The 57,671-nt window shown below is 39.4% G+C and carries 47 protein-coding genes and 1 pseudogene (2 of these 48 cut by a window edge); 7 read left to right on the forward strand and 41 right to left on the reverse strand.

The features are described from left to right. The 3 genes from PaeCFBP13512_RS16775 to PaeCFBP13512_RS16785 all read right to left on the reverse strand — a co-directional run. On the reverse strand, positions 1-540 hold the 5' portion of the coding sequence (locus PaeCFBP13512_RS16775) for a ketose-bisphosphate aldolase (RefSeq protein WP_137224741.1). The gene continues 339 nt to the left of window position 1, outside the view; only the first 540 of its 879 coding nucleotides appear in the window; its start codon is at positions 538-540; its stop codon lies beyond the left edge, outside the window. Between the two features lie 18 nt (positions 541-558). Then, complete coding sequence (locus PaeCFBP13512_RS16780) at positions 559-2,424, reverse strand: BglG family transcription antiterminator (protein WP_161594294.1); 1,866 nt, start codon at positions 2,422-2,424, stop codon at positions 559-561. Positions 2,425-2,699: 275 nt separating this feature from the next. Continuing rightward, positions 2,700-3,233, reverse strand: coding sequence for a VOC family protein (locus PaeCFBP13512_RS16785; RefSeq protein WP_342671987.1), 534 nt, complete (start codon positions 3,231-3,233; stop codon positions 2,700-2,702). Positions 3,234-3,319: 86 nt separating this feature from the next. Here PaeCFBP13512_RS16785 and PaeCFBP13512_RS16790 point away from each other — a divergent pair, with 86 nt between their 5' ends. After that, complete coding sequence (locus PaeCFBP13512_RS16790) at positions 3,320-3,757, forward strand: Lrp/AsnC family transcriptional regulator (RefSeq protein ID WP_137224745.1); 438 nt, start codon at positions 3,320-3,322, stop codon at positions 3,755-3,757. 144 nt (positions 3,758-3,901) lie between these two features. Here the strand turns inward: PaeCFBP13512_RS16790 and PaeCFBP13512_RS16795 are convergent, their stop codons facing one another. From PaeCFBP13512_RS16795 to PaeCFBP13512_RS16845, 11 genes and pseudogenes are all read right to left on the reverse strand, one after another. Further along, a complete protein-coding gene (locus PaeCFBP13512_RS16795) occupies positions 3,902-4,273 on the reverse strand; it encodes a DMT family transporter (protein ID WP_137224747.1) in 372 nt (123 codons plus the stop codon). Then, positions 4,273-4,824, reverse strand: coding sequence for a TetR/AcrR family transcriptional regulator (locus PaeCFBP13512_RS16800; RefSeq protein ID WP_069326440.1), 552 nt, complete (start codon positions 4,822-4,824; stop codon positions 4,273-4,275). Before PaeCFBP13512_RS16800 ends, PaeCFBP13512_RS16795 begins: the two co-directional genes overlap by 1 nt. Positions 4,825-4,971: 147 nt before the next feature. Continuing rightward, positions 4,972-5,479: pseudogene (locus tag PaeCFBP13512_RS16805) on the reverse strand (SRPBCC domain-containing protein). A gap of 213 nt (positions 5,480-5,692) precedes the next feature. Further along, positions 5,693-9,508 carry a glycosyl hydrolase 53 family protein gene (locus PaeCFBP13512_RS16810; RefSeq protein WP_137224830.1) on the reverse strand — a complete coding sequence of 1,272 codons (3,816 nt, stop codon included), beginning with the start codon at positions 9,506-9,508 and terminating at the stop codon, positions 5,693-5,695. A 335-nt stretch (positions 9,509-9,843) separates the two neighbouring features. Continuing rightward, a complete protein-coding gene (locus PaeCFBP13512_RS16815; protein ID WP_069326437.1) occupies positions 9,844-11,373 on the reverse strand; it encodes a malate:quinone oxidoreductase in 1,530 nt (509 codons plus the stop codon). A 364-nt stretch (positions 11,374-11,737) separates the two neighbouring features. After that, positions 11,738-12,733, reverse strand: a complete 996-nt coding sequence (locus PaeCFBP13512_RS16820; RefSeq protein ID WP_137224748.1) for a glycoside hydrolase family 43 protein — start codon at positions 12,731-12,733, stop codon at positions 11,738-11,740. 227 nt (positions 12,734-12,960) lie between these two features. Beyond that, positions 12,961-14,382, reverse strand: a complete 1,422-nt coding sequence (gene araA / locus PaeCFBP13512_RS16825) for an L-arabinose isomerase (RefSeq protein WP_137224750.1) — start codon at positions 14,380-14,382, stop codon at positions 12,961-12,963. Positions 14,383-14,472: 90 nt separating this feature from the next. Next, positions 14,473-15,168 carry an L-ribulose-5-phosphate 4-epimerase gene (locus PaeCFBP13512_RS16830; RefSeq protein ID WP_069326434.1) on the reverse strand — a complete coding sequence of 232 codons (696 nt, stop codon included), beginning with the start codon at positions 15,166-15,168 and terminating at the stop codon, positions 14,473-14,475. A 2-nt stretch (positions 15,169-15,170) separates the two neighbouring features. Next, the gene (locus tag PaeCFBP13512_RS16835) at positions 15,171-16,787 is read right to left on the reverse strand and encodes a xylulokinase (RefSeq protein WP_371748127.1); all 1,617 of its coding nucleotides are present in this window, start codon (positions 16,785-16,787) and stop codon (positions 15,171-15,173) included. A 505-nt stretch (positions 16,788-17,292) separates the two neighbouring features. Further along, the gene (locus tag PaeCFBP13512_RS16840) at positions 17,293-18,525 is read right to left on the reverse strand and encodes a Fic family protein (RefSeq protein WP_137224755.1); all 1,233 of its coding nucleotides are present in this window, start codon (positions 18,523-18,525) and stop codon (positions 17,293-17,295) included. 128 nt (positions 18,526-18,653) lie between these two features. Continuing rightward, complete coding sequence (locus PaeCFBP13512_RS16845; RefSeq protein ID WP_137224758.1) at positions 18,654-20,222, reverse strand: SAM-dependent methyltransferase; 1,569 nt, start codon at positions 20,220-20,222, stop codon at positions 18,654-18,656. 343 nt (positions 20,223-20,565) lie between these two features. Here PaeCFBP13512_RS16845 and PaeCFBP13512_RS16850 point away from each other — a divergent pair, with 343 nt between their 5' ends. From PaeCFBP13512_RS16850 to PaeCFBP13512_RS16865, 4 genes are read left to right on the forward strand one after another with little or no spacing between them, the layout of a single operon-like run. Beyond that, complete coding sequence (locus tag PaeCFBP13512_RS16850; RefSeq protein WP_069326431.1) at positions 20,566-21,642, forward strand: iron-siderophore ABC transporter substrate-binding protein; 1,077 nt, start codon at positions 20,566-20,568, stop codon at positions 21,640-21,642. Continuing rightward, a complete protein-coding gene (locus tag PaeCFBP13512_RS16855) occupies positions 21,635-22,675 on the forward strand; it encodes a FecCD family ABC transporter permease (protein WP_083243353.1) in 1,041 nt (346 codons plus the stop codon). Before PaeCFBP13512_RS16850 ends, PaeCFBP13512_RS16855 begins: the two co-directional genes overlap by 8 nt. Continuing rightward, on the forward strand, positions 22,672-23,703 hold the full coding sequence (locus PaeCFBP13512_RS16860) for a FecCD family ABC transporter permease (protein ID WP_137224760.1): 1,032 nt from the start codon (positions 22,672-22,674) through the stop codon (positions 23,701-23,703). The genes PaeCFBP13512_RS16855 and PaeCFBP13512_RS16860 overlap by 4 nt, the downstream gene beginning before the upstream one ends. Then, on the forward strand, positions 23,703-24,515 hold the full coding sequence (locus PaeCFBP13512_RS16865; RefSeq protein WP_137224762.1) for an ABC transporter ATP-binding protein: 813 nt from the start codon (positions 23,703-23,705) through the stop codon (positions 24,513-24,515). Before PaeCFBP13512_RS16860 ends, PaeCFBP13512_RS16865 begins: the two co-directional genes overlap by 1 nt. Positions 24,516-24,660: 145 nt before the next feature. On the opposite strand, the gene PaeCFBP13512_RS16870 is transcribed toward PaeCFBP13512_RS16865, so the two are convergent. The 3 genes from PaeCFBP13512_RS16870 to PaeCFBP13512_RS16880 form a co-directional block, all read right to left on the reverse strand. Further along, positions 24,661-25,500, reverse strand: coding sequence for a hypothetical protein (locus PaeCFBP13512_RS16870; protein WP_137224764.1), 840 nt, complete (start codon positions 25,498-25,500; stop codon positions 24,661-24,663). Between the two features lie 110 nt (positions 25,501-25,610). Continuing rightward, positions 25,611-26,762, reverse strand: coding sequence for a PQQ-dependent sugar dehydrogenase (locus tag PaeCFBP13512_RS16875; protein ID WP_137224766.1), 1,152 nt, complete (start codon positions 26,760-26,762; stop codon positions 25,611-25,613). Between the two features lie 270 nt (positions 26,763-27,032). Then, a complete protein-coding gene (locus tag PaeCFBP13512_RS16880; protein ID WP_137224768.1) occupies positions 27,033-28,145 on the reverse strand; it encodes an NADH-dependent flavin oxidoreductase in 1,113 nt (370 codons plus the stop codon). A 175-nt stretch (positions 28,146-28,320) separates the two neighbouring features. Here PaeCFBP13512_RS16880 and PaeCFBP13512_RS16885 point away from each other — a divergent pair, with 175 nt between their 5' ends. Continuing rightward, positions 28,321-28,743, forward strand: a complete 423-nt coding sequence (locus tag PaeCFBP13512_RS16885) for a MerR family transcriptional regulator (RefSeq protein WP_137224770.1) — start codon at positions 28,321-28,323, stop codon at positions 28,741-28,743. A 34-nt stretch (positions 28,744-28,777) separates the two neighbouring features. Here PaeCFBP13512_RS16885 and PaeCFBP13512_RS16890 read toward each other — a convergent pair whose 3' ends face one another. From PaeCFBP13512_RS16890 to PaeCFBP13512_RS16925, 8 genes are all read right to left on the reverse strand, one after another. Beyond that, on the reverse strand, positions 28,778-29,251 hold the full coding sequence (locus PaeCFBP13512_RS16890; RefSeq protein ID WP_137224772.1) for a DinB family protein: 474 nt from the start codon (positions 29,249-29,251) through the stop codon (positions 28,778-28,780). A 234-nt stretch (positions 29,252-29,485) separates the two neighbouring features. After that, positions 29,486-31,225 (reverse strand): ABC-F family ATP-binding cassette domain-containing protein, encoded by a 1,740-nt coding sequence (locus PaeCFBP13512_RS16895; RefSeq protein ID WP_137224774.1) that lies wholly within the window; start codon positions 31,223-31,225, stop codon positions 29,486-29,488. A 1,215-nt stretch (positions 31,226-32,440) separates the two neighbouring features. Continuing rightward, positions 32,441-33,424, reverse strand: a complete 984-nt coding sequence (locus PaeCFBP13512_RS16900; RefSeq protein WP_137224776.1) for a hypothetical protein — start codon at positions 33,422-33,424, stop codon at positions 32,441-32,443. 370 nt (positions 33,425-33,794) lie between these two features. Next, positions 33,795-34,985, reverse strand: coding sequence for a DUF6575 domain-containing protein (locus PaeCFBP13512_RS16905; RefSeq protein ID WP_137224778.1), 1,191 nt, complete (start codon positions 34,983-34,985; stop codon positions 33,795-33,797). Between the two features lie 15 nt (positions 34,986-35,000). Next, entirely contained in the window at positions 35,001-35,387 is a 387-nt protein-coding gene (locus PaeCFBP13512_RS16910; RefSeq protein ID WP_137224780.1) for a hypothetical protein, read from the reverse strand. A gap of 189 nt (positions 35,388-35,576) precedes the next feature. Further along, positions 35,577-36,812, reverse strand: a complete 1,236-nt coding sequence (locus PaeCFBP13512_RS16915) for a Shedu anti-phage system protein SduA domain-containing protein (RefSeq protein ID WP_137224782.1) — start codon at positions 36,810-36,812, stop codon at positions 35,577-35,579. A gap of 328 nt (positions 36,813-37,140) precedes the next feature. Beyond that, complete coding sequence (locus PaeCFBP13512_RS16920; protein ID WP_137224784.1) at positions 37,141-37,860, reverse strand: SDR family NAD(P)-dependent oxidoreductase; 720 nt, start codon at positions 37,858-37,860, stop codon at positions 37,141-37,143. Positions 37,861-37,917: 57 nt separating this feature from the next. After that, positions 37,918-38,196, reverse strand: a complete 279-nt coding sequence (locus PaeCFBP13512_RS16925; RefSeq protein WP_137224786.1) for a hypothetical protein — start codon at positions 38,194-38,196, stop codon at positions 37,918-37,920. A 229-nt stretch (positions 38,197-38,425) separates the two neighbouring features. On the opposite strand from PaeCFBP13512_RS16925, the gene PaeCFBP13512_RS16930 reads away from it, so the two are divergent. Next, the gene (locus tag PaeCFBP13512_RS16930; protein WP_137224788.1) at positions 38,426-39,400 is read left to right on the forward strand and encodes a YndJ family transporter; all 975 of its coding nucleotides are present in this window, start codon (positions 38,426-38,428) and stop codon (positions 39,398-39,400) included. A 129-nt stretch (positions 39,401-39,529) separates the two neighbouring features. On the opposite strand, the gene PaeCFBP13512_RS16935 is transcribed toward PaeCFBP13512_RS16930, so the two are convergent. The 16 genes from PaeCFBP13512_RS16935 to PaeCFBP13512_RS17010 form a co-directional block, all read right to left on the reverse strand. Continuing rightward, positions 39,530-40,180 carry a DUF2306 domain-containing protein gene (locus PaeCFBP13512_RS16935; RefSeq protein ID WP_137224790.1) on the reverse strand — a complete coding sequence of 217 codons (651 nt, stop codon included), beginning with the start codon at positions 40,178-40,180 and terminating at the stop codon, positions 39,530-39,532. Between the two features lie 372 nt (positions 40,181-40,552). After that, complete coding sequence (gene rlmH / locus PaeCFBP13512_RS16940) at positions 40,553-41,032, reverse strand: 23S rRNA (pseudouridine(1915)-N(3))-methyltransferase RlmH (protein WP_137224792.1); 480 nt, start codon at positions 41,030-41,032, stop codon at positions 40,553-40,555. Positions 41,033-41,319: 287 nt separating this feature from the next. Further along, on the reverse strand, positions 41,320-43,278 hold the full coding sequence (locus PaeCFBP13512_RS16945) for an acyltransferase family protein (protein ID WP_137224794.1): 1,959 nt from the start codon (positions 43,276-43,278) through the stop codon (positions 41,320-41,322). Between the two features lie 400 nt (positions 43,279-43,678). Continuing rightward, entirely contained in the window at positions 43,679-43,846 is a 168-nt protein-coding gene (locus PaeCFBP13512_RS16950; protein ID WP_069326412.1) for a CxxH/CxxC protein, read from the reverse strand. Positions 43,847-43,896: 50 nt separating this feature from the next. Then, positions 43,897-45,150, reverse strand: coding sequence for a S1C family serine protease (locus PaeCFBP13512_RS16955; protein ID WP_069326411.1), 1,254 nt, complete (start codon positions 45,148-45,150; stop codon positions 43,897-43,899). Positions 45,151-45,237: 87 nt separating this feature from the next. Continuing rightward, positions 45,238-46,044, reverse strand: a complete 807-nt coding sequence (locus tag PaeCFBP13512_RS16960; RefSeq protein ID WP_069326410.1) for an MBL fold metallo-hydrolase — start codon at positions 46,042-46,044, stop codon at positions 45,238-45,240. A gap of 9 nt (positions 46,045-46,053) precedes the next feature. Continuing rightward, on the reverse strand, positions 46,054-46,800 hold the full coding sequence (yycI, locus tag PaeCFBP13512_RS16965) for a two-component system regulatory protein YycI (RefSeq protein ID WP_069326409.1): 747 nt from the start codon (positions 46,798-46,800) through the stop codon (positions 46,054-46,056). Positions 46,801-46,821: 21 nt separating this feature from the next. Beyond that, positions 46,822-48,153 carry a YycH family regulatory protein gene (locus tag PaeCFBP13512_RS16970; protein WP_137224796.1) on the reverse strand — a complete coding sequence of 444 codons (1,332 nt, stop codon included), beginning with the start codon at positions 48,151-48,153 and terminating at the stop codon, positions 46,822-46,824. Beyond that, positions 48,150-50,000, reverse strand: a complete 1,851-nt coding sequence (gene walK / locus PaeCFBP13512_RS16975) for a cell wall metabolism sensor histidine kinase WalK (RefSeq protein WP_137224798.1) — start codon at positions 49,998-50,000, stop codon at positions 48,150-48,152. Before walK ends, PaeCFBP13512_RS16970 begins: the two co-directional genes overlap by 4 nt. A 1-nt stretch (position 50,001) precedes the next feature. After that, the gene (gene yycF, locus PaeCFBP13512_RS16980) at positions 50,002-50,730 is read right to left on the reverse strand and encodes a response regulator YycF (RefSeq protein WP_137224800.1); all 729 of its coding nucleotides are present in this window, start codon (positions 50,728-50,730) and stop codon (positions 50,002-50,004) included. 160 nt (positions 50,731-50,890) lie between these two features. Continuing rightward, positions 50,891-52,444, reverse strand: coding sequence for a peptidoglycan DD-metalloendopeptidase family protein (locus PaeCFBP13512_RS16985; RefSeq protein WP_137224802.1), 1,554 nt, complete (start codon positions 52,442-52,444; stop codon positions 50,891-50,893). Positions 52,445-52,754: 310 nt separating this feature from the next. Beyond that, positions 52,755-54,041, reverse strand: a complete 1,287-nt coding sequence (locus tag PaeCFBP13512_RS16990; RefSeq protein ID WP_069326405.1) for an adenylosuccinate synthase — start codon at positions 54,039-54,041, stop codon at positions 52,755-52,757. A 316-nt stretch (positions 54,042-54,357) separates the two neighbouring features. Next, positions 54,358-54,747, reverse strand: coding sequence for a GNAT family N-acetyltransferase (locus tag PaeCFBP13512_RS16995; protein ID WP_137224804.1), 390 nt, complete (start codon positions 54,745-54,747; stop codon positions 54,358-54,360). 108 nt (positions 54,748-54,855) lie between these two features. Further along, positions 54,856-56,217 carry a replicative DNA helicase gene (gene dnaB, locus PaeCFBP13512_RS17000; protein WP_069326401.1) on the reverse strand — a complete coding sequence of 454 codons (1,362 nt, stop codon included), beginning with the start codon at positions 56,215-56,217 and terminating at the stop codon, positions 54,856-54,858. A gap of 2 nt (positions 56,218-56,219) precedes the next feature. Then, positions 56,220-56,663 carry a 50S ribosomal protein L9 gene (gene rplI, locus PaeCFBP13512_RS17005; RefSeq protein ID WP_069326400.1) on the reverse strand — a complete coding sequence of 148 codons (444 nt, stop codon included), beginning with the start codon at positions 56,661-56,663 and terminating at the stop codon, positions 56,220-56,222. Beyond that, positions 56,660-57,671: the 3' portion of a DHH family phosphoesterase gene (locus PaeCFBP13512_RS17010; protein WP_137224806.1), read on the reverse strand. It continues 983 nt past the right edge of the window; the window shows 1,012 of its 1,995 coding nt (coding positions 984-1,995); its start codon lies beyond the right edge, outside the window; its stop codon occupies positions 56,660-56,662. The genes rplI and PaeCFBP13512_RS17010 overlap by 4 nt, the downstream gene beginning before the upstream one ends.

Raw genomic sequence — 57,671 nt, forward strand, 5'->3', positions numbered from 1 at the left:
GATACCGTGTGAAGTCCCTACCGCCACAGCCAGTGTATCAATACCTGTCTGTTCTACAAAAATCGCCGCTTCATCAGGGTTGGTATACAGAATTTCATCTGCTCCACCTTCAGAGCTACCTTCATTACTACCGATCGTACCCAGCTCACCTTCAACCGATACATCCACCAGATGTGCTAATTCTACAGCTTCTCGTGTAGCCGCAATATTTTCTTCAAAGGGTAAATGCGAAGCGTCCATCATCACTGATGTATAGCCGTTGCGAATCGAGCGTGTAATATCTTTGATACTTGCTCCATGATCCAGATGAATCACAAACGGTACTTTCGATTTGGATGCCGCTTCACGTACATAAGCGACAAAACTATCGGTCACCAGATCAATTTCGTTCGGGTGAATCTGCATAATAGCAGGTGAATTTTGTGCTTCTGCGGCATTGATGACCACTTTGACGAACTCACTATTCGCTACATTAAAAGAACCGACTGCAAATTTATTCTCATACGCCACTTTAAGTAAATCTTTCATATTGATTAACATTTGAATGCCTCCTAAGGGTTATTTGGAAGACCAGACTTCCAAAAATTCATCGTAATTAGTGATTTTGAGTAGCTTTTCGGTCATATTGGTCTGCTTGAACACATCGTAAATTTCTTCAAAAAATTTGGTGTTGTTCACCTTTTGATTTTTGGGTGGGATAAAGAGAAAGATGATCTGCGCCATCTGATCACCCCACAGTATTTTTTGCTTATTGATAGCGACCAGTACACGTAATTTTTTGTTATCTCCACAATCAAATGGATGGGGCATCGCGACTAGATTTCCTATATTGGTACTCGACATTTTTTCCCGTTCCAGAATACTGGTATACAGATGTTGAATATCTCCTAGTTCTGTAAGGGTTTTCAATAAATCAGCAGGTTGATCCTCATCTAAGAAAAAGAGATCGTTTGGTGATAAATAATACTTCAATAATCCACGATTTAACTGGATCGAAATATTTTTCATATCTTCACTGGTAATCATTTCACTCACGACAATTATATTTTGAGCCTGTAATTGATGTTGTTCGGCGATCTCGCTTGTCGTAATAATCGTCTCGATTCCTTCAGGCAGAAGATGAATTTCATGATTAGCGAGCAGACTGTCGATTTTGATATTCGGAAAATACAGATTGATTTTGCGTTCTAATAGCTTGCCCACTAACGGGTTTTTGCCATAAATAATCGCTATACGTTTGCGGGTTTCTTGAGAGTTCTCGATAATACCCATCACATGAAGCGTTAAATAACCGATTTCATTTTCCGGGATTTTGATATTTAAGCAAAATTGCAATTCTTTCGCTAACACAACCGCAATATTATAAGCGTTGGTGTATTCTGATTTTATTTGAGTAATAAAAGGATTTTCGACAGGAAAGTAATATTTTAACGGATATAAGGACTTGGTAATATGAGCAAGTAGTCGATCGAACAGTTCTTCATTTTTGTAACTGACAAATCCATATTGCTCTCCAACGTTCTGGATTACGGCTTTGATTTTGGCTTCGATCTCATTGGATTGCTCATGTTCGATGCCTTCATTTTTTTTCGGTAAAATCTGTAGTGCAATCAGCAGATAACCTAGATACTGATACTCGTATTCATCAAATGGAGTCTTTAACTCCATGGTCAAACGGTTCAAAATAGAACGGGCGATACGTAATTCTTCAAAGCTTGTATGATCAAGACGCATATCTTGTGCTGCGATAGGCTGTCCGAGTTCAACCCGCTTGAGGCTGATCAGTACATTGACACAGATCGAAAATAATTCCTGTGAACTCAGTAGCAAATGATATCGTGCGACTTCTTCCTCGATACATGTGTAGATAAAGGTAATCGCTGATTCGTTAAACCAATCGCCAAAATAATACTGTAGCGCTTCATCCAACGACATGCGTTTGAGACAATCCGCAGTCACCAGCTTTTTGAGCAAAATCCGCTTTTCGACTTCGCTTCCTTTAAGCCGAATGCCTTGAAAAATAATCGCTTCGATCTCAATATTCTGCTTTTCTGCTTGAATGGTCTGCAACAATTTCTGTACATCTTTGCGAATCGTTTGTGTAGAAAAATAAAGATTTTTGGCTAAATCTTCATAAGTGATAAAGTCTGTCTGTGACAGTAACGCTTTAATAATATGGAAAGCTCGCTCTTCATAATCATCTTCATTCTGATGGAGATTCGACAAGTCTCCGACAAGCTTGTATCCTTTGCGAGTGTTACCTGTGATAATCGCTTTATCTAAATAATTCTCGTTGATTTCTTTGATGTCATTGCGTATCGTTCTCGTCGTTACATCAAATAGATTAGCTAATTCGCTCCCACTCACAAAGTCATGCTCCGATTGTTTTAAATGCTCCAATAGCTTAATGTAACGTTTCCGCATTTGATTTCCTCCTCGCATTTATACTAATGCAAGCGCTTTATTTACACCAAGCCTATAGTGTTTCCTAATAGTTAGGAAGTGATTTGTTGTTTGTTCTATGATACCCACCTTTTAAATATCTAAGAGACTTCACTATTTAAGAATCTTTTGCGAAAAAAGGAATAGCAAAAAAGCCTTGAAGAATTATGAAAAGATTTCATAACTCATCAAGACTTGGGTTCGTGATTTTAGACGAAAAAGACTACATCCTATGATGATAAGGTTCTATTCAATCTTTAAGGTGTACGATGAACATCAAAGCTAACTTCTTGTAAAAATTCTATCACTTCTCCATTGGGGCTCTGAATCACAGCATTATGCACCCATAGTTGCGGATCACCTAGTGACAGATGTGCAGGTTGGATATAAGGAATAGCTCCATACGCTAAAGACTGTTGATATATCTTTTCTACATCGTCTACATAAAAGGCAAAATGCAATAGCGCTCCATAACGAACATCATCGCGCGAATGAGCACGTTTTCCTTGAGCAGCAATAACCGCTCCTGCATCAAACAATTCAATACATGTACGCTGATCTGGTGAAATAAGCATACAAGCGTGTTCAATGTTGAACTCAGGCAAACTCCATTGATGCCCTATTCGAAATCCAAGTACTTCCTGATAAAAAATAAGCGTTTTCTCGTAATCTTCTGCTTGAATAGCTACATGGGCTAACCCGTTTATCCCGATGTTAATCTCCCCTTCGTGATATGATCTATTTATTATAAAAGAATGCAAACGAGCGATATATGAACAAAAAAAGCACATTAGCCCGTAATACTAACAAAAAGAAGTTAATTTCTGCTATTTACCTTTTATTCAAAAAAAGCAAAGCGATAAGGAGAAATCATACAGTGTCCTATTCGATAGATGAGATAGATCGCCAATTAATGAGAAAGCTTCAACAGCATGCCCGAATAACGATTGTGCAACTGAGCAAAGAACTCCATATGTCTGCGCCATCTATCAGAGAACGAATTCTACGATTAGAAGAACAAGGAATTATTACAGGATACCATGCGGCTTTTGACGATAAACAATTAAATCTTCATTTAACAACGTTTATGATGATCAAAACAGAGCGCTGTCAAGAAGTTGTAGCATTTTGTGAACAAGCTTTAGAAGTGACTGACCTTCATCGAATCAGTGGAGAATATAATTATTTGTTAAGAATCCAGACAACTTCTATGGAAGAATTGGTTCATTTTCAGGAAAATATTGGACGTTTAGGTGTTTCCAAATCGCATGTAAGTATCAAAAATATATTTGAACATCGATATCCTAAGTTCTGATATTCCGCTTTATTCTTTATGTACGAAATAAGATCAGCTTTTATTTAGAAATAAACTATTATCTATACTAATAGCCAAAAAGCCACCCTTGAACAAAGGCTGGCTTGAAATGATTGGTATCAAAGATATTTTGTTGATGTCACTTTACTTCTGAGCGATCGAACTTGTTGTTTCTGTCGATTCTTTTGCTTCACCATGTCCTGCACCGAATAAATTCAATACCACGACTCCAACAACGATAAGCCCTATACCTACCATACTTCCTGTATTGATCTTTTCTTTCCAGATGAGTACAGAGATCAATGCTGTCGCTACAGCTCCTACACCTGACCAGATCGCATACGTCATATTAAGTGGTAACGTTTTGAGCGTTAACGAAACAAAGTAAAATGAGATCACAAAAGCAACAATGGTCAGCAATGTCGGATATAACTTGGTAAATCCTTCAGAAGCTTTGAGCATCGACGTTCCAATCAATTCGCCTATGATTGAAATTGCCAAAAAGAGATATGCCATTATGATTGCTCCTTTATATAATTTCTAAGTTCTTCCATAATCTGCTGTTGTAACTTATCATCAGGTGGCGCCAGACCAAACATACCTGCGAACCATAATCCATCCACTACTAATCGCGCCATCGTAGCACGTACTGGATCAAGTTCATCATGTTCGAGTTTATGCTGAATATCTTGATAATCTTCTTGCAATAATTTAAGCATTTTGGGATGAGTAAAGTGTGCTACCGATAGTGCGGTATATAGACCATCTACATCCTGCTCTTCTGAAAATGAAGTCTCTACATAAGCACGTGTCCATTTCCCTTTAGAATCGGAATCTTGCTCAGCTCGTTGATATAATTCTCCGGTAAAATGATTGGACATCCGTTCGACCATGCCTAGAATCAATTCCTCTTTGTTCGGAAAATGATATAGTAGTCCGCCTTTGCTGATGCCTGCTTGTTTGGCTACTGCTTCTAACGTTAATTTGTCTACGCCTTCTTCACGTACCACATGAGCAGCCGCTTTGAGAATCGTTTCTTTTTTTAATTCTTTTTTAGTTGTTGTCATCATTGATCACCCATTTTACTATACCGTCTGGACGGTTTTATTTCAAGTGAAATTTTAAAATAAAATCACTCAAAATAACAAAATCCCTGAACGAATGTTGAATATACTTCATCATCCATCAGGGCTTTTATCATCGATTCTATTTAATTAAAGAGATTGCAGATAGGCTTCAAGTCGATCCCATGTTTCGCGAATACCTTGCTCTACTCCCATCTCGATCACCTGTTGCAAAGCTTCCACAGATTCAAAGCGAGAATGACTGATTAATTGAGTCTGCCCGTCCTGATCTGCAAATAACATCGTAATATGACTAGGTGGCATTCCTTCAACCTCATTGCTATCGGCATCGGAGAAATAATCGGTATAGACTATTTTTTGATTAGGTTCAATCTCATGATAGACGGCTTTACCCCATGATTCATATCCATAAAAATCACCTTGCGTGGGATCGATACACTTCATACAATAATGCCAGATCCCCCTCTGGACGAAAATCGATATTGCAGACCGTTAGCGTCCATCCATTGGGGCCCCACCACTCTGTCAAATGTTCTGCTGTTGAGAATGCTTGAAATACCTGTTCACGTGTAGCATCGAAAACCCGTTCTAGCACTAACGTCTGACCTTCTACTTTGGAGATCATTTTAGATGACATGATTCATCCTCCTGTAATGTAGTTTGGGTAATGGCTATAGATGCTCATTCTCTAGGTTGCTACGTTAAATATACTATCAAAACATGCCTTTATTAAAGTTATATTTATACCAATAATCAACATTTCTAGGTTTAGGTATAATTCATACGATTATTCTATAAAAAAAGAACGCTCCAGCGTATAGCCAGAACGTTCTTTTTGAAATTTCCACTTTTACTGATTGATTCTTGTTGCTGTTACAATATCTCCAAATGCCCAATGAGATGCTGGAACATCTGACCACTGAGATGTAGTTGTCTCTACGCTTGGTGTTAGATTCAGTACTCGATTGAATAAGGTAACCGCTTGTGCACGGCTTAATGTCTGGTTCGGCTTGAATGTACCATCTGGCATCCCTTGCATATAGCCTGCTTGCTGAACTTGAGCAATAGATACGTCTGCCCAGTGTCCTTTCGTATCCGGGAAAATAGGACCTTCTCCACTAAGCTTCATCCAGCGAGCAAGGATCGTCGCCATTTCAGCTCTAGTGATTGGACGTTCCGGTGCGAATGTGTTCGGACTATCCCCTTGCATCCAACCTGCGGCAGTAATCGCTTGAATCGCTTCTGTACTCCATTTGCCAGCGATCACATCACTATACTTCGATGTCTGATCTGCTGTTGTGGAAGATGTAGATAAGCCATCTCCTCCCAGACGGACAAGAATAGATGCTAACTCGGCGCGTGTCACAGTACGATTAGGTTTAAAAGTCTGATTAGGATAACCTTGCATATAAGGTTCGTTCGTTGGCTTGCTTTCGCTTGTCTTGTCACGATCTAGCGATTTCTCCAGATGAACAATTGTAAATGTACTGAATTTGTTAACGCTAAATTGTAATGCAGAAGATCCATTGTCTTCAGAGATTACTGTAGGTTGTAGTAACTCTTTGGTTCCATCACTGTGTTCAACATAGATCATTAGATTGTTCACAAATGTCTGACGTTCTGTTGTGGATGCTGGTAAAGCTTGCTCTGGTAAAGGAAGAACTAGATTCACAGGCTGTCCTTGTAGATTCGTATCGATCTCTACAGGTGTACCGATCACTTGTACGGTTCCATTGCCTATAGCAGATTGTATGAGACGATCTTGTTGCACACGTTCGTTCACCGCTTGTTGATCGGTTGCTTTTTGCAAAGGACGAATCGTAAATTGACGATCTGCTCCTAATGCAGACAATGTAGCTACAGGTAGAATTAGTTGTGCATGATTAGTATACACTTCTAGATTCATTTGATTATTTACCAATATGCTCGCTGTTTGTTGAGGTAAACCCAATTGCAATTCACTAACTTCATTGTTGGGGTCTGGCATCATAAGACGTACGGTTGATTTACCTTCTGCTTTTACTTTTTGCACCGTTTCTTGTGCTTGGGACGCTTCGTAATTAACAGTGTCTTTTTTGGTTCCATCTGCTAATGTTGTACGTTTAATTATAAGGTTAGAAGAAGTAATGTTCTCAGTCGCTACTGCTGAACCACCGCCATCTTTACTGGAAGAATTACCCGTAGTAGGAGTCGGTGTTGGTTCTGGATTAGGAACAGGATTAGGCGTTGTGCCTCCATCCGGTTCAGTCGCTTCTAGATCACGTGCAAATGTTAGATAGAAATCATCTAATGATCCCCATGCTCCACCACCCGCTTGAATTGTAGCACCTACGGTTAACATTCCATCAGTTACTTTGATGTCTTTCAGTTCAGGCTGATTCCATTGCACCCAGCCTTTAACTCCTGTCTCTGCTTGTACTTCTTGTCCACCCGTAGAAGCAAATAAAGCCATCTGGGATGGATTTGCTTCGCCACCTTGAATCGACATGGAGAGATCATAATAACCGGGCTTCAGTCCTTGTACGATCTGCTTCACTTTAAAATTCACACCATCCGCTGAAAAGAAATGGAGCGAGTATTGTCCGGATTTGGCATCTGAAGCTTTGTTTTGGAAATCAGTATGCGGTGTACTTCCATCGCCATACGTCACTTCCCACATACTACGATCATTTTGTTCGAATCCACCATTGAGCAGTAGATTGGGACGGCGAATATCCAGTTTTGCTTGTGCCGCGTATCCACCGGTAGCTGTTCCTTTGATCGTATACTGACCTGCACCTTGACGTAGTGCATCTTCTAACTCTTGCTGATCCCAGACTACAGCTAGTGTGCCTGTAGTACCGTCATTATAAGTTGCTGTCACTACACTAGGTAATGTGATAGGATCACCTGCATTAGCTGTAATATTCACAGTTTGCACTTCATCGACTTTGAGCGTTGCTACTGCACCCGTGTTTACGTATTTGAATACATTGAGCGAAGGTAATGGATGACCTGCAAAATCAAACAATGCCTGATTATCGACAGCACTACCGCCATACCATTTACCCGCATCATCGGGATCATATTCTGCCGCATAACTAGATGCCCAACCTGATCCATATTGTTCCCATAGTTTTTTATTTTGTTCGATATTTTCTTTCGGCCCTACAGGTAACCATGCAGGTTCCCAATAAAATACACCTATGCCGGCATCTCCAACTTGCGATACCGCTTGGATCACATTACGCACAGATGTCGCTTGTCCTTGAGCGCTGATCGGATAATCAAGCGTCTGTCCTGAACTGCGAGGCGCTGTATTTTCATGACCGTCTCCATCTTCGGCTGTGTAGGCATAAGACGTTTCAGCGACCATCACTTTTTTGCCATACGTATCGGCTACTTGCTTCAATACAGCAGTCAAATTGCTCAGTGTACCGTGCCAGAATGGATAATACGAACTGGCAAATACATCATAATCGACTCCTTGTTCCGCAAGCGCTTTGGCATAAGAAAGATAACGACCCGGTGTCTCTGGATTCGTAAAATGTAGCGCAATCAGAATCTTAGGATCTACTGCTCGTATCGCCTGACTGCCTTTATTGAACAATCTGCTGATATTCACCCAGTTATTTTCCCCGATAAATGATTGATTCGTTTCATTACCTACTTGTACCATACCTACATCTATCCCTGCATCTACAATCTGTTGTAGGCTTATCTTGGTATAATCATAGACCGCTTGTTCTTTGTCCGCCAGATTAAGGTTTGCCCATGCTTTCGGAGTATGTTGCTTACCCGGATCTGCCCAGAAATCAGAATAATGGAAATCGACTAACAATTTCATACCATTTGCCGTCGCTCGTTTTCCCATTTCGATCGCTTTGGCAAGATCATTATCTCCGCCACCGTATCCTTTACCATCTGCTGTATACGGATCATTCCAGATACGCACACGAATATAATTGACACCGGATTGTTTTAACGTTGTAAATATATCTTGCTCTATCCCTTGCTCATTATAGAAAAGCACGCCACTTTGCTCCAGTGAGAGAATACTGGATACATCGACCCCTTTAATAAAGTCGGATTTCAAGCCCGGTACTTTTTGGACAAAAATATCGGCTTGTACAGGTGTGGTTGTATCGGTGCTTGTCTGCTTCAACTTCACTGCATCAAGATATCCCCATGCGCCTGCTCCACCTGTGATTCTAGCTCCAATCTTAAGGTTAGTCGTCGGCTCGGTCAGAACAAATTTCAATATGACCGTTCCCCACTGATTGTATCCTGTTGTTGCCACGTCATTACTTTGTTCATTGCCTGCGAACAATTGAACATGACTTGCTTCTGCTCCTGTACCGCCCATTGACTGGACAGACAATTCGTAGCTTCCAGCAGAAAGTGTAGGCACATTCTGACTTACGGTGACTTGCTGGCTAGTCGTAGATTGATCGCTTATCCAATATTTGAATGCATACGTATCTTCTGAGGGTGTAATAAAAGAATCATTCACATACGCATATTGCTGAATATCAATTAATTTCCAATCTGAAGAATCCACTTGCCATGATGAATCATTCCAAAAATCACTTTCAAATCCTCCATTTTGAATCCATTCGTTGTCACTGGTTGCTTCTGCTAATGCAGGTGTCAGATGAGCCGGTAATAGACCGATGATCATCACCATTACTAACAACAACGAAGCTATCTTTTTCTTTCTTTTCAATGATGTATCCCCTTTCGCTCTATCTATGTGTATATCTTCACATAAGCACTGTTCTTTTATGTAAAGCGCTTACATATAGCTGTGATCACTATAGCATCCTCTTTTGCACAGCAACATGGGACGATTGCAACATTTTGTGTTTTTAGGCAAGCATTTTGGTGAGAACTGTTATTCCGACTGTTTAGATTGGCGATATATGGAATTTTGGTCAAAAAAAGAACCTTCCATCTGCAAAACAGATCAAAGGTTCTACTATTTACATTACCGTATGTTATCTTATCTTGCTCCATATCAAGCTATACCTTTTTAAAGACTTTGGTATCCATATCTAGCTCAGTCGCTGGATAATCGCTTAGACCTAACGTGTCAGAAGTGGAGGCATGAATACTTTGGAAAAGATCTGGATGTTCCGCCAGCTTTTTACCATACGAAGGAATCATGTCTCTAAGCTTAGGTTCCCATTCTGGCATCCGTTGCGGGAAACATTTTTGGAAAAGATCGAGCATAACATGTACAGCTGTCGAAGCACCGGGTGAAGCACCTAGCAACGCAGCAATCGATCCGTCAGCAGCACTGACGACTTCTGTCCCGAATTGAAGTGTACCTTTGCCATCTTCTGTGTCTTTAATAACCTGCACACGCTGACCAGCAACGACGATTTCCCAATCTTCGCTTTTGGCATTAGGAACGAATTCACGTACTTCTTCCATCCGTTTATCGTTTGACAGCATCACTTGTTGAATCAGATATTTGGTTAGCGCCATCTCTTTTGCTCCTGCGGCTAACATCGTGAACAAGTTGTTCGGTTTGACCGAATTGATCAGATCCATATTTGAACCCGTTTTCAAAAATTTCGGTGAAAAGCCTGCAAATGGGCCGAAGAGTAGTGCTTTTTTATTACCAATATAACGTGTATCCAAATGCGGTACAGACATCGGCGGAGCACCTAATTTTGCTTTACCATAGACTTTGGCATGATGTTGCTCAATCACTGCTTGATTGGTACATGACATAAAGACGCCACTAACCGGAAATCCACCGATATGCTTGGATTCAGGAATACCTGTTTTTTGAAGCAACGGTAGACTACCGCCACCTCCGCCAATAAAGACAAATTTAGCAATATGAAGTTCTGTTTTGCCTGTGCTGATATTATGGACTTTGACTTCCCATCCACCTTCGGCAGCACGCTTGATATCTTTAATCATATGTTTATAGTGTATTTCTACATTTTTAGTTTTGAGATCGTCGAATAAAATACGAGTTAACGCACCAAAATTCACATCGGTTCCATAATCGATTTTGGTAGCGGCAATCGGTTCATTCGATGTACGACCTTCCATCATTAATGGAATCCATTGTTTTAATTTAACCGGGTCTTCTGAATATTGCATGCCTTGAAATAACGGATTTTCCGAAAGCGCTTTAAATCTTTTATTCAGAAAAGTCACATTACTTTGTCCTAACACAAAACTCATATGTGGAATCGGCTTAATAAAGTCTTGTGGTCGACGAATAATATTGCGCTTTACGAGATGAGACCAGAACTGCTTGGATAGTTGAAATTGCTCGTTAATATTAACGGCTTTGCTAATATCGACCGATCCATCGGGCTTCTCTGACGTATAGTTCAGTTCACACAGCGCAGCATGACCTGTTCCTGCATTATTCCATTCGTTAGAGCTTTCTTCTCCTGCATTGGCTAGCTTCTCAAATACTTTGATTTCCCATTCGGGTGCTAACTCTTTAAGCAATGACCCCAAAGTCGCACTCATGACTCCGGCACCAATTAAGATAATGTCTGTTTTTTTCGGTATGCTGTTCATAAAAACCTTCCTTTATCTCTTTATATTTGCAAAAAAGAGCAGGCGCTTCTATCCAGGTCATTCCAGAAGCAAAGCTCCACTCAGGAATATACGTTATCTGTATTCATTATAACCAAATTATCTTCTATTTAAAATATTATCGGCATGTGTCTCTTCATTATAAACTATTTTGATCTGGTAAAAAATGAGAAGATTGACTGAAATAGTCGAACATCTTAAAGTCTATCGGGTTACTGTGCTTTTGTCTAGCAATCTACAGCTTTTATTATGTTATATTATACATAATATGTAGGTCAAAAGGATACGTTAGCTTTGGATAGGAACTACGTATCCTTTAGGTACAGCGATCATTATATAGTTGGCATTACAACGTTGCTATCGAATGTTTCAGTCTAAATCGATCTCCAGTATCTTCAATCTCATATAGATAACAACGTGAAGCAGGCATATCAAAAGGACGATGCAAAATCAACATCCATTGCTGATCAAAAGTCTGGAAAAGCATCCCGTGACCGCTATCTTCTTTCACTAATGGCTCCAATTGTTCCCACGGACCTGCAAGTGTACCACTGATTGAGCGAGCAATCGTCTGCACATAGCTATCTCCTTCATAGCTTGACCATAACATCATCAGCTTACCGCCAGATGTACGATAAAGCTGACAACCATCGGTGACATAGACAGATATCTCTTGATCCTCTGGCGCATGCTGTTGCTGGGATAACCACGGTGCCGAAGAAGCTTGTAATAACGTCATCGGTTCTCCGATAGCAGTTGATAAGTCAGCATCAAGACGCACCGCTTCGATCGTACCGTCAATCGTCTGAATCCATTCATGACAATAGACCATCCATGGCTCATCTTGTTCATCCATATACAGCGTGCCATCTAATGTCATCTGAGTTGAAGATACCACAGGAGCTTCCGGGTTGATCATTTCAAAAGGGCCTGCTGGTGAATCGCTCACAGCAATCACAGTACCTCTCCAATGCTTCTCATACCCTTGAACAGGCTCACCATCTAGCTTCCGCTCTTGATTATGAAGTGTCACAAATAAATAGTACCGACCTTTATAAGCGTGTACTTCAGGAGCCCAAGCCCCATGTTGAGGATGTGCCCAACTATTTTCAGGTACGGTAAAGACAAGATAAGGACCTTTCCAAGACTCCAAGTCCTGACTGGTATACGTTAATACTCCATAAGATGCTACCCCGTGTAGTGAAGGTACTGCGCCGGTATATAAATAATATGTACCTGTCGATGAATCAGCTAACACAAATGGATCATGAGCAGGAATATCAGTTAGACGATGACCTTCTTGCGGTTGACTTACATCACAAGCACTATTATAAACAGTCATAGCAATCAGCTCCTTTGATTGAACACGCTTTCAAAAATAGATAAAGTATACCCTTTATAGATGTTGAAGTCTATTCAAATCAAGTATAGTCTGCAAGCAATCAGTATATCCATCATCCTATTCTCAATACTAACAACAAAACGCAAAAAGTCGGAGATGAACTCCGACTTTGCATGTGATCTTACTTTTTATAATTCATCCATAGATCAATCAGCTATTTACCATTTTTATTTAATAATAACGTAATCCAAGTTCACTAATTTCGCATAGGTTACGATTTGGTCTGTTGTAAGGTTCAACGATACAACTGTATGATGACCGCCACCATTTTCGATCCAAGCACGTACGCCGTCTTGGAAGTTAGGTTTTACTTGCCATAGTACACGCGCTACCGGTAAGTTCGGTGCAGGAACCGTAGGCTCGAATGCAGACACTTCGTTGATCAACAATTTGTAATGAGTACCAAAGTCAGCCATGGATACAACAACACCTTCGCCTGCTTTACCATCAAATACAAGACGAGCTGGATCTTCGCGATCGCCGATGCCTAGTGGAGATACAACTACTTTCGGTTTGCTACTCGCAAGAGTCGGATCAACTTCTAACATATGAGATTGCAAGATCGCTTCTTGACCTTCAGCCATTTCATACGTGTAATCTTCCATAAAGCCTGTATTTTCATTGTGGCTCATCACTTTCAGCAGGCGATCCAATGCTGCTGTTTTCCAATCCCCTTCACCTGCAAAACCATACCCTTGCGCCATCAAACGTTGAACCGCAAGACCTGGAAGTTGCTTCATGCCGTGCAAGTCTTCAAAGTTAGTCGTAAATGCTGTGTAACCACCATTATCCAAGAAACGCTTGATTGCGATCTCATAACTTACTTGTACACGTACACTTGCTTCCCAAGCTTCTTGACTGTACGTACCATATTCAAAGTCATACAATTCTTTATATTGAGCAAGCAATTCATCGATTTCTTGTTCAGTCACAGCATTAACGTATTCTACAAGATCGCCAATACCGTAATAATCGACTGTCCAGCCAAATTGAATTTGTGCTTCAACTTTGTCGCCTTCGGTTACACCCACATTACGCATATTGTCCCCAAAACGAGCGACTTTAATATTAAAGCTTTCGTTATAAGCAAACGCAACATCCATCCAGTCTGCGATCTGTTGTTGCACTTCTGGACGCTCCCAGTATCCAACCACGATTTTGTTTTGTTTCCCTAGACGAGCATTGATAAATCCATATTCACGATCACCGTGCGCCGCTTGGTTCAAGTTCATAAAGTCCATATCAATCGTAGACCATGGAATACTCTCATTGTATTGTGTTGCCAAATGAAGCAATGGTTTTTGTAGCAATTTCGTACCACGAATCCACATTTTTGCAGGAGAGAAAGTATGCATCCATGTGATTACACCAGCGACTTCATCACGGTAATTGACTTCTTTCATAATGCTGGTGATTTTGTCTGCGGTTACTGCCAAATCTTGCAATACCAATGGATACGGCAATACTCCGCTAGCGTTTAACGAGTCTGCGATTTTTTGTGCATTTGCTTTAACCTGTCCTAGTGCTTCTTCTCCGTACAAATGCTGTGAACCGACTACGAACCAAAATTGTTTAGTTGCTACTGACATATCATTTCATCCTCTTTTCGTTAATATGATTAAAGTTAATAGACCTCTAACTGATATTGTATTTTCTGTATTCCTAAAAATTGTAGTGGATTACTTTTGCCCGTAATACGCATCTTTACCATGTTTGCGCAGATAATGTTTATCCAGAATATTCTGTGGCAATTCTTTAGCAAAGTTGTTCAATTGACGTGCATATAGATTCATTTTGCAGACTTCTTCAAGCACAACACTATTCACTACAGCAGACTTCGCATCTTTCCCCCATGTAAATGGTGCATGACCGTGAAGCAATACAGCTGGAATCGCCATGACATCAAGTCCACGTTGTTCGAACGTCTCGATAATGACGTTACCTGTCTCCGCTTCATATCCACGATCAATCTCTGCTTGGTTCAAGAAGCGTGCACAAGGTACAGCGCCATAGAATGTATCTGCATGTGTCGTTCCCATTACAGGCACATCCAGACCCGCTTGCGCCCAAATTGTTGCCCATGTGGAATGGGTATGCACAATGCCGCCAATTTGCGGATAATGCTTGTACAGAACTGCATGAGTCGCTGTATCCGAAGAAGGTCTCATATCGCCTTCAACCACATTGCCATCCAGATCAACAACCACCATATCGCTAGGTTTCATCGTTTCATAATCGACACCGCTTGGCTTGATCACAAATAGATTACTTTCCCGATCGACAGCACTGGCATTTCCCCATGTAAATTTGACCAATCCATGCTTCGGTAATTCTAGATTTGCTTGATAGACTTCTTCTTTTAACTGCTCTAACATGCTTAGTTCCTCCCGTTCTCTAACAAATGATCTACAGCCGCTTGTTCGATAGCCAATCCTTGCTGATAACGCTCGATAAAGGCTTCGAACCCTTTCACATCGGTTGCATCTGGCTGTACTTGTTCACCGACAACATCATGGAATACTTTTTGTTCCAAGAAGATATCCAGACTTTCCTGCTCGTCTTTGTTGATCATATAAGAAGCTAATAGTGCCATTCCCCATGCTCCACCTTCACCAGCTGTCGCCATTACCGAAATCGGTACATTCATTGCTGCTGCAACGATTCGCTGTCCGACTACAGGTGTTTTGAATAGACCGCCATGAGCAAGAATACTATCTATCGCTACATTTTCATTTTTGGTCAAAATATCCATTCCGATCTTCAATGCACCAAATGCAGAGAATAGATGAGTACGCATAAAGTTCGCTAGATTGAAGCGACTTTCAGGTGAACGGACAAATAGCGGACGACCTTTTTCAATACCTGTAATATTTTCTCCAGAATAATAACCGTAACTAAGAAGTCCACCGCCATCTGGATCAGCTTCAAGCGCTTTGTTGAACATTACGCTGAATAGCTTGGCATTATCGGCTTCGTATCCCATCGCTTCGGAAAATTCACGGAACAATCCTAACCATGCATTGATATCACTGGAACAGTTGTTAGCATGCACCATTCCAACAGGGCTACCGTCTGGTGTCGTTACAATATCAATCTCTGGATGAACTTTAGACAATTCTTTTTCCAGTACGATCATGGCAAATACCGAAGTACCAACAGAAATATTACCAGTGCGCTTTCTTACACTATTGGTGGCCACCATTCCTGTACCTGCATCGCCTTCTGGCGGACAAAATGGAATACCAGCTTGCAACGTTTGGGTAGTATCGAGCAATTGAGCACCTGCTTCAGTCAATAGACCCGCTTGCTCTCCTGCACGATACACTTTCGGTAACAAATCTTCGATTTTCCATGCGTATCCTTTATCTGCAATCAATTCATTAAATTGAGCCAACATGGATGGATGGTAATTATGCGCAGACTCTTCAATCGGGAAAATACCGGACGCATCGCCGATTCCCACCGCTTGATTGCCTGTTAACAACCAGTGTATGTATCCTGCTAATGTCGTTAACGATGCAATCTGAGGCACATGACTTTCTTGATTCAGGATCGCTTGATACAGATGGGCGATACTCCAACGTTCCGGAATATTGAATTGGAACAGTTCAGTTAATGCTTTGGCTGCTACGCCTGTTGTCGCATTACGCCATGTGCGGAAAGGAACCAGTAATTCGCCTTGTTGATCCAGTGCTACATATCCGTGCATCATGGCAGAGAATCCAATCGAACCTACCGTTTGTAGCGTGATTCCATATTGACGCTCTACTTCTTGCTTCATTTCACGATAAGCTGTCTGCATCCCTGTAATAATATCCGCTTGATCGTATGTCCAGAATCCGTCTTTCAACAAATTCTCCCATTCATAGCTTCCTGATGCGATGGTCTCAAATTGCTTATTGATCAAGACCGCTTTGATCCGTGTGGAGCCAAATTCAATCCCGAGCGAAGTCTCTCCGTTCATAATCGCTTCTTTCATATCCACATGACTCATGCTCATGTAGTCCCCTCTCTATAGTGCAGTTTGGTGTTGATACGTTAGTCGTACGGATTAAGCATATATTTCAAAATAAAGTCGCTACATTATCTATAAGTATGGTAATCTCCAATATTCTTTTTAAAAAGAATGCGTTTTCTTTTTGTAACAGTTACAGTATATTTTTTGTACGTACATTTGTCAATGTAAGATCCCTTTTTAAATCAAAAAAAGATAAAAAATATCTCTTTGGCTTCCATGAGAAGTGATATAGACACTCTTTTTATAGTAAAAATAAAATATACATCCTTAATTAAATGCTTTATTCAAGCCTTTTTGGATCATTTAACGACTTATATAAGTTAAAATATACATAAATCATAATAATTTTAGACAAGTACTCAAACCTTTAAAATATGTACGTACAAGTTAGATAAAATACATAACATTGTCTGTTTATAGACAAATAAAAGAAGCATCAAAGAGATTAAAACACTCTTCAATGCTTCTTTTATACTAAATTTTAAAAAGAAAAAATATCTTCTAAACATTCTTCACAAAAATTATAAGTTTTAGGTTTTTTCCTTACTATTTCTACATATCCTTTCTCAATTAAGTAATCCATTAAATTGTTAACTACATACCTTGATTTTTTAGAAAGATCCATCAAGTCATTGACAGATAATAGTACAGTATCATCTACAAATACATGTACAGTCATAATTATATATAACAATTGACTTTCATCTTCGTAACCTTTCCACTTCTCGCTTTTACAATATTCTTTGATTCGTTTCAGTTTCATAAAGTTAATTTCTAGGTCTTCAATAATTCCTTTTTGTCCAGAGGAAAGTAATTGTAGCATATTGATCAAATAAAAAGTCATATCTCCTTGATTAAATGGTGCCGGTATTTCTTCTAATGACTTGTAATACTTTGCCTTATCTTTATTTACTGCATATGAGAATGTTATAGCCGAATATTTTTCTAAATATCTGGATAGATAGCTTCCAACAATTAAACGCCCTGTACGACCATTACCATAATAAAATGGATGTATATATTCGTAATAATAATGAGCAACCATATACCTATACAGCGGCGGATGAGATTCATTTTGTAAGTATTGAATTAAATTACCCAACGCTTCAATAATTTTTTTCTCTGACGTAATTCCAATATGTGTTGTAGTCATGCCATCATTGATTTCAACATATTCTTTCCGAAAAAATTCGCCATCTGGAGTATCATCTTTTTTTACTTCATCGGCTACTAAATCATCATATAATACTCTAAAATCTTGAACATGTTCAAAAGCATCAATTTGATCTATATAAAGATACGATTTCATTAAACCTATAAATCTTTTATTCTTAGATTCTGTTTTTTTTAAAGCACTGAGTGCTTCTTTAAGCTCTTTTTTTGTACTTCGAATTCCTTCGATTTCATTATTACTTTGAGCTTCATTGATAATAAGTTTATTGAAATAAGGCTTCACAACAAAAAGTGGAAGTTTATTTATCAGTGAATTAATTTTAGAACTATTTAATAAGACTTCGTTATTTAAATTCATTAATTCGTTAATATTTACATAAAATAATTCAAATAAATCATTAGTTACTTTTCCTCGCCGGAAACCACTAATATTTAAGGATGTTAAATAGCTTCCATAACTGTTCTTTCTTTTATATAATTCTTCCTTATAAGCATTAGCATCTAATTTATAATAAAGCTTTGTTAATTTCTGATACTCCATTTAATCACCTCTATCTTTAAAAAACACCACTTTTTTAAATTATATTCCAGAAAAACATTACTTTCAATTATAAAAATTAAAAAAAAGACGAAAAATCAATTCGTCTTTTCTCTATTTTATTAATACTATTATTCTTCCGCCATCAATACCGACATTAATGCCAATGCTTCTTCATGATCCGGTTCAAGGACAAGTAGTTGCTTCAAGTACTCTTCGGCTTGATCCATTAGATCCAGTTCCAGACACGCAATCGCCAGACAGTAATATACGGTCGACACGACTTCCTCTTGCTCTTGAGCAACTGATATTTCTAGATACTGCTTCGCTTCCTCGAACATATCCATTTCAAATAAAATCAGACCGGCATCCAGTGCCAGATCATATCGTTGTGGCATCACATAGAATGCTGACCACATTTTCTGAATCCCCATCCATAGATCTTGCTTTTCCTCATCATTGGCTTCGGGTAATAATGCAGAAATTTGCTTGGTCGTCTGAATAAAGAACTCCGCATCATATCCACCTAAGCGCCAAAAGCTTAAAATTTGTTGCATCCCTAACTCATCCAGATGACGATCGATCCACATTTTCAGACTAAAGAAATCGTCGGGGCCAAAGCGTTCGACTGAACGGCGATAGGCTAATCGTGTATTCGTATATGCTTTGGGCTGTGCTACATGTAAGATACAACCCACATTGATGTTGTTGTAATGATGCGGAACAAATAGAATCTCTGCTCCTTTTTGCTCGAACACATACTGGACAGCATGGTAATTCGCTATTAAAGAAAAGCTACCATGCAACACCAATTCAGGCGGTTCTGCAAATTCCCAATTTTCGATCAAATGATCGCCTTTATCTGCGGTCAGCAACATAAAGCCTGATTGAGATAAAGCATCCAGACGATCCAGACATTCTAGTCCCACTTTGGGAAATAAGATATGTGCATCTTCCAGACGTTCTTGATAGATCGCAATTAGATCACGATAAATATAATCATCTTGCTCATACTCCGGTGCTTTGCGATATTCATAACTCAAGTGAATATGATTGAGTTGTTGTGAGGTAGTGAGTGCTTCGAATTCAGCACCTGTTTTGGAATATTCAATATACACATCAGCTTCATAAATACTGCCTTCGTCCACATAGATCAATTCCTGCGGAATCGCATCGAAAAAGTAATTCGCAATAATCAGGAGCGGTTGTGTGAGATCACCTTGTTGAATGACTTTTCCTGATACGGTTAAATGAAGCGAATCACTTTGCACGGCATCAAATTGAGCAAAATCAAGAATCCCTTGCTCGATAAATGGCTGTAATGCAGAGTGTTCTCTCCATCCGATCACATTATTCATTGCCAGATCTGTCATGACATAGTGATACTCCGGTACATCAATGCCTGCGTATTCTTTTAACTTCTGCAATTCATATAAGACATGGTAAGCCAGACGACCTGCTCCTGCTCCCAGTTCGACAATATAGACAGGTTCTGCACCTAATCCTTGATTCATCTGATCTTGTAAAAAAGCAAAAATCATTTCAGCATAAGCAATCGCTGTAGCAGGATTACTTGTAATGTATTGAGGAACTTGATCATTTCTCCATGCTTCTAAGCCTGCATCTTCGTAATATTTGCGTTGCAGACTCCATATCGGTGCTTCACTAAAACGGTAACGTTGTTGGTGCTGTTCTGTCATTTTATAATATCCTGCTTTCTTGAGATTAATCATCTACGATTTCATTGAAATATCTATAAATATATTGTAAACCACTACCTGCTTATGATGTAAAAAAGTTTATTATAACAATGCTTACATACTTTGGCGAAAAGTGAAGAAATATGATGAATTTCCTTGAATAATTACTGCTTTTTCATTGACACTACTAGAGATAAAACGCTATATTATTGAGGTTGATAATCATTATCATGTATTACATATGCTTATATTTCATTTGAGTTTACTCATTTAAGATAATCAACACCAAAATCAGAGACTAAGTACCATTAACAATCATGTTCGGGTACGAAAGGGGATCACTATGAATACTAGACAGAAATTATCTTTTACCGCGGTACTGATCTTAATCATGTCGATTGTTGCTCTCGTTGGTTGTTCCAACAACCAAGCGGCTTCTACAACAACTCCAGCTCCAACAGAAACAACGAATACAGAGGCAGCCGCTACACCAGCAGATACAACAGAGTATCCAATCGTGATCAAGCATGCTCTAGGCGAGGCTGTGATCGAAAGCAAGCCTGAACGTGTAGCTACAGTGCAATGGGCGAACCAAGATGTAGCACTTGCTCTAGGTGTGGTCCCTGTCGGCTTTTCAGCAGCGAACTTTGGAGTTCAAGATGGTAGTGGACTTTTGCCATGGACAGCCAAAAAGCTAGATGAGCTTGGTGTGAAAAATCCGAACGTTTTCCAAGATACCGATGGTCTAGATTTTGAAGCGATTTCCGATTCTAATCCAGATGTTATTCTTGCAGCATACTCTGGTATTACGCAAGAAGATTACGATACACTCAGTCAGATTGCTCCTGTTGTCGCTTATCCAACAGCTCCTTGGGCAACCACTTGGCGTGAACAAGTATTGCTCAATGCGACAGGAATGGGTATGAAAGCGCAAGGCGAACAATTGATCAAAGACACTGAAAAATTAGTCAATGACAAGTTAAGTGCTTATCCGCAAATCAAAGGTAAAACAGTCGTATGGGTGAATTTCTCCGATACGGATATGTCCAAACTTCATATTTATACACCTGCTGATTCTCGTGTATCGTTCTTAAAAGAATTAGGTATGGATGCTCCAGCAAGTATCACAAAAGAAATCAAAGATCCAAAAAGCTATTCTTTAAACTTGAGTGCTGAAAATGCAGAAGTATTAAATGATGCCGATATCTTAATCGGATATGGCGATGACAAATTGTATCAAGCCGTCAAAGCAGATCCATTGCTTGGTAAAATTCCTGCGATTCAAAGAGGTTCAGTAGCATTTATCACAAGCGATACTCCTTTGGTAGCTGCTGGAACACCTAATCCACTTTCGATTTCATACACCATCGATGAATATTTGAAATTAATCGGTGCTGCTGCTGATAAAGTAAATGGATAGTTCAACTCTTTCAAATGAGAAACACTTACACTCACATATGCCTAAAAACTTCGTATGGGTGCTGATCATTTGCTTGATCTTGCTCGGATTCACTGCTATTGCCTCCCTGGTCTTGGGTTCAAGATCAATAGGATGGCACGAATTAATAGACGGGTTATTTTATCCGAATGTCGATAGTTACGGCGCTAATATTGTACGTAAACGCATTTCTCGCACAGTATTCAGCTTATGTTGTGGAGCAGCTCTTGGCGTATCCGGTGCATTAATGCAAGCAGTCACCCGTAATCCGATTGCTGATCCCAGTATATTAGGAGTGAATACAGGGGCGTCCTTGTTTGTGGTTTTTGGGATCGCTTTTCTTAATATCAGTCATGCCAATCAGTATATCTGGTTAGCTCTGGCTGGAGCAGCGATCACAGCGGTATTTGTATTCGGGATTGGTTCGATGGGTCGTGGTGGAGCTACACCAATCAAGCTGGTCTTAGCCGGTGCAGCAACCAGTGCGGCTCTATCTTCACTCGTAACAGCGATTATGATTCCTCGCTCGTATGTGATGGATCAATTTAGATTCTGGCAAGTAGGTAGCGTCGGCTCTGCAAATTGGAGCGCGATAGCTACCTTTATCCCGTTTTTGGCAGTCGGCTTATTGATTGGCTTTATCACTGCACCTGCACTAAATGCGTTAGCACTTGGTGATGATGTGGCTACAGGTCTTGGTGTACGTACGGGCACCCTACGATTGATCGCCGCTTTGGCAGGAGTTTTATTATGTGGAGCAGCAACTGCACTTGCTGGCCCGATAGGATTTGTTGGTCTCCTTGCTACTCATGTGATACGGCTGATTCTGGGAGCCGATTTGCGGTTTGTGATTCCCATGTCTGCGATCACAGGCGCTATTATTTTGACGGTATCTGATGTCGGCGGCAGACTGATCAGTAATCCGGGTGAGCTTGAAGTGGGAATCGTCACTGCCTTTATAGGGGCTCCTATCTTAATCGTAGTAGCGATGCGCTCGAAAGTGCGTTCATTATGAGCCAAGCTGCGATTGAATTTATCCAAGCAGGCAGACGTCAACGCCATCGCCGCTGGCTCATTGTGACCAGTCTGCTTGCTATCATTGCTGTTGGTCTATGTTGCGCGATGCTTGTACTAGGCAACACCATCTATCCACTGGGTGATGTTATTCGTGCTCTATCAGGAGAAAAGATTAAAGGCGTATCCTTTGCAGTCAGTACGATTCGCTTACCACGTATGTTAGCAGGACTGTTTGCAGGCTTTGCTTTTGGCGTAGCTGGCTATACTTTTCAGACGATATTACGTAATCCACTTGCGAATCCAAATGTGATCGGGATTACCTCAGGGGCCAGCGCAGCAGCTGTTTTTTGTATTGTGATTCTGCATGCTAGTAATGCAGTGATCTCGATTGCTTCTGTGGTTGCAGGGCTAATTACCGTTATTTTTATTTATATATTATCTAGAGGCAAAGTCTTTTCGATTGGACGTTTAATTCTGATTGGTATCGGTATTCAGGCAATGTTGGATGCAGTGATTTCTTATCTGTTATTGATCAGTGCTCAACAAGATATTCCTTCAGCCCTTCGGTGGTTAACAGGTAGTCTGAACGGTTCGCAGATGCGTGAATTACCGCCACTGATCATTATTGTGCTGATCTGTTCACCGCTAATTATTGGACTTAGCAAGCACTTGAGCATCTTAGAATTGGGAGAGCAATCTGCTTTCTCATTAGGTGTGAACACGGATCGCACACGGATTGCACTGATTGTGAGCTCGGTCTGTATGGTGGCGATTGCGACAGCGACTACAGGGCCGATTGCTTTTGTCTCCTTTCTAGCTGGGCCAATTGCCAAAAGATTAGTAGGCGTAGGTTCGTCTAATATTATGCCCGCAGGATTGGTCGGTGTGAATCTAGTGCTAGCTGCCGATCTGATCGGACAATTTGCGTTTGAGTACAGATTCCCCGTAGGTATCATTACTGGATTACTCGGAGCGCCTTATCTGATCTTCTTGCTAATCCGAATGAATCAAAAGGGGGAACTATAATGAAGCCGACACATCTTTTTCAAGCGGAACAATTAGTAGCAGGATATGAAAATAAAACCGTTATTCACGGCGTAGACCTCACGATACCGAGTCACCAAATCAGTGTGATCATCGGTTCAAATGGTTGCGGTAAATCGACGCTACTCAAAACATTAGCTCGATTGATCAAACCTACTTCCGGTCACGTAACACTGGATAGTAAGCCGATTAGCAAATTTCCTGCCAAAGCATTAGCACGTATCATCGGACTGCTTCCCCAGTCTCCTATCGTGCCAGAAGGCATCTCGGTTGCTGATCTAGTCGGTAGAGGACGCTTCCCTCATCAGAAGATGTTCGGAAGCTGGAGCAAAAAAGATTATGAAGCTGTTGCAGAAGCGATGACGATTATGGATATTACGCAATTCGCTAATCATAATATCGACGAGCTGTCTGGCGGACAACGTCAACGGGTCTGGATTGCGATGGCACTCGCGCAACAAACGGATATTTTATTTCTGGATGAACCGACCACGTTTCTAGATATCACCTATCAAGTAGAGATTCTCGATCTGTTGACCGATCTGAATCGCAAGCATGGCACTACGATTGTGATGGTACTTCATGATATCAACTTGTCGGCACGATATGCAGATCATATCTTTGCTCTTCATACGGGCAAGCTGGTTGCAGAAGGTTCTCCTGCGGAAGTGGTCACCAGTGAACGGGTGAAAGAGATTTTCGGATTGGATTGTACCGTGATCGAAGATCCTATTTCAGGTTCGCCATTGGTCGTGCCGAAGGGACGGTATCATGGAAGTGGAGTTACGGTGTAATGATTATTTTATGTAGAGTAAAGTCATTCAATATAAAAAAGAGGTTCTCCTACACTTTGGATTTAGGAGAATCTCTTTTTTATTTGTGATATTGAATAAACTCGTTGAATTATACGAATAAAAGTGACTTCATTATTTTTTATCATTATTTATTCAAATAATCGATAAGTTCTTGCTCTGTTTGTTCCCTATTCAGTTCTGAGTTATCGATGAGCACTTTGTCTATATGTAACTGCTCCAAAATCTCTAATTCCAATCTTCTTCGCACTTGCAGACATTTTATAAGTCCCTCTACCCCACTTAGTTGATAGGCTTTGCCATATTCTTGTTCTGTATAATACCGGATGACAAAGTCTAACCATTCAGAGGATCGTTCTGCACTCACTCGATGTAGTGTTGTACTGATATCTTCTTGATATAGATAAATAAGCACAGGTTGAAGCGGTTTAATGATATCAGCAAGCTCAAGAATATACTGCGTAATGACTGCCTGATCGGCATTACTTTTAGCTAATAACATACACATTGGATTTTGAAAAAAACAACACTCCAAAACAACCACTTCATCCTTATCAGCTACACGATCTACAAAGTCTTTCCAACTCTGTAAAAGCAATTCACAATGTCTGGCTAATGGTAATTCGTAAATATCGTAAGTTGCTATATATGTATATAGATCATCTGGAAATGCATCGTTTAATATCTGTTTTGCTTTTTGATAAAAGAAAAAATAATTGGATTCTTGCGAGTGAACCATTTGCTGAATACACTCTTTGTCATGTTCAAACTGTTGTAATAACGAGCGATATTCGTCCTCATTTAGACAAGCTACACTTTCAAAATCCACAGGATGATCCAGATCGCCTTCAAGAAATACACTCGCTTGTATATGCTGTTGCTCCAAGTACTTTTGAATAAAAGAAGCGGTAGACGTTTTGCCTGCACCCATAAGACCTTCAACCATAATTAATTTTGTGCTCTTCATAGGTGCTCCTTTCAGATTGTATTGAATTTCATCATAACACTTCACCTAAATAAAATGAAAAAGAAGCGATCAGAGCAAGATAATCTACCCTAATCGCTTCTTTTTATGGTTTATTTTAAAATCAGCAAGCGATCATCATTCTTCTCTGGTGTTCCGCCTGCGGTGTTGTTGGTGATCACATAAATCTTACCGTTGTGTACCGCTACATCACGGACACGTCCCACATCTGTTAAGATATCAGTCATTTTTTTGGAAACAGGGTCAAATTCTTTCAGACTCTTACCTGCCAGTGTCGCAACAAGTATCGTATCATCTGGTGTTGTAGCGATACCCGATGGAGCGATCGCTTTGGAACTAGCGACATAGAGTGGAGAAACCATATTTGGTGCGGTTTCGTTACCCATAATCTTAGGCCAGCCATAGTTAGAACCGGGCTTAATGAGATTCATTTCATCCAGACCTGTGCGATCTGTGCCACCGCCCGGGATGGGAGCGCCACTTGGACCATGATCAGATGCATATAATTTGCCGTCAGATGTCCATGCAATCCCTTGCGAGTTACGTAGTCCATAAGCATAGACATATGAATTTTTGATTGGATTGTCTTTAGGGATTTTACCTGTAGATGTCATGCGCAGAATTTTGCCACCCAAGCTTTTCAGATCTTGAGAAAGCTCTCTGCGATTCGTTTCACCGGCGGTACTATACAACATACCGTCTGGTCCAAACGCTAAACGTCCACCTTCATGAATACGTCCACCGGGAATTCCTTCCACTAGCTTGCTTTGTTCTTTCCAGACATTGCCGACTAACTTCACTTTGACAATTCGGTTGAATCCTTCACCATTTTTCTCATACGCATGGTAGATGTAAGCCATTTTATTTTTAGTAAATTTAGGATCAAGGACGAAGCCTGTCAGCCCTGCTTCACCTACAACACGAAGTGGCTTTTTGGTCTGTACTTTTTGTACCGTTTGCTTACCGTTCTTAATCTGGACAATGCCTCCACCACGTTGTGTGATATAGGCAGTATTGCCAGAGAACTGTATAGACCAAGGTACATCTAGCTTGGTAGCTGCTACTGTGTAGCCACCCTTCAAAGAGTCTGTAAGCTTCGATGTAGTAGCAGTTGTAGAAGATGTAGCTGCAACAGCCGTCTGTCCTAAAGTTAACGATTGGATCGTTCCTGTAGCTGTAGATAGAGGTAAAGCGAGTAATAAAGCAACTGTAATCATTTTCCCTTTTGATTTCATATTAAGCATTATATTCCTCCTCTTCCTTTTGTTATTTTTTACCCGTTGAGGAGGTATCTAATCGGAAAACATAGAGAAATATGGATTTTACTTGTTTTTTATTCGCTCATTCGTATTTATTCATTTACTTCATTTACAGGATCAATCTCTACTAAATCCTCATCATCCTCTATTATTTTCTCCAATTGTAGTCAAATTTATGTATCTCAGTAAACAATAAAAAAGAGAACTCACCTAAGAAAGTTCTCTTTTTCATATACTTGTTATATTTATCTTACGTTATGAACGAACATTAAACCAACCGGGCATACCATGAATAATATTCCAAAGTTTTTCAGGAAGTTGTACTTGGGAAGGATCGAGTTCGGAAGTGATCTCAGACTCACGTCCGCTTGCTACTTTTTCAACCCAATCTGGATTCATAATTAATGTATGTCCAAGCGCAATTACTGGTAAACCTAATTCTACATATTCAATCGCTTCATCTGCTGTTGTGACAGAACCTGCTGCTAATACAGGTACTCTACCGTTTGCTTTTTCAAGAATCAATTCAAGTCTTGTTTTATCATCTTGAGCATCTACTGGCTTGGAAGACAAATGATCTAACGAAGCATGGATATAATCCAGATCTTGTTCTACCAGAAAATCGATTAATTCATACGTATCTTGCATACGCAATCCATCTGATTTAGATGATTCTTCTGGCGATAAGCGATATCCTAGCATGAAAGGCTTGGTAGCATGCTTTGCAATAACAGATTTAATTTCTTCAATAATAGCCAATGGAAAACGTAACCGTTTCTCAAGCGTACCACCCCATTGATCTGTCCGTTGGTTAGTCGAAGGTGACCAAAAATTTTGAATTAAAAATCCATGCGCTCCGTGAATCTCAACACCATCGTATCCTGCTTCAATCGCTCTTCTTGTGGTATCTCCAAAGGCTTGAATCATCTCAAGAATTTCTTCGTGTGATAATTTTCTTGCTGCTACTGTTGATCCAAGAGCCGTTACCTCAGGTAGCGATTCACTCGAGCTAACCACATCCAATCCAGGCAAAGCTTTATTGCCTGCATGGAAAATCTGTAAGATCGCAGGGGCTCCTCCACTTTTAGCGGCGTTCGCTAATTGATGCAAACTAGGAATAAATTCATCACTGTATCCAGCAAACTCATGTGTAAATCCTTGTCCATTCGGTGTCACATGCGTACATCCTGTAATCACAAGTCCAACACCATTTACACGTTGTTGGTAATACCTAATTTCTTCATCCGAAACAGTAAGATCCTCATTACTTGCCCATGTGGTCATTGGTGCCATAACCACTCTATTCTTGATAGTCACTCCACTTTTAAAAGTAAAGGAATCAAATAACTTGCTATATTTTTTATTCATATGTTTAGCCCTCTTTGTTTTTTATTTTCTGAACAATACTTATTGTATTAGGTTGTCCTAAGGGCAAGTAAAGGATAATTTTTTATAGCGCTATAATAACTATTTTAGTTTTCTAATTCATTTTCGTGCTATGATTAGGTTACAGTAACTGTAACTAAAGGTGGAGACAAATAATATGACGTATTCTATGAATTATGTAGTCGAAAATGTAAATATATCTGCAAAAACACTACGCTTTTATGAAGATCAGGGCATACTACCAAACATATCTCGTGATGAAAAAGGAAGACGGATCTACACTGAACAAAATATAGACTGGCTTTCTTTTATTCGTTGCCTTCGAGAAACTGGCATGTCTATTGCTAAAATAAAAGAATATAAAGAGCTTTTTGAAGCGGGGAATATCACTTTTGTAGAAAGACAAGACATGTTGAAAGATCATAAATTAGAAATACAAAAACATATTGAAAAAGAACTAAAACATTTAGAAGAAATCAACTACAAACTAGCGATGTACGATCTTCAGGAACACGAAGTCAAAAATAATCCTGATCATGTTTTTAAATGTCATGGTCTGGAAGTAAGTACAATGAATTAATCTAAGGATATCGGTAGATATACAAAACCTTATTTTATTCAAACAACTGCACATTCGGCTCCCGCTTCAATACATGCACTAGCATTGCATGTAACTGTCCACGATGATGGTAGAAATGTGCTTGGGTATCCAGAAGCCATTCATAACGGGAATGCGTTCCACCCCAGAATGCTGTAGTTTGTTGCAAAAGCTCTGATTCCTCCAGCTGTGCTATCCCTTCTTTGAGAAAATCATAATGATGCAATAACGCCTCTGCGATCGCATTCAGATTAGGTGCAGGTTCTGCTTCTTCGTAAAAAAGATCGATCTCTTCCTCAGAGACACCTTTCCCGATCAGAAAGTCCGCTTTGCAAAGTACAGACATATGCGCAAGCAATTCTCCAATAGACATTTTCTCTGCGGTGGGTCTAATACTCATATCTTCATTACTCAATGTGTTCATTAGCTTAACCACAGAATCGACAGCCATATCCATTTGCTTAAAAATCCCCTGACAATAGATGTTCATTGGTATATACCTCTTTTCTTAAAAAAGAATGTTCGATCTTCTATGGATGCAGTCTGCTTTTCTGTATGAAAACAATCGCAATATACTTACTCTACTATACTCTGTATGATCGAATATATACCGAAAAAAAATGGCATTAAAGCTATAAATAAATGTATAGCAAAAAGACACTGCGATGTGATGCACCAGTGTCTTTTTGCTATATAGAGGCTATGCTATTATCTTAGTTGTCCGTTAAACCAACTTAATTAATTCTTCTAGTTCATCTGCCAAACGTTTAGCCAGTTCAAAATTCGTATCTTTTAACGCCAATTCTATTTTCATTTCAACTGCTTTTTTATTTTTTTCTGCTTCCAAATAGCCTTTATCAAAATGGCTATCGTAAATCATTTGTTTGAATTCTTCCATACTCATTTTTTTAACCGTTTTATCTTCAATAATCAACACATAATCCATACCATTCACAACCGAATAGAAATCATGCGAAATCATAATAATAGCACCTTTATAATCTGCAATCGCTTTTTCGAGTGCGATCTGTGTATAGGTATCTAAATGGCTTGTTGGTTCATCCAGAAATAAGATGTTAGCATGACTGGCAGAGACTTTAGCCAATTGAAGCAAGTTTTTTTCGCCACCGGATAACGATTCGATCTTCTGATTCAGAATTTCGCCTGCAAAACCGTAGTCTGCAAGATACGCTATAATCTCCTCATACGTTTTAAATCCTGCTTCGATAAATTCATCCAAAATTGTATTGGAATCTTGAAGCATTTCGCCCTGGAATTGAGATAAATACGCCATTTTGGCATCTGGTTTGATATCAATAGACTCTTTGTTATTATGGAAAATGTCTCGAAGCAACGTCGTTTTCCCTGTACCGTTGGGCCCGATTAGAGCAACTTTATCTCTAGGTTTTATTTTGAAGCTTACATTTTCCAAAAGCAATTCGTCAAAAGAAACGCTATAATCACGGACATTGATCGCAAATCTACTTTCAATCTCATGATCGATATCTAAACGAATATCTGGTTGCTTGATATCCACAAATGGTGCTTTGAGTCGACGCATTTCCAATCGTTCGGTAAACCTCACTCTAGCTTTGAGCGCTCTACCACGGGATGCTTCTGAATTGTACGTCGCGATTTCTCGAAGATTATCGACGATACTTTCGTTGCGCTCAATCTCTTCTGCTTCAGCAACAGTCAATTCTTGTAACTCTATTTTAGTCTGAAGAAGGGAGAAGTTATAGTCGATATAGCGCCCGTCAAACTCTTGCAGTTCTGTGTTTTCAAGGTGGATGATTTTGTTAAAACAATGATTCAATAGATAGCGATTATGCGTAATCACTAGCAACATACCTTTGTGAGAATTGATCAATTTTTTCAATGAATTCAGGTTTTCAAAGTCTAAAAATACATCCGGTTCATCCATAATCATCAAGTCTGGACGCTGAAGCATTTCCTTCATCACTTGAATCAGTTTGAATTCTCCACCGCTCAAGTCGGATACGTTTAGATCTTTGATCTTCATGAGGTTCGCTAGATTCAGCTGCTTATTAATCGTACTTTCAAAATTGTCTCCATCCATCGCATCGAATGCGTCTGAAGCCAATTGATGTCTCTCCATAAGGGCATCCATGTCAGATGTCGTTGCCATTTCAGCATAGATCGCTGTAATCTCATCTTGGATCTTTATAAATTCTTCTGCGATATATTCAAAAACCGTCACTTCTTTGGTTTTATCGACTTGCGAGAACTGACTGACCAGCCCGATTTTGCAATCTGGATCAATCTCTAACTTGCCTTCAAACAAATACCTTTCCACATCCATCAGGATATCGATCAAGGTACTTTTTCCACTTCCACTTGTTCCGATAAAAGCACAATGCTGTCCCTCTTCAAGCGTAAATGAAATATAGTTATAAAGTTCTTTTTGCGGAAATGAGAAGGATAAGTTTTCAACTTTTATCATAGTGTTACCTTTCTGTATAGCTAAAATGGTGATAATTGTATAAGAAGTCTTGCCGAATAAGAGTGTCAATTGTGCCACTCCTCAGAGTAACACGGTTTACGGGTAAGCACAATTGATTTGTGATTTTATACTCTACTATATTACTAATATTTATAAAATAAAAACCACTCCTGACTAGGGAGTGGTCTTACATATCACGAAGCAAAGAATTATCTAAATAGCTCTTTCTCAAATAACCACTACAAATCATAGGACGTATAAGGATTTCACACATTTTATTATAATCTGCTCCTTCTTGAGATCAGATTTCAAAAGAATCGAACTCTTCCTTCGAAATCTGATGATACTCTGGAATGTCTGTTATCCATGTTAACATCTCATACACATAAATATCATCTGCAAATTCCCCTACAGACTAGTATTGATCTGTTTTCATACATATTTAGTCAGTGTATCGGATACTCATAGTTATTACTCATCCTTTTATTGATTTTCATTTTTGTTTAGATATAAAGATCATTTATGATCACTTCGTCATAAAATATATATATGTAAGCAAAGTTAATATTTATATTTATATCACACGTATTAGCATAAAAAATACTAAGCAATCCAATTTTATTTAACAATTAAGATGTTTTTGGTTTTTTATTTAGATTTACATGTATAAGTTTTTTATTTAAGCTAACTTCGTATTCAAATCTATAATCCATCTTATATGTAAAAATTAATACCCAATCTTTACTAATTCTCTATTATTATTTTTATTGCGTTTGAATAAATAGAAAAATTTTCCAACAGGTTCCTTATAAATAGGATATAGTTTATCTTAAATAGTTATGGAAGATTTTCTAAATGGTGTTTAACATTGTCTCATGTATTCCCTTTAAAACCCTAACCAAAATATTCATCTGCTTTAATAGCAATAAATAAATCTTTTTGTAAAGATGATATTTTTTTCTTTGTGCACTAGCTTATTTAACTCATCCTCTAAAGCTTATAGAAAGTATGTCAAAAGAAAAACTACTTTGAATTGGTTAATTTCAAAAATATAGTCCAAGTTATTGATAATATTGGACAAAAATTAAGAATATTGATTGTTATTTGATAATTCTCAAAAATGACTTCGCGCCTAATTATGGTATGGCTCACCACGCTTTCTGTAACAGCAAGTTTTTCTGTTAGTTGTAAATAACTCTACTTTCCTCCTTTAAGTCATATTTCTTCATCAGTCTGTACCATTCTTTCTTGAATTTTTTCATATAACACATGTGCAAGATCGAAAAGTATAATTAAATTTTTTTTATCGCATTCACTTCCTGTATCATGAGAAAAATTATTTGCGAGATTAATCATCTTCTGTTGTAAATTTTCAAAAATCACATCGTCCTTAAGATGCTTTTTTAACTTACCTAAAACATTATTTCCATAATGATCTTCTGGTAGAGAGTAGCCATAGAATATGCAGTAATATTTTATTGATGATTCAAGAATCGTTCTGATTGTATTGCCTGTAGATCTGATTTCATCTAGTTCAGATTGTTGTATCATATTGATTTTCTCTTTCACTTTTTGTAGACGTTCTCCCACATAATCAAGAGTAGTGTACATGAGAATTTTTTGAGATAACAATGTATCTCTATGATTCTCTTTAGGTTGAAGTAAAAAACTGAAAAAGGGAAGATTATGTAATATGCATTGGTAAGTCTTTTCTTCTTTCTGATATCTAATAATCGTAAAAAAATCTTCTAGATTCTCTTCAATATAAATTTGATTTGAAGTGAGTTTAGTTATCTCCAAATGCTTTCGCACTTCTTTCAAATCTGCGATACTGGGCATGATCAACAGATAGAGATGTCCATTTAAATCAAAAAAATTAATCATCTGTATACTACATAGCGAAAATATATAATGAGCACCAAAAATCGCCACATCTTCCTCATAATCTTCAGGGGCTGTGCACCTCTCAAAATCTTTCCAAATGAGATGTGTATAGTTTCCATTAAGTTCGATTTCAAATAGATTATCATAGTTATATAGCGAAAAGTGGTCTACATTAAAATGTCCACTTGTTCTCTCATACAAATCTTTAAGAAATGAATAGCAGATTTTGTTTCCATACAGCATTTCTGGACAATCATACTTTGTCCATATTTCATTGAAAGCTTCTTCACTCATTTTATTTCTCCAATCAGCCATTAAAATCCCTCATATCAATATTTATTTTAAATTGCTATTTTAACGAACATATTTCAACAGTATGCGATGTGCTGGTACTAAATTCTCAAAAGCTTGATAGAATTTGATAGGAGAATAAAATAATTGAAAAATTCGCTATGAATACAGATACTCGTAGTGGCAAACAGGCATATAGTAAAGCGGAAAAAACAGCTAATTATATACCGTTGATTGGATGCAATATGAACTCAAAGCCATTAAGTTTAAATTTGAAGTAACCAATAACCATACTTCTGAATTCTAAGTAAAAGTATTATATTTCTGAACTATCTGAAAATGCTGGTTTGAAACAAATAACAAGATTAGATCACATTTAAATCATCTAGTCTTGTTATTTATTTTCTTTTATATTTAACAGAGAGTAAGATATCTTTTCTTCACTTGTAGCTGGATTTATCTCAATATTTTCCTCAATTGCTGCAACAACATTGTATGTGGGAACTTTGAAAAAAATACCGCTGGCCACTTTCTCTAACAAATCATCAGATAAAGTACCTTTATAAATCTCTCCTTCAATTGATACAAATTCAAAACTGGAACGCTTCTTATTCTTATTTGTCTGAACACCTATTAAGCGTAGATCACCTATCAATTCTAAATTTTGAACAGTGTCCTCTCCTTCTAGATTCATAATACCTATAGCAGAACGAATATCCTGTATTGACAAGCTCGCTACCCTTTTCTCCCTAAATGGCGAACCCCACTCTGCTTTGAAAGAGATATTTGCTTGTTCAAGCGCTTGTAAGAAAAAACGATATCTTACGATGGATCTACTTTGCAATTTCTTTAATATCGCTAATAGATTTTCTTTAATAGCACCAGCTTCTATTAGATCCATTAATGTACTCAATGCATCGTGTACAGAAGTAGGAACCAAGCCATTGTATTTTGCCTCTAACCTTATACCAACAGAAGCTGCAAAATTACCTGCATAATACATAGTAACTCCTTCTTTTGTAGTTGCTGGAATTCTGCCTCTTGTTGCGACATCCTTATGAGCTAGTGTCTCTAAGATACCTTGAGAACGAAGTAATATTAGACCTAAATCATTTGCCGAAATTGTTTGAGAGTGATGACCATCATTAAGATATAGTAAGAAGACATCTCTAAAGGCTTGTTCAGCATCTCTAGCTACATCCAAGTCTAATACAGGAAGACGTCTTTCAGGGAGATTTAAAACAACATCTTTTGCTGGTAGATCGTGCTCAGCCAACTCATTACAATAACGTATATTTGCTGTACCTTTTGAATCATCAAATGGAGTAGTTATCTCCCAAATCCATCCTTGTTCAGCTAATAATAAAGAATCTCTCAATGAAATTTTACCAGTTCGAACAAATTCAACTCGTAATTCAGTTGAAGGTATAAGAAACCATTTCTCGCAGAATTCATCATCGTCAACAAGATGAACAACGTATTTCAAATTAGTCTTATCGACACACAAAAAAATATATGGTCTGTCATAAAACAAAAAATGTTCAATAACACTCATGATTCCTAGAGGTGTAACGAAGGGTTCCATAAGATATCTCCCCTATTAAATTACGCTAAAGTGGTCTATTACGTCTTTATCTTCAAAAATCCAATATGTTAAATGTGATGTTCTTTCTTGTACAGGTGTATTTCTCGTCATTCCATATTCTGGATCTGTTCTTCCGACAGCTATTTTCTTCTTTGGCAGGTTATTACGCTGAAAGTAAATAGAACCTGCAAGTACTTCATTCTGTTGAATAGCATCATCATATAATTCAAAGACAGATAGCCCACACGCTTGGCATGCATCCCCTCTTACCTTACGTCCTTGTTGAGATAAGGCGATGAAATCACTTCTCAGAGGGGGATTATTGTCAACTAATCGAAAAACTTCTACTGATTTCCCTATAGCATTGATTGGGCATCCTTCTGGGAAATGTTTCGGCCACATTATAATAGTATCCTCCAGATAGGCAAAATATTAAACATAGAATATTTCAATATTTTACCATAGACACTATTATAAAAATAGTATATTTATCCTACATTAAAAAGATGTAATAATTTAATAGTCATAAACAAATTTAGTTGCTTACTAAATAATTAAATTGGATTTTTTGTAATAATATTCTACTTTTAATTAGCTATAAAGCATGCTAATAACATAGTCTACAAGATCATCGTAAGTTCTAATTGCAAACTCTTTGTAATCATTTTGAATAGACTTCCATTCGTCACTTTCAATCATCCATCTTCTTCCTATAACTAGCCACCTCTTAGGATGATGTACTTTAATACCATATTTATCCAAAACATATTCACGGTTTCTTGGATCTTCAAAATATTCACGGTATGTCCTCGTTTGTGCAATATATGAACTAATCTCTGCACTAAAAGCCTCTCTATTTTCACGTCCTACTATCATTGATGTTTTGATGTTTGGCAATTTAAACTCAACTATATCTGAAAAACCGTTGGGTTCAGTTATAAAGAAATCTGGGCGTATAGCCTTTTTTGTAGAATCATTTGCCCAAACACACTCTTTTTCGGTATATAACTCTTTTGCAAAGAAGACCATTTTTAAAATAAACTGATTTTCCGGTTCTGATAAGAATCTGGTTATTTGTGTTTCCGTCACCTTTGATGAACTAAAAAGCTCTACAAATCGGTTTAGTTGGATGAGTTTTGGATCTCTATACCCTGATGGAGTAGGAAAAACAATGTTAACGTCCTTCCTTGCGCGTTCTTCTTGATCTTGCCAAGGATAAAATTTTAATTGGTCTAATTCGTCATTATGAGGTATCATATCCACTGGGAAAATATCCAACCACTTAATATGCCTAACCATTAATCCATGAGCATCTCTTCCATAAAAGAAACAATTTATGAACCTATGGTAAGATTTCTCAATCAAATCAAGACCAGCAATATTAAAATCTATCATCATCGGCTGGGCATCAAAATTCCAACCATTTTGTTCAAGTATTTCATACGCATCGATTGATGGTAAATATATATTTTCATTGAAATTCATAGAAGGATAGCGTTTTGTAGGATCATTACCTAATTCAAAACCAATTACCGCATCCATTAGATTTTCTGTGTACGTACAATCATGTATTTCTACCGTTAACTTATAATTTTCATCGAGATTTTTTTTTTGAACAGAACCTACGTATTCCAAAGCCATATGATTTTTCCCAAAATAAAACACAAGCTTCTCTGGATTAAGTAGAAACGAAGGAAAAGTGTCTTTTAAATGGGGTTTTTCATCAAGAATAGTCCACATTCTCTTCCAGTAATTAGTAAGCATGTCTTGTCCAAATATCGTTACAAATTCTTTAAACGAATATAAAGCTTTTCCTCTCTGTTCCATAATTCACCTACTTTGCTTCATAAAATGTATTGTCATCTGTCGATAATTATTATTTTACATCCTTATTATGAGGATTTTCTATAACTATGTATACAATAATAAACAAATGAAAAGTTCTAACCCTGCGAATCATCAAAATCCAATAAAGCATTAACACGCTAAACTTAGCCAGCCTTTTACTATTCTTACTATCAATATATAAAACCACTTTAAACAACTGCATGACGAAATAAGCTATACAGATGATCGCCTCTGTGTACTCAGATACGGGTATATCTTCATTCGGGAAGCATGAGACAATCTGTACGATGAGTCTCTTTAGAGTCAATTAACCGTTGCTATCTAACATTGCCGGCATGTTGATTTCTTTGACACAAGAAGCTTTGGACAGATTCATCACGCATTTGACTAAAGAAATCAAATCTTGAAGGGGAATCTGGGTTCCACCATATGTAGACAACACTTTTTCAATTCCATCTTCTAAGGGAATTTGGGTTGCAATTTCACCCGGATTTATACAAGTGACACCGATTCCATATTTCTTTACATGCTCTCTTATCGAATTGCCAATACCACGCAAACCAAATTTGGAAGCTGTAAATGAGACTTGTGTGAAATCATTATGTTCCAGACCTGCTGTAGAACCAATCAAGAAAATCTTGGCGTTATCTGACTTTTTCAGATTCGGTAAAAGCTTCTGTATACAGGTAATCGCAGAAGTAACATTGATATTAATAATGTTCGCAATTTCAGCGGGATCATCTTGCTCAAAATCATAGTCGTCTCTGAACCCTTTGCTCTCCCATATGCCTACATTGTATATCAATACATCGATAGTAACACCGTTCAATGTATTCGCAATGATATGACTTGCATCAGGTTTCGCCAAATCCGCTTCAATCCAATATTTTTCAATACCATCTTCAACATCTAAACTGTTAGGGTACGTTCTAGAAACCACCCAGACACGATCACCTTTTTCAGGTAATCCTTCAACAAATGCTTCACCCAATCCTTTACTGGCTCCAAAAATAATAAAATTTTTCATAACGTATCCTTTCGATATCATTTTTCACTACTTATGATTAAACATCATTTTACCCATTTACATATCACGAAGCAACGAAGGATCTAAATATGCTTTTCCCAAATAACCACTACAGAGCACAGGACGGGCAAGGATTTCATACGTTTTTGGATACTCGGGTGCTTCTTCAGACCAGATTTCAAATGAATCGAATTCTTGCTTTGAAATCTGATGAAACTCTGAGGTGTCAGTTATACCTGTTAACATCTCAAATACATAAATATCATCGCCAAATTTCCCGACAGACTGGTATTGACCTGTTTTCATACGTACATAGTCGGTATATCGGATACTCATGTTATCACTCATCCTTTTATTGATTCTCTATAATCTTATATCGTACGAAATTGTAATGTTCTGTTTAACAATGGCTTTATCCTTGCTTACAATACGACTCGGTAGGACAGGTTTATCGACGAATAACTATGTTAAACTATTAAAAAAGCATCTTCCAGCTATTACAAAAAATGCTTTACAACCAAATAGAGGTAAGTATAACGCTAAGCCTAGTTAGAAAGGAGCTTCCATGCGTCGTTTCCAGAAAAAACGGATGACATCATTATTCGTACCGATAATTCCAGGTGCAATCATCATTATTGTAATATTTTCTCTTGATTATTTCCAATTTGAACTCGTTGAAAAATTTTTACTGTTTGCCGCTTTTGTTATTGTACCTCTAGTTATTTTATTGTTGAAATATGATGAAAAGAATACTCCTCAACGGATCATATTTACTACTATGAAGCTGTTTCAATTCCCTGCCGCGCTTTTTGTTCTAGCCTCTATGATGAGCAGTAGAGTTTGGGAGTTACAAGGTACATCTATACAGGGTGCACTTTCACTAGGTTGGCTATTGCTCACAGGGCTGCTTTGTATGTACGGGATAATCAATATAGTGATACATAAGGGAAAAATAGCAGAAACGGCGATTGGCGCGGGACTCATTTACTTTTTTATCGGGGGTATTTGGTTCACCCTTTATCAGTATCAATTGAACGTCTTTCAAGCTAATCCTGACACCCATGCATTAAGTTCGGTTCACTTCCATTTTTCGTCTGCTATTGTTCCGATTTTTATTGGTATGCTCGGACGGATCATGACGAAGAAAAGCTGGTATCCATGGGTCGTTGCTATCGATATTATAGGACCTATCTTGATCGCGATCGGTATGATTTTCTCCAAGCCCATCGAGTACATTGGTGTCACTTTGTTTGCTTGCAATATTGTGCTTTACACCACATATCTCCTTACGTACTTGAAGCGAAACACATTATATAAAAAAGCAACCTACTTTTTAGTTCTTTCTTGCCTTGCCTTCTACATCGTTATTATCGTTTCGATGTTCTATCCGTTGCTAAAAAAGAGATTTGCTTTAACCATACTTGATTTCATTCCCGTTTACGGATCACTGTATGCATTTGGATTTGTTTTATTTGGATTAATCGGGTGGATATACATGTTAGACTTTCTCAAGGAAAAAAAGCTTTATAACTATCAGTAGCTTTATAGGCAATGGCGAAATTTAAATTTTCTCGTAGCTTAGAAATAGCAAATATAAATCAATTCCATCCTCATACCTATTTCACCGTACACAAAATAAAACTGCGCTATGGATGCGCAGTTTTATGGATCATTTTGGCGTGGCAGTTGTAAATCCTTGTTCCCGCCGCAACCTCATTCTGTAAATCACAGCTTCTATGACGAGCAGATTAGGAATCCAACAAACCCAAGCAACAGCCCGAAAGCCTGCCTCGAAATCGCCAAACAGGATAATCAGCGGCGTTAACCAGATTCGAAGCATGACCGCTGCAAAAGTAAGCGCATAACTACGAAGCATCCATTCTTTATGAGCTTGGATGTCTTTGGCTATAATTTTTCTTATTGCAATAAGCGTAGTCGCAACCCACAGTACATCGAGCGACATGAACCCAAGCCCGGCAATCCAACCTCCTGTCGCAAAAATGGATAAATACACATTTACGATCCCACTAACTATAATCGAAAAAACATATACGTACCCGAACAGGCGATGCCAACGTTTTCTAGCATTTGTTGGAGTTATAAATAGTTGAAAGGGGCCTATAATCAAAGCAAATATCGCGGTGAAAATATGGATGTATAGTACATATATCCATGGTTGGAGTTCAAAATTTGGCTTTTGCAATTTGAAAGACACAAGTCCAGCATCACTAGCTTGAAGAAAGCCATACTGAACAATAGCATATCCGGCAATCGCAAATGCGAGAACGAACACGAGTCCCCTAATTATTTTATTTCCCATATGAATGACCCTCCTCTGTTGTTGTATGCTAATGAAGCCTGTCATTTGTGTAACATACACGCATTTTCAAAAAGCTCTTTCCTATCGGTAGGATGTTTACTCTAAGTATAGGGGATTGAAGACTGTGGTCTTTGCCTTTTTCGTCGGAGTCTTTGCCTAATTCAACAGATTTCATCGTTTAATAAAAAAAATCCGCTAGGCTCCATGCCCGCGGAAATTAAAAATAAGTTTACGTATGCGTTTCACTTCAACTGTTGTTAGTCCTAATGCCACCTTGTGATATCTCTAGTTGGAGGGACTGTTTGTTGTCAGAATAATAGTTCTAACCTGTTTTGCAGTCGCTAGCTGTGCGGTAATCCTCAAAAGTTCGCCTTACTTATGATAAGGCTCCCCACGGTTAATCTTCACCGCCCGATACACCTGTTCCACAAGCACCAACCTCATCAACTGATGCGGTAACGTCATGCGTCCAAAGCATAACTTCTGCTGTGCTCGCTTCAACACCTCATCCCCAAGCCCGTGACTCCCACCGATCACAAACACCACATGACTGCTACCATACGTCCCTAACCGATCCAGTTCACTCGCTAGATCTTCCGAACTCCATAGCTTCCCGTCCAGTGTCAATGCAATCACATGCGCATCTGGCTTGATCTGTGACAGTATCCGTTCGCCTTCTTTGTCCTTCACAATCCGTACTTCGGCATCGCTTAACGTATCCGGTGCTTTCTCGTCGCTCACTTCAATCGTCTGGAACTTGATATACGGTGTAAGACGTTTGCTATATTCTGCGATTCCTTGTACTAAGTATTTTTCTTTTAATTTGCCGACCCCAATAATCTGTATATGCATGATGTTCTCCTTTGACTATCCTTTGGCTCATCGTGAGCCTGTTTACTTTTAAGTGTACACTATCTGGTCTGGGGCAAGCATCTCTTTTCCTACTTATAGGTATAAGCTCATTATTCTACTCATCTAAATACTCTGATAAATTGAAAACTCCCCGCACGCTAACTGTATCTCAGTCGGCATGCAGGGAGCACTTATGAATCCATCTTTTCTTTTATCGGCAGTTAGTAATAGGTTGTGAATACCTTTTTGAAATAATAATGGATTTATTTACTTTATATCCCATATTACTATTTTAATGCTTTGACTACCAATGCTGCATACGCTCGTGCACCCGATGGATTCAAATGGACACCATCTGGAGCAAAGTAAGAATCCTGTCCAGCACTTGCGGAATACCAGTCGATAATCGTAATACGTGAATCTTCTGCGGCGGCATCGCTGAGTGCTTGATTGACCATACTTTCCCACGGGCGAGGAACACGTGTATTGACTACAATAATCTTCTTCACACTATCGCTTTTCAGATCAGCTAGAAGATCGTCTAATTGTTCTTTGGTAAATGATCCATTGGTTCCGAGTTCCAAGATCACTTTGTGACCCAATTGTCCGTTACGTGAAAGCTGTTGAACAACGCCTGATGCTTCGGTTAATTGTCGTCCAATTTTGCCGTCGATCACAATACCCGGCATCGCTTCACTGAGATAAGGAGCCACATCTAACATCACAGAATCGCCGATTGCGCTAATACCTTTACCAGAAATGGTATCGATTTCTGGCGTTTTGGCAGGCTCTTGATGGGTAGACGTTGATTTTTTCTCTTCGGTACCTGTTTTACTGGTCTCGGTGGTTGGTTGTTTACTTTCTGGTGAATGCTCTGTTGTTGCTTCCGGATCTGCTGTAGGCTGATCGGTTGACGTGCCTGACTTCGATGATTCGGTAGGAGTAGGATCTGTTGTTGCTGAGTGAGACGATACATTTTTAGGTGCAGGTGTAATCACTTGGGCTTGATTGACTGCATTCTGCGCTACGGCTGTCTCTTCTTTATCTGTTGTAATTAGATGACTAATGGCTGTTGAAGCTAAGACGAACACGACGACAATCACAGCGCCATGCAACCATCCTCGAGACGTCATATGCTGTAACCGATATCTTAAGCGAAGACTACGGAATCCCTGATGACGAATCGGTTGTTCTACATATCTCCACGATAACTCTGCCAGTAGCAGACTTACTCCGACCTGTATCATACTTTTGATAATAGAAGGCTCTGTTGTACTGACCTGTGAAGTCGAGAGTGTAATGACTGGAAAATGCCATAGATACAGTCCATACGATCTTTTACCTAACCAACGTAAAGGCTTGCAACCCAGTACAATCGCAAGGCGACTTGCTGGATGTGCCAGTACAGCGATAAGCAGTGCTGTGATGATTGCGATCAGTACCATTCCACCACGGTAAAGGAACGGCTGATACTCATTCGTATGCCAGATCATCCAGCCGAGTAGGAATAGAGTGCCGACACCGACCACATCTAATACGGTACGTGCTTGATTGGAGACACGTGCTTTGAGCTTGGCACTTGGCCATACAATCGCAAGCGATGCTCCAATTAATAAAGCGAAGATGCGTGTATCTGTTCCATAATAGACACGGCTTGGATCACTACCCGGTTCGTATAATACAGCCATTAACAATGCTGAGATTGCAGCTAGACTCAGAATCCAACCGGCTAGATTGATCCGCTTCGGTAGGAATTTCAGCCCTAATGCAAGTAGCAATGGCCAGATCAGATAGAATTGCTCTTCGACAGCTAACGACCATAGATGACCTAGCGGTGAAGCTGGACCGAAGCTTTCGAAATACGAGACTTTATGGAAAATAAACCACCAGTTGCTCACATACAGTAATGCGGCAGGTACGTCTCCCACTAGAGCAGGCAGACGGGAATGGTCTACAACCAGACACCACAAGACGACTAGAATAACCATAGCGAACATCGCAGGCAATAAGCGTCTAGCACGTCTCATCCAGAAGTCGATCAGATCGAATCGTTGATGACGTTCCCACTGGCTTGCAAGAATATCTGTAATAAGATAACCGGATAATACAAAAAATATACCGACACCTAGTAGCCCACCCGGTGCCCAATCTATATTGAGGTGATACAGTACCACTGCCATAACGGCAAAAGCACGTAACCCATCCAGTCCTGACATGTAACGGTGTTCTTGAAGCGGCTTAGACATGACTGAACCGCCCCTTATGTAAAAGTGCCCAGATCCTATTCATTTCTTCTACCCTTTCTGTACATGTTCCTCATTTATTTACCCATTTTCTATTCTTTTATTATATACAAGCCTACTATGCAGAGAATCTCAGCAAAGTTAAAAAATAATGACAGTAACGTCAAAGTATTGATCACCATACCATATCAAAAAGCACATACACTCTGTTCGGGCAAAAGGAAATAAGGAACCGTGCTTACGGTTCCTGCCCCTTTTGATCCGTTCATGATCTGTACGTGCTGGTTAGAATGCCTATTGGTTATAAATTCATGATTACATTCGTTTGATTTCTCTATCTACAACGTCATTTCATGAATGCTTAAGTCACTGTATAGTAGTTGCGATCTTGTTACCTAATCGGTCAGACAACTAAAAATTCAGCATGTTGTTCGCAATAACTACATTTTGCAGGCGGGTCCCAGTCCGAAAATTCGGTCTCTTTTAGATCGACAACATCCGGTGCTTCTTCCAATTCATCTACGAATTCTTCCAATGCTTTTTCAATGTGTTCTTTACATACGACATACATCAATAGGGTCAAGCTCCTTTACTGGTTCAATATCTATATAGGTGAAGTGGTTAATCCGGCTTGGACTGAAGTTGAAGTGTAGCACTCTTCTTCACGTCATCCCGATAATAGGTGATCTCAAGCGAATCACCGACCTTCTTATGATTATACAAATACTTGCGTAAATCAAGTGTTGAAGCCATTTTTTCTTGATCTAATTGTACAATAATATCATCTGCCAGAATACCAGCTTCTTTGGCAGGTCCACTCGCTTCGACCACAATAATACCTTCTGTTACGCCTTTCGGCAACTCCGGCTTTTTATAGTCTTTCTCTTGCTCATCGAATAAACGATAGGCATTTTTATTATCAAAATCTGTTGTGTAGACACCCAGATAGGGACGACTGATTTTGCCATTTTTAATCAATAGATCGACATTTTTCATCACTTCATTGATCGGAATCGCAAATCCAAGTCCTTCGACTCCTGTATCCGAGATTTTCATCGTGTTGATACCGATTACTTGCCCGTTCAAGTTCACCAATGCCCCACCACTATTGCCTTCATTGATTGCAGCATCAGTCTGGATCACATTTTGTTCCCAATCATATGTACCATCTTGATTCAATGATACTGGAATTAAGCGATTGTTGTAGCTGATAATACCTGATGTCATCGTACCATTAAATCCTAGTGGATTGCCAATAGCCATCACTGTCTCACCCAATTGAAGCTGATCCGAGTTGCCTAATTGAGCGATTTTGTCGATGTTTTTACTGCTAATCGATAACACCGCAATATCGCTGATAAAGTCGGTTCCGACTACAGTGGCAGCTAATGTGGTGCCATCACTAAGAACAGTTTTCACTTGATCGGCATCTTGGATCACATGATTGTTAGTGACGATATAAGCTTTACTACCTTCTTTGCGGAAAATAACGCCCGATCCCAGTGCCGACTCATTCAGTGTAGACGACTCATCCTGATAATTTACAATACTCACCATCGCAGGTCGTACTTCATTGGCGACATGAATTAACTGCTCATAGGGATTACCGTCTGTTGATTGCGCCATGGTCGGTACAATACTACTGGCTACAACAGATGATGAACTATCGCTGCTATACCATCCAAATAGGCTTACAATAATCATTACGGTCACAGCACTGCTGATGGAACTTACTGCTATGACTTTGAAAGTAGATCCTGATCGTGAACGTTGAGTCAATGAACGCTTTCTTCTCGATAAAAAGGGCACAGACATGTTACGTTTGGATCGTCGTGATACTTTGGTATTGTAGAAATCATCATCAAATAAGCTCATCCTGATCGCCCCTTCGCTTGTCTATGCTAATCAGATCAAATATATGATTTCAATTTTACCAAAAATAACCATTTTGTGAACATAAATTTATTTATCGCTTATCGTGTCCCATGGCGTTGGGCGATCATAATACGTTTCACATAGCTTAAATTCATGATCTTTGTAAAAGCACCCTCTACTTTCCATCGCATCACGTACGGTTAACTTTGCCAGTTCCATCATATTGTGATCACGACTCAAGTGAGCCAGATACGTCCGCTTGGTTTTGCGTGTTAACAGCTCACTTAATGCTTCGCCTGCTGCATCGTTGGATAAATGACCGATATCGCTAAGAATACGTCGTTTGGTATTCCACGGATATCTGCCCATACGCAACATTTCAACATCATGATTCGCTTCAAGTACTAATACATCTGAGCCAGAGATACTTTGCATCACTTTATCACTAACATATCCCAGATCGGTAGCTAGACTGAGCTTTTCATCTCCATCTGTAAAAAAATAACCGACAGGTTCTGCGGCGTCATGTGAGATACCGAACGATTCAATTCGCATCGAACCAAAAGTAAGATGATCGCCTGTTTGCATAATCTGTTTTTGTTCAGGTGATAATTTGCCGATCGAGCGTTCCATCGCACCCCATGTTTTTTCATTGGCATAGATCGGTAATTCATATTTACGAGCGACAGCGCCTAATCCTTTAATATGATCAGAATGTTCATGTGTAATCAGAATCCCGTGAATCTGTTCACCGGTTAGATCACGCTCTTGTAACAATTCACCGATTCGGCGTGCACTTAATCCAGCATCGATTAATATCGTTGCATCTTTATTTTGAACAATGGTCGCATTGCCTGTTGATCCGCTTGATAAGACTGTAAACTGTATTCCCATGTGTCTACTCTACTCCTTATTTTCTGCCGCTGGAGGAACAATCACTTCTCCATTTACTGCTTGTACATAATAAAAGGCTCCACTATCCAGAGCAACACGCCATACCGGTACAGCGAGCTGATGAGTCGTATCCAGTGTCTGCCCGTAAAAGCCGAGCGCTATATCTTTCACTACCGAACTTTCAGGTAATTCTTTTTCGATTAAAGTACCCAATGCATTGGATGCCGATATAATTTCTTGCTTGGGTTGGTCTTGATTGGAACTTACCGTCCATTGAGGCTCAATATAAGATGTAATCTTCTGATTACTATAATACAACTGTAAATTCATATTAAATAGAGGAAGATCACTATTAATGAGCGGATGCATCATAAAGATACTTTCTTCGCTCACTAATGGATCATACCGATAATTTTCAATATCAGGAATTTCGTTGGATAATTGATTGCGCAATTCATCTTCGTTAAAGATCAATTGGCTATCTACAGAACTTTTGAGCTTAATGGGTGTTGGCACAACATCTTGCCCTGTATATTGATAGATCACTTTGGACAAGATCGGTGTATCTCTTGGAATCTGTGCAGTCACCTGAATATGTTTGTCTTCCATCGCTTGCTGCGCATTATCGCTTAATGAGGTAAAGTCCAGATTGGATTGGGCTTGATCACGTACATCCACCCACAACTGATATCCCAATAAAACGTTCAGCAATAAAAAAGCACAGATCAGTACGCTTTTGGCTCTTCCCCAATCCATCGTGGACCTCCCAAATCATGTTCATTTTTTCATACTTATAGACGTATTGCTTGACGTTAGGACAATACTTTGACCATCTTGTAGCTTCACCATCCAGACTGGATTGAGTACGACTACTCCATTACCAAGTGTTGGACGATACGCTGGATAGATATCACGAATCGTCTGATCCGCTGGAATCTGAGCTTTGATCATATTTTGCAACACTTTCCCTCCAGGTAACGCAATCACTTTCGCCCGTGAGATATTCGATTCATTGAGGGGCGGATTGTTGATACCTGTATACAACATCGAGCGTTCATAAGAAGATACGGTTCCATGTTCCATCACTAGCTTCATATACCCGAACTTTAATTTCTCAGTATCGACGATTGGATAAGCCTGAATATACTGACGGAAAATAAATTCTTTATCATTACTTGAGTTATTATCCATCAGCAACATATAAGAGCCCGGCCAACCGCCATGTTGATTCACAAAGTCAATCGCAGACAACACATTATCCGATACATTATTGGTACCTGTTGTCGGAGCGGTAGGATCGGTATATGTCATCCATTTCTGCTTGGTATCGACCTGTAGACTTCGCTTACTATCGGTATAGATTTCTGTTCCATTTTCCTCATTAATATTACGTGTAGCTCCTGGATCGAAAAACAGATTGCGTTGCATCTGTTCGGTTGTGTACATTTCAAGCTTCAAGGTTAGCGATTGAATCTCTAGTGCTGTCTGCGGAATATAATAACCATTCGTTTGATACAGATAATTGGTTGCTGTTGTATTCATTAACGTCATCTGCTGAATATCAGCGCTTGTCCAATCCAGATCTGTAGCTTCATAGACCACATCTCCACTCGCACTGAAAAAGAAAGCGCGTGGCTTGGTACTATTGGCTGTATTGTAGATCCAGATTCGGTTGACGGTATCCCCTTCAAATAGTGAATCAGGGCTGATATCAAGCGTTCGTTCTAACAGACTGACAGGAATACCACTACTGAATGTCATTTCCAGTCCTGCATCGTTACGAACTTCATTCCAATTCACTGTCTGTACCGATAGACGTCTAAACTGACTAAAATTACTGCCTTTTAGACGACTATAAATCGCATTATAATTCGATGAGGCTGGATAGAACACCGTATGCTTATTATTTTTAAGATGCAAAATCATCTGATCTGGAAAAATAGTATTCTCTATACTGGTACGTGGGCCTATATCTTCTGTCTGTACATAACTGGCTTCCGAATTAGCCACCGAATCAGCTCCAGGCATCCGGTAAATCAAATAATAACTTTGCACCAGACTAACTACAATCAAGCCTACAAGTAAGATGGATTTGATATTTTCTCTCAATGTGCTCCATCTCCTTCTTCATGCAAAGGTAGCGTAACTGTGACTTTGGTCCATTGTCCGAACTCGGATTCTAGAGAAATATGCCCCTCATGAGCAAATACCATTTCCCGGGCAATAGAAAGTCCTAATCCAGTTCCACCCATATTACGAGAACGTGCTTTGTCTACCCGATAAAAGCGTTCAAATATCCGATTCAAGTCTTGTTTTGGAATACCTATTCCTGTATCGGTTACCGTTATAGCGACCATTCCATCTTCTGTACCGTATGCACCCAGTGTCACTTTACCACCATCCGGTGTGTATTTTAACGAATTAGAGACTAGATTATCGAGCACTTGATCCATATGATCTCGATCAATCCACACACTACCTACATCTGCATCCAGATCAGTAGCCGATTTAATATCTTTTTGCTGCATTTGAACAGAAAAGCGATCAATCGTATCTTCTAATAACTCTCGTACATCGGTACGTTGTTTGCGTAACATCGCTTCACTTGAATCTAAGCGTGATAAATGAAGCAAATCGGTCACCAGACGAATCATACGCTGAGTTTCATTTTGGATTACACCAATAAATCGCTCTGCAAGTGCTCGTTCTTCTAAAGCACCATCCTCCAGTGCTTCTGTGTAGCTCTTAATCGTTGTCAGTGGTGTACGCAATTCATGCGATACATTAGCGACAAATTCACGCCGTGCTCCTTCAAGCTTTTCTTGCTCCGTGACATCTTGTAAAACAGCAATAATACCCGTAATACTTTCTTTACGCCGATGAATCGGACTGAATGTGACTCGTACAATCGAAGAATTACCTTCATGTTCTTCACCAAGCTTCAATACGGTGCGTCGCAGTGTACCCTGTAAAAGTTTGGTACGTTCATTTTCAGGAAGATATAGAAGGTCTGCTAATTCTTTGCCTACAATCTCTTCTTCACTGACATTCATCATCGTGCCAGCCACACGATTCATCAAAATCACGCGTCCTTGCTCATCTGTAGCGACAACGCCATCGCTCATATTTTTTAGAATAGAAGCCAGTTTATCTTTTTCTTCTTCATTCTGTGCGAGGGCATCACGCAGACGACTGGTCATATAATTAAAAGCTTCACTGAGCTGACCAATCTCATCGTCACTATAGACGGTCATCTGATGATCAAAATTCCCTTCCGCTACTTCTTTGGCTCGGCGGGTCATTTCTTTGATCGGTTGTGTAATCGTATGCGCTAAAATCACGCCTAACACAGCTGTTAAAGCCAGTGCAATCAGAATACCGGAAAGGAAAATACTATTGATCCGCTTCATCGTGCTATATAATTCTTTCATGGAAGCAACAATATAGACAGCACCTACTGTTTTGCCACCACTAATTACGGGCTTGGCAACAACACGTTTGCGCTCTCCTGTCTCATCAATAATATACTCTTCGTTATCGCTTATCCCTTGTAGCGCACGACTGACTACCGTCTGTGTATTACGCCGACCTTCCAGATCGGTACCTGATTCCAGAGAGGAAATTACAACTCGTCCGCTGATATCCAGCACTTGGATTTCTTGAATCTCTGTTCCACTCATATTGTACAAATTATCCACCATCAACTTCAGATCGTTGATCGCATTGGAACCTGCTTCTCCGCTACCTGACCATTTATCCGCAGCCAGTACAGAAAGTAATTCTGCCCGTTCTTGGAGATCCTGAGTAAAATTACTGGTTAATGAATTTTTCATAGCGCTCACAAAATAAACGCCGATTAACTGCATGGCGATCAAAATAAGCAATACATAAATAATGATCAGCCGTGCTTGAATCGTACGGCTGAACCCTGGAAGCAATGGAAATCTGCGCTTCACGTTACAGTCCTCCTGATTTGGGACTACGCATCATATAACCTAGACCACGACGCGTCAAAATATACTCTGGCTTACTAGGATCATCTTCAATCTTTTCACGTAAACGACGAATCGTCACATCGACTGTACGTACATCGCCAAAATATTCAAATCCCCATACCGCTTGCAGTAAATGTTCACGAGTCATCACTCGCCCTGCATTTTTCGCCATATAATACACCAATTCGTATTCACGATGAGTAAGATCAAGTGGCTGATTTTCTTTATACACCATATACATATCGGTATCAATAAATAGCTCGATCAAACGGAGCCCTTTTTTCTCTTCTTCTTTGGCAGCTGGTGCAGTTGGTACAGCTGTTAATTTTTGCTGACGACGAATCTGTGCTTTGACTCGTGCTAATAATTCGCGTGTGCTGAACGGCTTAGTGACATAATCATCTGCACCTAGTTCTAACCCGAGCACTTTATCAATCTCAGCATCTTTAGCAGTTAACATAATAATAGGCATATGCATACGTGTGCGTATTTCCCGACATACATCCATGCCGTCTTTTCCCGGTAACATCAGATCCAATAAAATCAAATCCGGTTCTTCTGCAAATGCTAATTCAACAGCCGTTATTCCATCAAATGCACAGATAACTTCATAACCTTCTTTTTCTAAATTGAATTTTAATATATCTGCGATCGGTTGTTCATCATCGACAACCAAAATTTTTCCCTGCATTTGTATTATTCACCCCATGCCTGCCTGTTATGCTTTCATTTTAACATATCCCTTTACTCCACGACATCATTGGTATCAGGCAATTTCAATCTATAGATATAAAAATACAGCTTCTATACTCAAAGTATATAGAAGCTGTATGGAATCCATTCTATTCGATTTATGGTAAGTATCCTAGTGGATTCTGGATCACCCCACCTGTATGCACTTCAAAGTGTAAATGAGTTCCTGTTGAATGTCCTGTGTTACCCATGACGCCGATATGTTGTCCTTTCTCGACAATCGCTCCAGTGCTTGTATCAATCTGGCTCAAATGACCATATAGCGTCTCATAGCCATTGTTATGATTAATAATAATGACATTTCCATAACCTGTCATCGTTCCTGCATAGCTGACCACGCCATCATCAGCTGCCATTACAGAAGAACTACCTACCAGATCGATCCCTTTATGCGTTTTGCCCCAACGTTGTCCATACGGACTGGTCACGCTCGCACCGGATACAGGCCACATGAAATTACCTGAACCTTCGCCTTGTACCACTTTAGTACCCTTGATAATCACTTTAGGCGATGATTTCTTAGTCACTTCCTGACCTAACCATTCTTCGCGAAGCATTTGACCATTTTGCTTGGTCACACGATAATCGATTCGTTTGAGTCCTTTACTACCTTGAGAGACAACTTTGGACTCCCCTTCACGCATCGTTTCGCTTTTGCGAATCTCTACAGCTGGCTCTGTCACAATTTGCTCCGAATAGTCTTCAAATGTAGTTACAGTAATTGGAGGTTGCGGCACAGTTAACATCAGTTCATCACCGATCTGCATCGCCATTTCGTCGATTTTCGGATTATTCGCAAAAATCTCTTCTTGTGTAATATCATGATCTGCTGCAATAGAACTAATCGTATCACCTTCACGCACTACATAAGTAGTTGGTGATTCTACACCAGTCATCATCACTTTCGCTAACTGAGTACTGCTTAACAATTTATTTGGATTGGCTTTGATTTCAGTTGTTGATACTTTTTGTTTCAATGTTACTGATTCTAGGCCTGTGACTTGTTTAGGATAAGCTTTCTTTGAGGTTTTGGTAGATGCTTTAGCAGATACTGCTTTTTTCGTATACTTCTTTTTGACCTGTTCTAGTGCTGCATCAATCACTTTTTGATCTTTGACAACACCGATTACTTTACCATCTATATTGACATCTACACTTTTAGCATATGCCGTTAGCATACCGTCCAGTGTTTTGAGTGTATTTGCAGAATTAACCTGTGCTTTATATGCACGTTCTTCAGTTGTTGTTATACCATTAGTGTTCAGTACCATTGTCGCTTTTGGATATTTCTTTTGATACGCAGCACGCTTTGTAGTAAAAAGTTGCTGTAATTCTTCCTGATGCAAAATCGTTCCAATCGCTTGTCCTTTAACAGACACCACATAATATGGAATTGTATTCGCAGTCACATACTGTGTACCTGCCCAAATAAGCCCCCCGACAACCACTAGACTTCCAGCAGCGATCATCAGCCGACGACGCATTTTATGTTTTCCCTGACGAATCGAATCTACTGTGATCGTATACCATGGTGAAGATGTTTCTGGCTGATCGGTAGATTGCTGTTCACTCTGCACTTCTAACTGTGGATCACGCGACTGATCTTGCTCGGGCGTGTTCCCCATCCCCAGTTTACTTTTAAACCCTTTCATGACCGTCTCCTTTTATCTTTATCCCTGTTCATGGTTAGATACTTTATTAGTGAAGTTCAGTTAATTATGTGTATGATATATGCTAATTATTAAAATTTGTCATTTAAAAGTGTCAAAAAATTAACCTTTTCTACTCCCCGTTTACTTTACCATAATCTCGACAAAATTTTCAACTTTACTCTTCATTAACATTTCACTTCTAAATGAACTAGATTAAAGAACAGCAAAAAAGACACCCTCACGGATGCCTTCTCTGAATATAGCTATAGTTTATGCTTCATCTATAGGACTTACTAGGATTAAATCAATATTAGATATAAATCGGTGCTACTTGATTCGTCTGCTCACGGTTACGTCCAACTGAGAAAATAGCAATTGGAATACCTGTAAGTTCAGATACGCGACTGACATAGTTACGTGTAGACTCTGGCAATTCGTCCAATGTCTTCACGCCTGTAATATCTTCGCTCCAACCTGGCATTTCTTCATATACTGCTTCACATTCAGCAAGCATTTTAAGACTTGCAGGATAGTGGGTAATAAACTCACCTTTGTATTTATATCCTGTACAGATTTTCACTGTATCCAGACCTGTTAATACATCCAACGAGTTCAAAGACAATCCTGTGATTCCACTTACACGACGAGCATGACGAACAACCACACTATCGAACCAACCTACACGACGCGGGCGACCCGTTACTGTACCGTATTCATGACCTTTTTCACGGATGGTATCACCTGTTGCATCATTCAATTCTGTAGGGAACGGACCATCACCCACACGAGTCGTGTATGCTTTCGCTACACCGATGACTTGTTGAATTTTGGAAGGACCTACACCGGAACCGATACATACTCCACCAGCAGAAGGATTAGATGAAGTAACAAATGGATATGTACCTTGGTCGATATCCAGCATCACACCTTGTGCACCTTCAAAAAGAACACGTTTGCCAGCATCAATAGCATCATTCAATACGACAGATGTATCTTGTACATACTTACGTAAAAATTCTGCATATTCCAAGTAATCTTTCAAGATTTCTTCGACTTCTACAGGCTCGCCGCCATAGACTTGAGTAATCACTTGATTTTTTTCTTTCACTTGATGACGCAATTTAATTTCAAATTCTTCTGCATCCATCAAATCAGCAATACGGATACCCGAACGAGCGGTTTTATCCATATAACAAGGGCCAATCCCTTTACGAGTTGTACCAATTTTGTTAGGACCTTTACGATCTTCTTCCAAAATATCAAGTACCATATGGTAAGGCATAATCACGTGAGCACGATCGCTGATTGTTAAGTTCTTCGTCGTAAACCCATTGTCATGCACATATTTAATTTCTTCGATCAATGCAGATGGATTAATAACCATACCGTTACCGATCACACAAGCTTTATCTTCGTAAAATATTCCAGAAGGAATCATCGTTAATTTGAATTTTTTCTCATTGATTAGGATGGTGTGACCTGCGTTGTTACCACCTTGATAACGTGCAACAAGATCAGCACTCTCTGAAAGATAGTCGGTAATTTTACCTTTGCCTTCGTCTCCCCATTGCGTTCCCACAACGACTACAGTTGACATGAAATCATTCCTCCGTAGGTGTTTTTATACACCGTGAATTTGAGCTGTCCGTTGCAAAAAAACAACTGATCAACAGCGAATATAATGCAAACAGCCAGACAGCATGAAAACTTCCTTGCGAGGAACGGTCAGACGTGCGCCAATGATAATGATCCGTTTCGCAGTGGAAGGGCGTAGCAGTGCTGTAACGCAAAGACTTACTAAAGCAATGTAAGCTTTTCAACACCATTATCAGTGTAACAGGCTGCTTTTTTAAAGTCAAATGAAAAGCGAACAATACATTCAATTAAAAATATTATCGTTCGGAAATACTCGCTTAACTTCTCCATACTCCGCCTTTACTCAACGTCAAACCGCATTTTTGGTAAAAATAAGCATGTTCTTCTGTAAACGTACACGTTACAATTTCAATTTGATTGTACCGGGCTTGTTGTAATAGTGTCCGTACCAAGCTTGTCCCAAGATGCTGATGACGGTAATCCGGATGGATCAGAATATCTTCTAAATAACCATGTTGTAAGCCCATACCTGAGATATATCCAAACGCAATTAGTCGCTGGTGTTCATCTCGCGCGCCTGCATAAAACTGACAACGTTCTAATAAAGCAGGATAATCTTGCTCTCGACGCTCCCACCCCACCGCTTCACGCAGATCCGGTACTTCGTGAGGTTGAATCGGCAAATCAATATGTATATCGTAAGGCATTTGTATACACCTCATTATGAATAGTTTACATAAAAATAAGAACTCCAATCATCATATCAATATCATACGATTGGAGTTCTTATTCCGTCAAAGCTCTATTTCAGATCGCTAACCTGCAAACATATCCGATTGCACACGTTCATAGTTCACGAATTTATTAAAGTTTTTCAAAAATACAAGTTCAACAGTACCTACCGGACCATTACGCTGTTTGGCAATAATAATCTCGATAATATTTTTCTTTTCTGTATCTGCATTATAATAATCATCACGATACAAGAAAGAAACGATATCCGCATCCTGCTCAATCGAACCGGATTCCCGCAAGTCAGACATCATCGGACGTTTATCCTGACGTTGCTCTACACCGCGGCTCAGCTGAGACAAGGCAATAACCGGTACAGACAATTCACGAGCAATTTGCTTCAGTGTACGCGAGATTTCAGAGACTTCTTGCTGACGGTTTTCGCCCGCTTTACCGCGTCCCGAAATGAGCTGAAGATAATCAATTACGATCATACCCAGACCTTTTTCTTTTTTCAGACGACGACATTTAGCACGAATCTCTGAAACGGTGATTCCGGGTGTATCATCAATATAGATTTCGGCTTCAGACAGAGAAGAAATTCCCATTGTGAGCTTCGCCCAATCTTCATCACCTTTGAATTCACCGGTACGCATTACATTGGCATCCAGATTGGCTTCCGCACAGATCATACGTTGTACCAGCTGTGCAGCTGACATCTCTAGACTGAAAATAGCTACCGTTTCTTTGGCACGTACTGCTACATTTTGCGCAATATTTAGTGCAAATGCCGTTTTACCTACCGAAGGACGAGCAGCCACAATAATCAGATCGCTTCGCTGAAATCCAGCTGTCATTTTGTCCAGATCAACGAATCCAGACGGAATACCTGTTGTATTTCCACTGTTCTGATGTAGAATTTCAACCCGTTCAAATACTTCCATCAACACATCACGAATCGCGATAAAGCCACTACCTGTACGACGATTAGAAATTTCCAAAATCCGTCGTTCGGCATCGCCAAGCATACTGCCGACATCTTCGCCGCCACCATATCCTTCGCTTACGATCTGTGTTGCAGTTCGAATCAATCGACGTAACATCGACTTTTCCTCGATAATTTGAGCGTAATAATCAACGTTAGCTGCTGTTGGAACTGCATGAGCAAGCTTCGCCAGATAACTAACGCCGCCAATATCTTCTAACTGTGATCGATCTTGTAATAACGAAGTTAATGTAATCAGATCTATCGGCTGATTTTCTTCACCGAGATTAACCATTGCTTCATAGATCAGTTGGTGTGATTTATCGTAAAAATCCTCGCTGTCTACCCGTTCCATCACTGTAATTAACGCTTCCGACTGAAGCAAGATCGCTCCGAGTGCCGCCTGTTCCGCTTCTACATTCTGTGGCGGAACCCGATCGTAAAACATTTCGCCGCCCATTTTTACTCCTCAGTAACTTGGACTTTGAGCGTTGCTTTAACATCATGATGTAATTTTACAGCAACTTGTGTTACACCCAGTGTACGAATAGGCTCATCCAATTCAATTTTACGTTTGTCGACTTTATGTCCTTGTTTGCTCAAAGCTTCTGCGATTTGTTTGCTGGTAATCGCTCCGAATAAGCGTCCACCTTCACCTGATTTAGCTTTCAAATCAATCGTCAAAGCTTCTAATTGTTTAGCTAGTACTTCTGCTTCTTCTTTTTCTTCTTGCTTTTGGCGTTCTACCGCTGCTGCTTGGTTTTCAAGAATTTTGACATTACCACCTGTTGCTGGTTTAGCATGACCGTTTTTGATCAAGAAGTTTTGTGCGTAACCGTCTGCCACCTCTTTTACTTCACCTTTTTTACCGCTACCTTTTACGTCTTTCAGAAAAATAATTTTCATTCAAATAACCCCTCTTCCTTTTCCATTTGATCTAGTACTTCACGAAGTCGTGACTCCGCATATTCAATACTACCTTCAAGCTGAACAGCTGCATTGGTCAAATGACCGCCGCCACCTAATCGTTCCATCACGACCTGTACATTCATTTTACCAAGAGAACGGGCACTAATTCCAATCAAGCCGTCTATTCGCTCGCTAATCACAAATGAAGCATGTACATTATTCATATTTAGCAGCGAATCTGCTACCTGTGCAATCAGCAATTGCGGAACCTGATGACCTGGTTCGGTTACAGCTAATGCCACATGGTTATGAATAATTTTGGCGTGTTTGATAATTTCAGCTTTGGCGATATAATCACCTAAATCTTCTTTAAGCATTCGCTGTACCAATACGGTATCCGCACCATTACGACGTAAAAATCCTGCCGCTTCAAATGTACGTGAACCGGTATGTAGTGCAAAATGCTTCGTATCTACAATAATACCTGCTAGAAGCGAAGTGGCTTCCAGTGTTGTAAATTGTACTTTATCATGAATATATTGCAATAGCTCGGTCACAAGTTCACAGGTAGAAGAAGCATACGGCTCCAGATAGACCAGAACAGCATCATTGATAAATTCTTCTCCGCGACGATGATGATCCACTACGACAACACGCTTCGCCCGATCGACTAACTTCGGCTCAATCGTCATCGAAGATTTATGCGTATCGACTACAACTAATAATGTCTGTTCAGTCATCGCATTGAGTGCTTCATCCGGTGTAATAAAGCGTACCGATAAGCGCTCATCCAATTCGATCCGTTCCATCATTTTCTCAATCGAAGGATTCACTTTATCCAGCACAATATATGCATCTACATCGTACATATCTGCTGCTTTGAGCATTCCGATCGCTGCACCGACAACATCCATATCCGGTATTTTGTGACCCATAATAAGAACTTGATCACTATCTAGCATGAGATCACGTAGTGCATGAGCAATAACACGTGCGCGCACTCTG

The organism is Paenibacillus sp. CFBP13512 (genome assembly GCF_005233705.1).
In the GTDB taxonomy this organism is placed as follows: Bacteria; Bacillota; Bacilli; order Paenibacillales; family Paenibacillaceae; genus Saccharibacillus; species Saccharibacillus nuruki.

Coding starts and splice junctions, on each gene's coding strand:
- PaeCFBP13512_RS16780 (WP_161594294.1), bottom strand. CDS start 2,424: ATGCGGAAACGTTACATTAAGCTATTGGAGCATTTAAAACAATCGGAG.
- PaeCFBP13512_RS16785 (WP_342671987.1), bottom strand. CDS start 3,233: ATGTGCTTTTTTTGTTCATATATCGCTCGTTTGCATTCTTTTATAATA.
- PaeCFBP13512_RS16795 (WP_137224747.1), bottom strand. CDS start 4,273: ATGGCATATCTCTTTTTGGCAATTTCAATCATAGGCGAATTGATTGGA.
- PaeCFBP13512_RS16800 (WP_069326440.1), bottom strand. CDS start 4,824: ATGACAACAACTAAAAAAGAATTAAAAAAAGAAACGATTCTCAAAGCG.
- PaeCFBP13512_RS16810 (WP_137224830.1), bottom strand. CDS start 9,508: ATGGTGATGATCATCGGTCTATTACCGGCTCATCTGACACCTGCATTA.
- PaeCFBP13512_RS16815 (WP_069326437.1), bottom strand. CDS start 11,373: ATGAACAGCATACCGAAAAAAACAGACATTATCTTAATTGGTGCCGGA.
- PaeCFBP13512_RS16820 (WP_137224748.1), bottom strand. CDS start 12,733: ATGACTGTTTATAATAGTGCTTGTGATGTAAGTCAACCGCAAGAAGGT.
- araA (WP_137224750.1), bottom strand. CDS start 14,382: ATGTCAGTAGCAACTAAACAATTTTGGTTCGTAGTCGGTTCACAGCAT.
- PaeCFBP13512_RS16830 (WP_069326434.1), bottom strand. CDS start 15,168: ATGTTAGAGCAGTTAAAAGAAGAAGTCTATCAAGCAAATCTAGAATTA.
- PaeCFBP13512_RS16835 (WP_371748127.1), bottom strand. CDS start 16,787: ATGAGTCATGTGGATATGAAAGAAGCGATTATGAACGGAGAGACTTCG.
- PaeCFBP13512_RS16840 (WP_137224755.1), bottom strand. CDS start 18,525: ATGGAGTATCAGAAATTAACAAAGCTTTATTATAAATTAGATGCTAAT.
- PaeCFBP13512_RS16845 (WP_137224758.1), bottom strand. CDS start 20,222: ATGACAGAACAGCACCAACAACGTTACCGTTTTAGTGAAGCACCGATA.
- PaeCFBP13512_RS16850 (WP_069326431.1), top strand. CDS start 20,566: ATGAATACTAGACAGAAATTATCTTTTACCGCGGTACTGATCTTAATC.
- PaeCFBP13512_RS16855 (WP_083243353.1), top strand. CDS start 21,635: ATGGATAGTTCAACTCTTTCAAATGAGAAACACTTACACTCACATATG.
- PaeCFBP13512_RS16860 (WP_137224760.1), top strand. CDS start 22,672: ATGAGCCAAGCTGCGATTGAATTTATCCAAGCAGGCAGACGTCAACGC.
- PaeCFBP13512_RS16865 (WP_137224762.1), top strand. CDS start 23,703: ATGAAGCCGACACATCTTTTTCAAGCGGAACAATTAGTAGCAGGATAT.
- PaeCFBP13512_RS16870 (WP_137224764.1), bottom strand. CDS start 25,500: ATGAAGAGCACAAAATTAATTATGGTTGAAGGTCTTATGGGTGCAGGC.
- PaeCFBP13512_RS16875 (WP_137224766.1), bottom strand. CDS start 26,762: ATGCTTAATATGAAATCAAAAGGGAAAATGATTACAGTTGCTTTATTA.
- PaeCFBP13512_RS16880 (WP_137224768.1), bottom strand. CDS start 28,145: ATGAATAAAAAATATAGCAAGTTATTTGATTCCTTTACTTTTAAAAGT.
- PaeCFBP13512_RS16885 (WP_137224770.1), top strand. CDS start 28,321: ATGACGTATTCTATGAATTATGTAGTCGAAAATGTAAATATATCTGCA.
- PaeCFBP13512_RS16890 (WP_137224772.1), bottom strand. CDS start 29,251: ATGAACATCTATTGTCAGGGGATTTTTAAGCAAATGGATATGGCTGTC.
- PaeCFBP13512_RS16895 (WP_137224774.1), bottom strand. CDS start 31,225: ATGATAAAAGTTGAAAACTTATCCTTCTCATTTCCGCAAAAAGAACTT.
- PaeCFBP13512_RS16900 (WP_137224776.1), bottom strand. CDS start 33,424: ATGGCTGATTGGAGAAATAAAATGAGTGAAGAAGCTTTCAATGAAATA.
- PaeCFBP13512_RS16905 (WP_137224778.1), bottom strand. CDS start 34,985: ATGGAACCCTTCGTTACACCTCTAGGAATCATGAGTGTTATTGAACAT.
- PaeCFBP13512_RS16910 (WP_137224780.1), bottom strand. CDS start 35,387: ATGTGGCCGAAACATTTCCCAGAAGGATGCCCAATCAATGCTATAGGG.
- PaeCFBP13512_RS16915 (WP_137224782.1), bottom strand. CDS start 36,812: ATGGAACAGAGAGGAAAAGCTTTATATTCGTTTAAAGAATTTGTAACG.
- PaeCFBP13512_RS16920 (WP_137224784.1), bottom strand. CDS start 37,860: ATGAAAAATTTTATTATTTTTGGAGCCAGTAAAGGATTGGGTGAAGCA.
- PaeCFBP13512_RS16925 (WP_137224786.1), bottom strand. CDS start 38,196: ATGAGTATCCGATATACCGACTATGTACGTATGAAAACAGGTCAATAC.
- PaeCFBP13512_RS16930 (WP_137224788.1), top strand. CDS start 38,426: ATGCGTCGTTTCCAGAAAAAACGGATGACATCATTATTCGTACCGATA.
- PaeCFBP13512_RS16935 (WP_137224790.1), bottom strand. CDS start 40,180: ATGGGAAATAAAATAATTAGGGGACTCGTGTTCGTTCTCGCATTTGCG.
- rlmH (WP_137224792.1), bottom strand. CDS start 41,032: ATGCATATACAGATTATTGGGGTCGGCAAATTAAAAGAAAAATACTTA.
- PaeCFBP13512_RS16945 (WP_137224794.1), bottom strand. CDS start 43,278: ATGTCTAAGCCGCTTCAAGAACACCGTTACATGTCAGGACTGGATGGG.
- PaeCFBP13512_RS16950 (WP_069326412.1), bottom strand. CDS start 43,846: ATGTATGTCGTATGTAAAGAACACATTGAAAAAGCATTGGAAGAATTC.
- PaeCFBP13512_RS16955 (WP_069326411.1), bottom strand. CDS start 45,150: ATGAGCTTATTTGATGATGATTTCTACAATACCAAAGTATCACGACGA.
- PaeCFBP13512_RS16960 (WP_069326410.1), bottom strand. CDS start 46,044: ATGGGAATACAGTTTACAGTCTTATCAAGCGGATCAACAGGCAATGCG.
- yycI (WP_069326409.1), bottom strand. CDS start 46,800: ATGGATTGGGGAAGAGCCAAAAGCGTACTGATCTGTGCTTTTTTATTG.
- yycF (WP_137224800.1), bottom strand. CDS start 50,730: ATGCAGGGAAAAATTTTGGTTGTCGATGATGAACAACCGATCGCAGAT.
- PaeCFBP13512_RS16985 (WP_137224802.1), bottom strand. CDS start 52,444: ATGAAAGGGTTTAAAAGTAAACTGGGGATGGGGAACACGCCCGAGCAA.
- PaeCFBP13512_RS16990 (WP_069326405.1), bottom strand. CDS start 54,041: ATGTCAACTGTAGTCGTTGTGGGAACGCAATGGGGAGACGAAGGCAAA.
- PaeCFBP13512_RS16995 (WP_137224804.1), bottom strand. CDS start 54,747: ATGCCTTACGATATACATATTGATTTGCCGATTCAACCTCACGAAGTA.
- dnaB (WP_069326401.1), bottom strand. CDS start 56,217: ATGGGCGGCGAAATGTTTTACGATCGGGTTCCGCCACAGAATGTAGAA.
- rplI (WP_069326400.1), bottom strand. CDS start 56,663: ATGAAAATTATTTTTCTGAAAGACGTAAAAGGTAGCGGTAAAAAAGGT.